The following is a 56,648-nucleotide window of genomic DNA, read 5'->3' on the forward strand; positions in this document are numbered from 1 at the left end:
CCGTGCACGTCGCCGCGAGCCGCGACCCCCGTGAGCGGGCCGAGGTCGTGCGTCGCCGGCTCGCCGCCGACGCCGACCCGGTCGGCTTCGCCGCCGGCTACGAGCGCTCCGAGGTCGAGCTCACCGAGCGCATCGCCGCCGCCCGCGCCGGCGTGCGCGAGGTGGTCCTCGACGAGCGGACGCTGCGGACCGTCGCACGGGTGTGTGCCGGCTTCGACGTCGACGGCCTGCGCGCCGACATCGTCACCGCCCGCACGGCGGTCGCCCACGCGGCCTGGCAGGGACGCACGCACGTGACCCGCGAGGACATCCGTGCCGCGGCCCTGCTCGCCCTGCCGCACCGCCGCCGGCGCTCCCCCTTCGACGCGCCCGGTCTCGACGAGGACCTCCTCGACCGGCTCCTCGACGAGGAGCCGGAGGACGACCCGCCCGGCGGCGACGAGCCCGAGGACGGCCCCGACGAGCAGCCCGACGGCGGCCGGCCCGACGACGAGCAGCGCGACGGCGACGGCCGGACCACCGGCGGGCCGCCCCCCACCCCCGACGGGTCCGACGACACCCCGCCGAGCGGGCGCGCCGACAGTCCTCCGGAGCCGAGCGCCGAGGACCACGGAGCGCAGGACTCGGACGACCCCTCCGACGCGCAGGCCGCTCCCCCCGCGGGCGGTGCCGCTGCACCGGTCGGGACCGCGAGCGCCCAGGTGCCCTACCGCGCCCGCCGCCTCGAGCTCGCCGGTGTCGGGTCCGGTCCCTCGGGCCGCCGCTCCCCCGCTCTCACCCCGCGCGGCCGGGTCGTCGGCACGCACCCGGCCGGCCAGGAGCCGGCGGGCGCGCCGGTGCACGTCACCGCCACGCTGCGCGCCTCCGCCGCACGACGTGCCGCTCGCACCGGCCCGGCCCGCGTCACCGGTGACGACCTGCGCCACGCCGTGACCCGCGGGCGCGAGGCCAACCTCGTGCTCCTCGCCGTCGACGCCTCCGGCTCGATGGCCGCCCGCCGCCGGATGGGCGAGGTCAAGACGGCCGTGCTCTCGCTGCTGCTCGACGCCTACCAGCGCCGCGACCGAGTGGGTCTGGTGACCTTCCGGGGCACGCAGGCCGAGGTCGCCCTTCCGCCCACCTCGTCCGTCGACGCCGCTGCTGCTCGGCTCGCGCAGCTGCCCCACGGCGGGCGCACCCCGCTCGCCGAGGGCCTGACCCAGGTCGCCCGGGTCGTCGCCCGCGAGCAGGTCCGCGACCGCCATCAGCGCGCGCTCGTCGTCGTCGTCACCGACGGCCGGGCCACCGCCGGGGCGGATGCCCTCGCCCGCGCCCGGGTCGTCGCCGACGGCTGGTCGCGCGCCGTGCCGACCGCGCAGACCGTCGTCGTCGACTGCGAGTCCGGCCGCTTCCGGATGGGTCTGGCCGCCGACCTCGCCCGGCGCATGGGCGCCGAGCACATCCCCCTCGAGCAGGTCGCCGCGAGCGGTCTCGTCGAGATCGTCACCGACCGCACGGGCACCGGGCGCACCGGCCGGAGCGCCGCCTGATGGCGCAGGGACGCACCCCCGTCACCCCCGCCGACGGCCTGACCACCCGTCAGCGCCGCACGTCGCCCCTCGTCGTCGTCCACGGCGGGTCCGGCAAGGGCAAGTCGACCGCCGCCTTCGGGCTCGCCCTGCGCGGGTGGAACCAGGGCTGGTCGATCGGGGTCTTCCAGTTCGTCAAGTCGGCGAAGTGGCGGATCGGCGAGGAGGAGGCCTTCGCAGCGCTCGGCCGGCTCCACGAGCAGACCGGCGAAGGGGGCCCGGTCGAGTGGCACAAGATGGGCTCGGGGTGGTCGTGGTCGCGCAAGGCGGGATCCGAGGAGGACCACGCCGCCGACGCCCGCGAGGGCTGGGCCGAGATCAAGCGCCGGCTCTCCGAGGAGACGCACACCGTCTACGTCCTCGACGAGTTCACCTACGTCATGAAGTGGGGCTGGGTCGACGTCGACGACGTCGTCGAGACCCTGACGAGCCGCCCGGGCTACCAGCACGTCGTCATCACCGGTCGTGACCCGCACCCGCGCCTGCTCGAGATCGCCGACGTCGCGACCGAGATGACGAAGATCGCCCACCCCTTCGACCGCGGTCAGAAGGGTCAGCGGGGCATCGAGTGGTGAGGTCAGCGCGAGTGGTGAGGCAAGGGCGAGAGGTGGCCCTGCCGCGGGTGCTCGTCGCCGCCCCCGCGTCCGGCCACGGCAAGACGACGATCGCCGTGGGCATCATGGCCGCGCTCTCCCGCCGCGGGCTCGTCGTCGCCCCGGCGAAGGTCGGCCCCGACTACATCGACCCGGGCTACCACGCCCTGGCGACCGGCCGCCCGAGCCGCACGCTCGACCCGTGGCTCGTCGGCGAGGAGCGTGTCGCACCCCTGCTCGCCCGCGGCGCGACCCACCCGGTCACCGCGGACGTCGCCGTCCTCGAGGGCGTCATGGGCCTGCTCGACGGGCGCCTGGGCACCGACGGCTTCGCCTCCAGCGCGCACGTCGCCGCCCTCACGCGCACCCCCGTCGTCCTCGTCGTCGACATCAGCTCGACCTCGCGGACGGTCGCCGCCACCGTGCACGGCCTGGCCCGGATCGACCCCGTGCTCGAGGTCGTCGGCGTCGTCCTCAACAAGGCCGGCACCCCGCGTCACGGGGCCGAGGCCCGCCGCGCCGTCGAGGGCGTCGGCGTCCCCGTCTGGGGCGTCCTGCCTCGCGACGCGGCGATGCACGTGCCCTCGCGCCACCTCGGGCTCGTCCCCGCCGCCGAGCGCGGCCGGGCCGCCGCCACCCTCGACCACATCGCCGGGGTCGCCGAGGAGCACCTCGACCTCGACGCCCTGCTCGCGGCGGCCGCGGACGCACCGCCGCTGGAGACGTCCCCGTGGTCGCCCGCGCAGGCCCTCGGCCGCGAGCCCGCCACCCTGCCCGACGACGCCCCGGTCGTCGCCGTGGCCGGCGGGCGCGCCTTCACCTTCCGCTACCCCGAGACCGTCGAGCTGGTCGAGGCCGCCGGCGCCCGCGTCGTCGAGGTCGACCCCGCCCGCGACACCGTGCTGCCCGAGCGGACGTGCGGTCTCTACCTCGGCGGCGGCTTCCCCGAGGTCCACGCCCGCGCCCTCGCGACGAACCGCGAGCTCGTCGGCCAGATCGGCGCGGCCGTCGCCGCCGGCATGCCCACCGTCGCCGAGTGCGCCGGCATGCTCTACCTCGCCCAGAGCCTCGACGACCACCCGATGATCGGCTCGCTGCCCGCCCGGGCCGCCATGGGGCGCCGGCTCACCCTCGGCTACCGCGAAGGGGTGTCCCTCACCGACTCCGTCCTCGGCCCCGCCGGTACGACGGTCACCGGGCACGAGTTCCACCGCACGACGACCGACCCGCCCGCGGGCACCTCCGCCGCGTGGCGGCTCGGCGAGCGCGACGAGGGCTTCACGCTCGACCCGGCCGGCACCGGGCGCGCGACCCTCATCGCCTCCTACCTCCACACCCACTGGGCCGGCTCCCCCGCCCTTGCGTCGAGCTTTGTCGACGCAGTGCGCGAGCACGACCGGACGAGCACGAGGCGCGGGGCGGGAGGGGTCGCCCCGACTCAGGGGCCTTCGGCTCAGGGACCAGCGACTCAAGGGCCGGACCTCCGTGGCGCAGGGGGGGCGCCCCTTGGGGCTTCGCAGTGGTCGGTCGGCTCGGGCGGGAGAGCGCCGGTTGCCGAGAGCGCGGGTCAGCCCCTGAGTCGGGGCATCCCCCCCAGCTCCACTGCGGCCCGGCCCGTCCTGGCCGACCCCTTGCGGCATCACGGAGATGCCGAGGTCGCCGAGGAGCTCGTCGACCTCGCGGTCAACGTGCGGCTCGAGCGGCCACCGGCATGGCTCATGAGCGCACTTGTCGAGGAGCTCGAGGGCGTCGCCGCCTACCCGGACCCGACCGCTGCGCGGGACGCCCTGGCCGCCCGGCACGGGCTGCGGCGCGAGCAGGTGCTTCCGACGAGCGGCGGTGCCGAGGCCTTCACGCTGCTCGCCCGGGCGCTGCGCCCGCTCGACGCAGTCGTCGTGCACCCGCAGTTCACCGAGCCCGAGGCGGCGCTGCGCGCTGCCGGGCACGAGGTACGGCGGGTCCTGCTGCGGGCCGATGAGGGCTTCGCGCTGACACCGGACGCGCTCGCCGAGATCGGCGACGCGGACCTCGTCGTCGTCGGCAACCCCACGAACCCGACGGGCGTGCTCCATCCCGCCGACGTGCTGCGCTCGCTGGCGCGGCCCGGGCGGGTGCTGCTCGTCGACGAGGCCTTCGTCGACGCGGTCCCGCACGAGGCCGAGACCCTGCTCACCGGCGACCTCGACGGGGTGCTCGTCGTGCGCTCGCTGACGAAGACCTGGGCCGTCGCCGGGGTGCGCGCCGGGTACCTCGCGGGCGACCCCGAGCTCGTCGCCGCGCTCGCCGCGCACCAGCCGCACTGGTCGGTCGGCTCGCTCGCCCTGCGGGTGATGACCGAGACCGCGACCCCGCGGGCGCTCGCCGAGGCCGGCCGCGCCGCGCAGGAGACGGCGGTCTGGCGTCGTCACCTCCTCGACGGGCTGCACGCCCTCGGCGTGCCGACGGCGGGGGCCGACGCCCCCTTCGTCCTGGCCCAGGTGGGCACCGGTGTGCACGCCGCCCTGCGCGACGCCGGCTGGGCCGTGCGTCGCGGTGACACCTTCCCCGGGCTGGACCCCACCTGGGTGCGGGTCGCCGTGCGCGACCCGCTGACCGTCGACGGCCTGCTGCGCGAGCTGGGCCACCTGCTGCACCGGAGGACCGCATGACGACGACCCCCACGACGACGACCGGACGGGTGCTGCTCGTCGGCGGCGGGCCCGGCGACCCCGGCCTGCTGACGATCGCCGGTCGTGACGCCCTCGCGGTCGCCGACGTCGTCGTCACCGACCGGCTCGCCCCGCTCGCGGCGATCGTCGAGCACGCCCCGCAGGCCGAGGTGATCCACGTCGGCAAGATCCCGCGCGGCGACTTCACCCCGCAGGAGCGGATCAACGAGCTGCTCGTCGAGCACGCGCTCGCGGGGCGGACGGTCGTGCGGCTCAAGGGCGGCGACGGCTACCTCTTCGGCCGCGGCGGCGAGGAGTGGCAGGCCTGCGCGGCCGCCGGGGTGCCGGTCGAGGTCGTGCCGGGCGTGTCCTCCGCCTTCGCCGTCCCGGCCCTCGCCGGGATCCCGGTGACGCACCGCGGGCTCTCGCAGGGGGTCGTCGTCGTCTCGGGGCACGTCGCCCCCGAGGACCCGCGCAGCGAGGTCGACTGGGCGGCGCTCGCGACCTCGCGGCTGACGATCGTCGTCCTCATGGGCGTCGCGACGCTCGGGTCGATCGCCCGGGCGCTCGTGGCGGCCGGCATGCCGGCCGACACCCCCGCGGCGTGCGTCGCCGACGGCGCGAGCCCGCAGCAGCGCAGCGTGCGCGCCCCCCTGTCGGGCATCGCGGCCGCGGCCGACGAGGGAGACTTCGCCCCTCCGGCGATCACCGTCATCGGCGACGTCGTCGCCGCCCTCGACCCGGTCGCCCCGGCGGGCCCGTGAGCCTCGACGCCGGGCTGAGGCTGGCGGTCGGGACCTTCACGCGGGTCCCCAGCGGCGAGGTCTCGACCTCCCCCGCCGCGGCCCGCTCCGCCCTGCTCCTCGCCCCCCTGGCCGTCGTCCCGCTCGCGGCGCTCGCCGGGCTCGTCGGCGCCGCCGTCGAGATCGGGCTGCCCCCGCTCGTCGCGGCCGGGCTGGTCCTCGGCCTGCTCGCCCACGGGTCGCGCGGCATGCACCTCGACGGGCTCGCCGACACCGTCGACGGGCTCGGCGCGGGGTGGGACCGCGAGCGCGCGCTCGCCGTGATGCGCAGCGGCGACGTCGGGCCGATGGGCGTCGTCGCGCTCGTCGTCGTCCTCCTCGTCCAGGCCGCGTCGGTCGCCCACCTGCTCGCGCACGGCTGGTGCGGCGCGCTCGTCGTCGCCGCGCTCGTCGTCGCCTCGCGCGCGACCTGCGCCCGGATGTGCACGACCGGCACGACCGCGGCACCCGGCTCGAGCCTGGGCCGGGTCTTCGTCGGCACGGTCACCCCGGCCGCGTCCTGGCTGCTCCTCGTCGCCGTCGCCGTCGTCGTCGTCCTGGCCGCGCTCCCCCTGGCCGCGTCGACCGGCCACGTCCTCGCGGTCCTCGCCGGTGCCGCCCTCGCCGTGCTCGTGGCGAGCCAGCTCGCCGTCGTCCTGCGTGAGCGGGCCGCACGGACCTTCGGCGGGGTCGGCGGCGACGTGATCGGCGCCGGGGTCGAGGTGGCCCTCACCGCCTCGCTCGTCGTCATGACGGTGGCGTCATGAGCGCCCGGGTGCTCGTCACCGGTGGCGTGCGCTCCGGCAAGTCCCGCCACGCCGAGTCCCTCCTCCTGCCCCCGCACCTCGACGACCAGGCCCCGGTCACCTATCTCGCGTGCGGGCCGCAGCGCGACGACCCCGACTGGGCTGCGCGGGTGCGAGCCCACCGTGATCGCCGGCCGGCGGCGTGGACGACGCTCGAGAGCACCGACGCCGCCGCCGCGCTCACCGCGGCGAGCGGTCCGGTGCTCCTCGACTGCCTCGGCACGTGGCTCACGGCCCAGCTCGACGAGCTCGACGCGTGGGAGAGCCCGCAGGAGCGGTGGGAGGCCGATCTCGACATGCGCGTCGACGCGCTCGACGCGGCCTGGCGCGCGGCCCCGCACGTCGTCGCGGTGACCAACGAGGTCGGCTGGGGCGTCGTCCCGGCCTACCGCTCCGGGCGGGTCTTCGCCGACCGGCTCGGCATGCTGGGCCAACGGCTCGCCCGCAGCGCCACCCGCGTCGACCTCGTGGTCCTCGGGCAGGTGCTGACGATCAAGGACGAGCGGTGACCCGGGTCGACCCGGTCGCCCTCGGGCTCGTCGTCGGCTGGGCCGCGGACCAGGTGCTCGGCGACCCGCGGCGCGGGCACCCCGTCGCGCTCTTCGGGTCCTGGGCCGGCGCCGTCGAGCGCCGCACCTACCGCGACGGACGGCCCGCCGGGGTCCTCACCGAGGTCGTCGTGCTCGCCCCCGTGCTCGCCCTCGGGGCGGCCGCCGGCCGTCTGCCCGCCCCGGCACGGTGCGCCGCGACGGCGGCCCTCGTCTGGACCGCCCTCGGCGGCACGAGCCTCGGGCGAGAGGGCACCGCCGTGCACGACCTGCTCGTCGGCGACGACCTGCCCGGGGCCCGCACCCGGGTGCGCAACCTCGTCGGGCGCGCGACCCAGGACCTCACCGCCGACGAGGTCGCCCGGGCGGCGCTGGAGTCCGTCGCCGAGAACTCCTCCGACGCCGTCGTCGGCACGCTCGTCTGGGGCGCGCTCCTCGGCCCGGTCGGCGTCGTCCTGCACCGCGGCGCGAACACCCTCGACGCGATGCACGGCCACCGCAGCCCGCGCTACCACCGCTTCGGCTGGGCAGCGGCCCGCGCCGACGACGTCCTGGGCTGGCTGCCCGCGCGGGTGACCGTCCTCGCGACGGCGCTGGCGGCACCCGCGCGGGCGGGGCAGGTCCTCGCCGTCGCGCGGCGCGACGGCCGCGCCCACCCCAGCCCGAACGCCGGTCCGGTCGAGGCGGGCTTCGCGGCCGCGCTCGGCGTGCGCCTCGGCGGGCGCAACGTCTACGGGGGCTCCGTCGAGGACCGGGGCGTCCTCGGGTCGGGGCCCCGCCCCATCGCGGCCGACCTGCCCCGCGCGGTGACGCTCGCCCGACGGGTCGGGGTCGTCGCTCTCGTCCTCGCCGCCGGCGCGCGCCAGGTGCTCAGCGCCCGGAGGTGACCTGCTCGACCCACCGGGTCGCCTGCTCCGCGTCGACCGCCTCGGTCACCCCGTCGGCCCGCCGCGGGCGGGCGACGACGACGACCGGGACCCCCACCCGGCGGGCGGCCTCGAGCTTGGCCTGCGTGTAGCGGCCGCCCGAGTCCTTCGTCAGCAGCACGCCCACCGCGTGGTCGCGCATGAGCGCCTCCTCGGCGGTGACCTCGAAGGGTCCCCGCGAGCGCAGCACGGTCCAGGTCTGCGGCAGCGGCTCCTCCGGCGGCTCGACGAGCCGCACGAGCACCTCGCGGCGGGCCCACGGGCCGACGTGGTGGTGCAGGGTCTGCCGCCCGGTCGTGACGAAGGGGGTCCCCCCGGCCCGGTCCGCCGCCTCGCGGGCGGCCTCGTGGCTCTCGACCCAGGTCCACGTCGCCGCGTCCGGGTGGTCCGCCCAGCCGGGGCGGGCCAGCCGCAGCAGCGGCAGGCCGACGGCGGCACAGGCCGCCGCCGCGTGCGCACCCATCGTCGCGGCGAAGGGGTGGGTGGCGTCGACGACCGCGCTCACGTCGTGCTCCCGCAGCCACCGGACGAGGCCGTCGGCCCCGCCGAAGCCGCCGACGCGCACGGGCCCGACGGGCAGGCGGGGCTGCGAGACCCGGCCGGCGAGCGAGGAGGTGAGGGCCACCCCCTTCGCGTCGAGACGGGCCGCGAGGTCCCTCGCCTCGGCGGTGCCGCCGAGGACGAGCACGTGCGTCATGGCGGGCTCAGCCCTCGAGCCAGCCGTCGACGACGGCGAGGATGTCGACGAGCTCGTGGACGGTCGCGTCGGGCTCGACGTCGACGGCGACCTGCTGGTCGAGCGGGATGTCGCTGTGGGGCACCCAGATGGCGCGCATGCCGATCTCCTGCGGCCCGAGGACGTCCTCGAAGAGCCGGTCGCCGACGTAGACGGTGCTCGTCGCCTCGACGCCGAGCGCCTGGCACACCGCTGCGAAGGCCCCCTCGTGGGGCTTGGTCACGCCGATCTCGCTGGAGTAGACGTCGGCGTCGAGCAGGTCGAGCACGCCGTCGCGGGCGAAGACGTCGCGGTGGTAGTCGCGGCTCCAGATGGTGTTCGACAGCACGCCGACCTTGAGCCCGCGGGCGCGCAGGCCCTCCCACAGCGGCCGGACCTGCGGGTCGGTGATCGTGTGCGGCTCCCAGAAGCGGCGGTAGGCCGCCAGGGCGAGGTGGTGGCGGTCGTGGCGCGGGTCGACCCCGGCCCGGCGCAGCACCTCGTCGAGGCTCGAGCTGCGCTGGTCGCCGCGCGTGCTCTGCCAGGCCTCGTGCTCGGCGGCGAGGATCCGCTCGGCGAGCTCGTGGGCCCGGGCGAGATCGGCCTCGGGCACCTGCGCGGAGTCCACGGGGATGCCGTGGACCTCGCGGGCGAAGACCCGCCACTGCTCGCCGAGGTCGATGGCGTGCCAGGGCGTGAGGGTGCCTCCCCAGTCGAAGACGACCGCCCGGACCGGGCCCGGCGCGGGCCGGCTCGGCGCGACCCGCAGCGGCGTCTCCTCACGGCTCACGACGACCGCACCTCCGCGAGGAGCGCGCTCACGGCCTCGTCGACGGGGACCTCGCGCCGGTCGCCGGTGCGCCGGTCCTTGATCTCGACGACGCCGTCGGCCAGGCCCTTGCCGACGACGAGGATCGTCGGGACCCCGATGAGCTCGGCGTCCTTGAACTTCACCCCGGGGCTGACGCGACCAGCGCGGTCGTCGTAGACGACCTGCAGCCCGTGGCGCTCGAGCTCCTCGGACAGCTCGGCGGCCTTGACGAAGATCTCGTCGCTCTTGCCGGCGGCGACGACGTGGACGTCGAAGGGGGCGACGGATCGCGGCCAGACCAGGCCCCGCTCGTCGTGGTTGTCCTCGGCGATGACGCCGACGGCGCGGGTGACCCCGATGCCGTAGGAGCCCATGTGCACCGTGACGAGCTTGCCGTTCTCGTCGAGGACCTTGAGGCCGAGCGCCTCGGCGTACTTCTGGCCGAGCTGGAAGATGTGGCCCATCTCGATGCCGCGGGCCAGCGTCAGCGGGCGGCCGTTCGGGCCGAGGTCGCCCTCGCGGATCGCCGCGGCCTGGATCGTCCCGTCGGCGGTGAAGTCACGCCCGTGCACGAGGTCGATGACGTGCTTGCCGTGCTCGTCGGCGCCGGTCACCCAGGCCGAGCCCACCGCGATCAAGGGGTCGAGGAGGTAGCGGATGCCGCGCTCCTCGCCAAGGGCGCCGGGGCCGATGTACCCCTTCGCCAGGTGCGGGTGCGCGGCGAAGTCGCGCTCCTCGAAGGCCTCGACGGCGGCCGGGGCGACCTTCGCCTCGAGACGCTTCGGGTCGACCTCGCGGTCGCCGGGCACGCCGATGGCGAGCGGCTCGCGGCGGCCCTCGGGGTGCTCCTCGTCGGCGGGGTGCACGAGCATGACGATGACGTTCTTCAGCGTGTCGGCCGCGGTCCACGCGCGCCCGTCGGTGCGCGGGTGGTCCCGGTTGAGCGCGGCGACGAGCGTGTCGATCGTCGGGGTGTCGGGGGTGTCCTCGACGTGGGCGGGACCGACGGTCACCTCGACCGGCTCGGCCTGGGGCACGGTGACGGCCTCGACGTTGGCGGCGTAGCCCTCGCCGTCGCGCACGAAGGTGTCCTCGCCGCCCTCGTTGACCGCGAGGAACTCCTCGCTCGCCGAGCCGCCCATCGCGCCGGAGTCGGCGTGGACGACGACGTACTCGAAGCCGAGGCGGTCGAAGATCTTCACGTACGCGTCGCGGTGGGCGTCGTAGGACTTGCTCAGGCCCGCCTCGTCGACGTCGAAGGAGTAGCTGTCCTTCATGACGAACTCGCGCCCGCGCAGCACGCCGGCGCGCGGCCGGGCCTCGTCGCGGTACTTCGTCTGGATCTGGTAGAGCGAGACCGGCAGGTCCTTGTAGGACGTGTAGAGGTCCTTGACCGCGAGGGTGAACATCTCCTCGTGGGTCGGGCCGAGGAGCATGTCGGCGCCCTTGCGGTCCTGGAGGCGGAAGAGGTTGGGTCCGTACTCCGTCCACCGGTTCGTCGCCTCGTAGGGCTCCTTGGGCAGCAGCGCGGGGAAGCTCAGCTCCTGGCCGCCCATCGCGTCCATCTCCTCGCGCACGATGCCCTCGACCTTGCGCAGGACCCGCAGCCCGAGCGGCAGCCAGCTGTAGACGCCGGGCGCGGCGCGACGGACGTAGCCGGCCCGCACGAGCAGCTTGTGCCCCGGCAGCTCGGCGTCCGCCGGGTCCTCGCGGAGGGTGCGGAGGAAGAGGGAGGACATGCGCATGACCACGGTGGTTGGCTCCTGGCAGCTGGGGGTGGGGCAGACGTGCCCGGGCAGGATATCGGTGGTCGGCGGACCGCCCGTCGAGGCGGGCCGGTGGCGAAGGGGGTGAGCCCGCCCTCGGGCTGCGAGGCTGGGCCGATGAGCACCCAGCAGTCGACAGGCACCGACGAGGGACGCCGTCGCCACTACGGCGTCTTCTACGGGATCGACCCCCTGCCCGGGGCGGACGAGCCGGGCGCACGCCCGCTGCTCGCCGTCCTCGGCAACTGCCAGGCCGAGTCCCTGCGCATCACGACGACGACCACCGCCGACGGCACGAGCCCCGTCGACTCCGTGCGGGTGCCGCCGGTGCACGAGCTCGAGGCGTCGGACATCCCCCACCTGCACCGTCTGCTCCCCCACCTCGACGTCCTCGCCGCGCAGCCGGTCCGCGACGACTACCGAGGCCTGCCGCTCGGCACGAGCCAGGTCCGGGCCCACCTGCGCGAGGACGCCCGGCTCGTCACCCTGCCGGTGCTGCGCGACCCCAGCGCCTACCCCTTCCAGGCGCTCGTGCGCGGCGCGGCCGGCGACCCGCCGGTCGTGCCGTATCACGACCTGCGCACCCTGGCGCAGGCCGCGGGCCTCACCGGCGGCCCGCAGACCCTCGCGGCCGACGAGCTCGCCGAGGCCTACCGCACGATCGCCCGCGAGGGTCTCGCCGAGCTCGCGCGCCGGCAGTCCGTCTCGAGCACCCTGCGCGCCGACGACGTCGTCGCCGAGACGCTCGGCGAGGGGTGGACGATCAACCACCCGGGCAACACCGTGCTCGTCGCGCTCGGCGAGCGCCTGCGCGAGGCGATCGGGCTGCCCGCCCCGGGCGCGGACCCCGGCCGGGTCCTCCTGCGCTCGGTGCGCACCCCCCTTCGCGAGGACGTCGTCGAGGCCCTCGGCCTGCCGTACGAGCCGCGGGCGGACTGGCTCGTCGGCGAGGAGGTCGTCGCCGACGACGAGGTCCGCGAGACCCAGTCGCGCTGGTACGCCGAGCACCCCGAGATGGTGGGCGCCGGCGTCGAGCGGCACGGCGAGCGCCTGCACCTGCTCGGCTGGCGCTGAGGCCGCGGCCGCTCGCGGGCAGCCGTGCCACGATCGGCGCATGGACGAGCGACCGGTCACCACCCTCGAGCAGCTCACCGAGATCGTCGGCGAGCCCCTCCCCCGAGTGCGCGACAAGGTCCGCACCCACCTCACCGACGTCGACCGCCGGTGGCTGGCAGCCACCCCCTTCGTCGTCGTCGCGACCTCGGCCGCCGACGGGAGCGTCGACGCCTCGCCGAAGGGAGACCCCGCCGGCTCCCTCGTCCACGTCCTCGACGAGCGGACCGTCGCGATCGCCGAGCGACCGGGCAACCGTCGGGTCGGCGGCCGGGCACGTCTCGTCGCGGACGCGCCGTGGTTCGACGACCTCGTCGTGCGCGGTCACCGTCCGGTGCTCGCGCTCGTCGTCGAGGTCGAGGAGGTCTTCCACCACTGCGCGAAGGCCTTCCTGCGCAGCGGGCTGTGGGAGCCGCAGACCTGGCAGCCCGACGCGGTGGAGTCGCGCGCCGAGATCGCGCACGCGCTCGAGCGCCCGGAGGACAGCGTCGAGGAGCTGCGCGAGTACTACGGCGAGAGGTACGCGCAGCAGCTCTACTGACCGGGCGCCGGCCGGCCCGTGACGACCTCGCCCTCCTCGGGCACGCGGGGACCTCCCGGGAGCCGGAAGGCCAGCGGCACGCCCCGCGCGCGCTCCCAGTCGGTGGTGTCGCTGACCTGCAGGTGGACGTGCGGCTCGGTGCTGTTGCCCGAGCTCCCGCACTCGCCGAGGACGTCCCCGGGGCGCACGCGGTCGCCGACGGCGACCCGTGGCGAGCCGTGCCGCAGGTGGGCGAGGACGACGACCGGGCCACCCGGGGCGATCTCGAGGACGACGTGGTTGCCGGCGAGCGCGGCGTGACCCCGGCGGGCGCGCCTCGCCTGGGTGAGGGCGTAGCCGAGCAGGGCGAAGGGGGACCGCCTCGCCTCGTGGTCGGGCTCGCCGTCGTGGACGAGCAGGACCGTGCCGGCGACGGGGGCGAGGATCTCGGCGCCGAAGCCGACGAAGCGTTGCGGGGCCTCGGTGGCGAGCGCGCTGCGCCACGAGCGCGGGGCGCTGCGGCCGTGCTCGTCGACGGCGACGAAGTCGATGGCGTGGCTCGTGCCGTAGAGGGTCGTGCCGTGGCTGGGCACGCGGCGGGCCGGGCTCATCTCGGTGCGCCAGCGCCCGCGGAAGGGCAGGTCGAGGACGACGGGGCCGGTCACGCCGTCCCCGTCCACGTCAGCCCTCGTCGAGCGCGGCGACGAGGGCGGGCAGGGCGGTCGCGGCACCGGCGCGCACGTGGTGGTGGCACAGGTCGGAGACGTCGCTGGGCTGCGGGTTGACCTCGACGACGACGGCGCCCTGGCCGAGGGCCATCGCGGGCAGACCCGCGGCCGGGTAGACCAGGCCGCTCGTGCCGACGACGAGGACGACGTCTCCCCCGTCGAGCCGCTCGACGGCGCCGACCGCTGCGTCCCACGCGTCGCGCGGCATCTCCTCGCCGAACCACACGACGCCAGGTCGGACGTCCCCGCCGCACGCCGCGCACGTCGGTGGGTCGAGCCGCTCGACCGGCTCGTCGGGCACGGCGAGCTCGCCCTGCCACGGGGTCGCGCAGTCGCGGCAGCGGAAGGACAGGAGGGACCCGTGGACGTGCGAGAGGACGCGAGAGCCGGCGCGCTCGTGGAGGTCGTCGACGTTCTGCGTGACGACCTCGACGTCGCGCAGGCGGGCGAGGTCGGCGACCGCCCGGTGACCCGCATGGGGCTCGACCCGGCGCAGCAGGGCGGCCCGCCACGCGTACCAGGCCCACACGAAGGGAGGGTCGTCGTCCCAGGCCTCCTGGGTCGCCAGGGAGGAGGGGTCGAAGCGCTCCCAGAGCCCGCTCTGCGCGTCGCGGAAGGTCGGCACGCCGGACTCGGCGCTCATGCCGGCGCCGGAGAGGACGAGGACCCGACGGGCAGCGCGGAGGGCGTCGACGACGGCGGGGTCGGCGGACGAGGTGGGCTCCCCCACGTCGGCGCTCATCGCCGTGGTGCGCTGCGGGCGGCCCGTAGCGCGGCGCGCACGAGCGGGAGCTGGAGGGGCAGCCGGGCCAGGGTGCCGGCGAAGGCCGCCCGGGAGCCGGTCGTGCGGCGGCGACGGGCGCGCCGGCCGTGGTCGAGGCTCATCTGGACGTTGGCGGGCAGGACCGCGACGAGCAGCGCGGCGCTGGCCAGACCGGCGACCCGACGGGTGCGCGGCACGAGCAGGCCTGCGCCGCAGAGGATCTCGAGGACGCCGGAGACGTAGACGAGCTCGCGCCGGTGGCCCCGCAGCGGGGCCGGGACGATCGACTCGAAGACCTGGGGGCGCACGAGGTGCACGACTCCGGAGGTGATGAGCAGACCGGCCAGGCCGGTGGTCGACAGGTCGCGACGGGGCACGGGCTCTCCTAGAGGATCTGGCGCAGGTTGGCGCGCGAGAGGTCGAGCAGCTCGTCGCCGCGGCCGGACATCACGGTGCGCAGGGCGTAGAGGGTGAAGCCCTTGACCTGCTCGGCGGAGATGGCCGGGGGGATCGTCAGCTCCTGGCGCTCGGTGACGACGTCGACGAGGGCGGGTCCGTCGTGGGCGAAGGCCTCGCGCAGCGCGCCCTCGAGGTCCTCGGAGCGCTCGACCCGCCAGCCGCGGATGCCGACCGCCTCGGCGACCTTCGAGAAGTCGGGGTTGTCCAGACCGGTGCCGAAGTCGGGCAGACCGGCGGCCTTCATCTCGAGCTCGACGAAGTTCAGCGAGCTGTTGTTGAGGACGACGACCTTGATCGGCAGGTCGTGCTGGCGCACAGTGAGCAGCTCGCCCATGAGCATGGCCAGCCCGCCGTCCCCGCTGAGGGTGACGACCTGGCGGTCCGGGTAGGCGCTCTGCGCGCCGATCGCGTGCGGCACGGCGTTGGCCATCGACCCGTGGACGAAGGAGCCGATGACGCGTCGGTCGCCGCGGCAGCTGAGGTAGCGGGCGGCGTAGACGACCGGCGAGCCGACGTCGGGGATGAAGACGGCGTCGTCGGCGGCGATCTCGTCGACGAGCCGGGCGAGGTACTGCGGGTGGATCGCCTGGCGCCGCTTCGAGGGCACGGCGAGGTCGTCGAGCCGCTCGCGGGTGCGGCGGTAGTGCTTCACCGAGTCCTCGAGGTGGTCGCGGTCCTTCGCCCGCGTGAGGAGCGGGAGCAGCTCGCGCACGGTGTCGCGGACGTCGCCGACGAGCCCGACCTCGAGGGGCACGCGCTTGCCGAGCTGCTCGCCGCGGACGTCGACCTGGATGACCTTCGCGTGCTCGGGGAAGAACTGGCGGTAGGGGAAGTCGGTGCCGAGCATGAGGATCGTGTCGGCCCGCTCCATCGCGCGGTAGCCGGAGGCGAAGCCGAGCAGACCGGTGAGACCGACGTCGAAGGGGTTGTCCCCCTCGACGTGCTGCTTCCCGCGCAGGGAGTGCACGACCGGGGCGCCGAGGGTGTCGGCGAGCTGGAGGACCTCGGCCTTCGCTCCCTCCGCACCGACGCCCACGAGCAGGGTCGTGCGGCGGGAGCTGCTCAGCAGGTCGGCCGCCCGCTGCAGCTGCTCGGCGTCGGGGACGACGCGGGCGCGGGCGCGCTCGACGACGGTGACCCGGGTGTCCTGGGCCTCGAGCTGGGCGACGTCGCCGGGGATGACGAGCACGGCGACCCCGCGCTGCTGGATCGCCGCGCGCATCGCGGTCTCGAGCATCCGCGGCATCTGCGAGGCGTCGGAGACCATCTCGCAGTAGACGCTGCACTCCTGGAAGAGGTTCTGCGGGTGCGTCTCCTGGAAGTAACCGCTGCCGATCTCCGAGCTCGGGATCTGCGCCGCGATGGCGAGCACGGGCACCCGCGAGCGCTGGGCGTCGAAGAGTCCGTTGATGAGGTGGAGGTTGCCGGGGCCGCAGCTGCCGAAGCAGACGGACAGCTCACCGGTGAGCTCGGCGTCGGCCGCGGCGGCGAAGGCCGCGGACTCCTCGTGCCGCACGAGCTGCCAGGCGATGCTGCCGTCCCGACGCATCGCCTCGGTGAAGCCGTTGAGCGAGTCGCCGGGGACCCCGTACGCGCGGGTCACCCCGTTGGCCCTCAGGGTGGCGATGACGGTGTCCGCGATGGTGGCCATGCGGGCTCTCCCTTCGGTCGGACGTGCTGTCCTCGCCACGTTAGACCCCTGCGCGACCCGACCCGGCGGGCGGGGCCCCTCGTAGGGTGAGCGCGACACCACCGAGGACGAGGAGACCCCGTGCGCGCCGTGTACGCCGAGAGCATCACCCCCGACGACCCCCTGGTCGGCCTCGTCGTCGGCGAGCGCCCCGAGCCCGAGGTGCCCGACGGCTGGGCCCGGGTCAGCGTCCGGGCGGCGGCGCTCAACCACCATGACCTGTGGTCGCTGCGCGGGGTCGGTCTCGGGCAGGACAAGCTCCCGATGATCCTCGGGTGCGACGCCGCGGGCGTCGACGAGGACGGCCGCGAGGTGGTCGTCCACGCGGTGATCTCCGACCCGTCGTGGACCGGGGACGAGACGATGGACCCGCGCCGCTCGTTGCTCAGCGAGCGCCACCAGGGCACCTTCGCCGACACCGTCGTCGTGCCCCGGCGCAACCTCCTGCCCAAGCCGGCCGACCTCACCTTCGAGGAGGCGGCCTGCCTGCCGACCGCCTGGCTCACGGCCTACCGGATGCTCTTCACCCGCGGCGAGCTGCGCCCGGGGCAGAGCGTGCTCGTCCAGGGCGTCGGGGGCGGCGTCGCCACGGCGCTCGTCGTCCTCGGCCACGCGGCGGGGCTGCGGGTGCTCGCCACCTCGCGCGACGAGGCGAAGCGGGCCCGCGCCCTCGAGCTCGGCGCCGACGCGGTCTTCGAGAGCGGCGAGCGCCTGCCGGAGAAGGTCGACGCGGTGATGGAGACGGTGGGCCGCGCGACGTGGAGCCACTCGATCCGCTCCCTTCGCCCCGGTGGGACGCTCGTCGTCTCCGGGACGACGAGCGGGCCGCAGCTCGACGACGCGGAGCTCACCCGGATCTTCTTCCTCCAGCTGCGGGTCGTCGGCTCGACGATGGGCACCCTGCAGGAGCTGCGCGACCTCACCGCCCTGCTCGCCGTGAGCGGGGCACGGCCGGTGATCCACGACGTCGTGCCGGTCGAGCGGGCGCGTGACGCCTTCGCCGAGATGGAGCGCGGCGACATGGTCGGCAAGCTCGTGCTCACCTTCTGAGGGCCGTCGGCTGGTCCCTCAGAAGAGGATCGTCGCGAAGGCCCCGATCCGCTCCATGCCGATGCGCTCGTAGGTCGCGATCGCCGGCGCGTTGTAGTCGTTGACGTAGAGCGTCACCCACGGGGCGTGGTGGGCGAGCGTCATCTCGACGACGCTGGCCATCATCGGGGCCGCGAGGCCCTGGCCGCGCAGGTGCGGGGCGAGCCAGACGCCCTGGATCTGGGCGCAGCCGAGCGCCACCGACCCGACGTCGGCCTTGAAGATCACCGCGCCGTCCTCGACGACGACGTAGGTGCGGTTCTTGCGCAGCAGCGTGCGCAGGGTGTCGGCGTAGTACGTCGAGGAGCCCTGGTAGGGCGGGTAGCCGATCTCCTCGGTGAACATGTGCTCGGCCGCAGGGAGGACGAGATCGGTCTCCTCGACCAGGCCCGGGCGCACTCGGGGGTCGAGCTCGACGCCCCGGCTCGACGGGGTGTCGCGCATGCCCATGAGCGGCTGCTGCCCGCGCACCGAGCGGGGCCGCCCGAAGCTCTCGCCGACCTCGTCCCACATCGCCATGACCTCGTCGTGGGGGCCGAGGAAGGAGGCGCAGCGCCGACGCACCTTGCGCACGCGGTCGGCGAAGGCGGCGCGGCTGACGGCGTGGGTGGACACGGGCACGACGTTGGCGATGGTCCACACCATCGAGGTGAGGGCCTCGTCCTCGAAGTACCCCGAGACGGCCGTGCTGCCGAGCCCGAGCGCGCCGTCGAGGATCCGGCTGGCGACGTAGACGTTCGCCGCGGGGTCCTGGGCGCACAGCTCGAGGGCGGCCTCACGATCATCTGTCGTCAGGAGCCTCACGGGCGAGCGGGTGCGCAGCACGCGCTCAGCGTAGGTCAGCCGACGGTGACGGTGGGGCTGCCCGCGCCGTCCTCCTCGTCGACGGGCTCGCCGATCTCCTCTGCGATGCGCATGGCCTCCTCGATGAGGGTCTCGACGATCTTGCTCTCGGGGACGGTCTTGATGACCTCGCCCTTGACGAAGATCTGGCCCTTGCCGTTGCCGGACGCGACGCCGAGGTCGGCCTCGCGGGCCTCGCCCGGGCCGTTGACGACGCAGCCCATGACGGCGACGCGCAGGGGGACGGTCATCCCCTCGAGCCCGGCGGTCACCTCGTCGGCGAGCTTGTAGACGTCGACCTGGGCACGGCCGCAACTGGGGCAGGAGACGATCTCGAGCTTGCGCGGGCGCAGGCCGAGGGACTGGAGGATCGAGATGCCGACCTTGACCTCCTCGACCGGCGGGGCCGAGAGGGAGACGCGGATCGTGTCACCGATGCCGCGCGAGAGCAGCGCGCCGAAGGCGGTGGCCGACTTGATCGTGCCCTGGAAGGCAGGGCCGGCCTCGGTGACACCGAGGTGCAACGGCCAGTCGCCGCGCTCGGCGAGCAGCTCGTAGGCGCGCACCATCGTCACGGGGTCGTTGTGCTTGACCGAGATCTTGAAGTCGTGGAAGTCGTGCTCCTCGAACAGGCCCGCCTCCCACACCGCGGACTCGACGAGCGCCTCGGGGGTGGCCTTGCCGTAGCGCTCGAGCAGGCGCTTGTCGAGGCTGCCGGCGTTGACGCCGATCCGGATCGAGGTGCCGTGGTCCTTCGCGGCCTTGGCGATCTCGCCGACCTGGTCGTCGAACTGGCGGATGTTGCCGGGGTTGACCCGCACCGCCGCGCACCCCGCCTTGATCGCCTGGAAGACGTACTTCGGCTGGAAGTGGATGTCGGCGATGACCGGGATCTGGCTGTGCTGGGCGATCTCGGCGAGCGCGTCGGCGTCGTCCTGGCTCGGGCAGGCGACGCGCACGATGTCGCAGCCGGCCGCGGTGAGCTCGGCGATCTGCTGGAGGGTGGAGTTGACGTCGGAGGTGAGCGTCGTCGTCATCGACTGCACCGAGATCGGCGACTCGCTGCCGACCCCGACCGACCCGACCTTGATCTGCCGGGTAGGGCGACGGGGGGCGATCACGGGCGCGGGGGCCTTCGGCATGCCGAGGGAGACAGTCATGCCCTCATTATCCCCCTTCCGCTGGGAGTGGTCTGGGCACTCCCCCACCCCGGTGCGAGCTACGGCGCAGTAGTGGCTGCGATCGCAGCCACTACTGCGCCGTAGCAGGCGGCGAAGGGGGCACCGTCGGGTCTCCGCGTCGCTCCGGATCGACGCAGCACGCAGGATCCACAGACCGCGGCGTAGACCGGTCCTCGTCCACAGGTGCTCTCACGTCAGCTCGGAGCGTGCTCGACAGGATCACGGTGCTGTCATGAGCTATGACTCCGTGGAGGATCTGCCCGACGAGGTCCGCAAGATCCTGGCGCGGCAGGACGGTCTGGTCACCCGGGCTCAGCTCACGCTCCACCAGGTGCCGCGAGCACGGACGCGCTGGCGCTCCGGACGCCACTGGACGGCGATCCTGCCGAACGTCTTCCTCGTCGATCGCGCACCTGCGACGGAGCGTCAGAGATGCATCGCGGCCCTGCTCTGGGCAGGTCCCCGCGCCTACCTCACCGGCCCGTCGGCGGCTCGGCTTCACGGGCTGTCCGTCACCGAGCCGGCACGCGTGCTCATGCTGACCCCAGAACCGTGCCGGTCCCGCGAGCACGGGTTCGCCACGGTGCGACGGACGACAGTGGCCGACCACGCAGTCGTCGAGCGAGGACCTCTGAGGTACGCCTCCGCAGCCCGGGCTGCCATCGACACCGCCTCCCTCCGCCCCTTCGCCGACGACCGCTCGGCCCTCCTCATCGAGGCGGTCCAGAAGGGCACGACCGACGTCGCCGAGCTCCACGAGTGGCTGTGCCGACTACGCACGCGAGATGCGAAACAGCTCTTGGTGCCCCTGCAGCACGCGGCGTCGGGCGCCTGGTCGCTCCCCGAGGCTGAGCTGCTGGATCTCGTCGCGACCTCCGAGATCCTGCCGCTGCCGATGGCGAACCCGGCACTCGCCACCGCGGACGGCCGCGCTCTGCTCACTCCCGACGTGTGGTTCGACGACGTCGGGCTGGCGGTGATGGTCCACTCTCACCTGCACCACTCCCAGGGGCAGGAGTGGGTCGAGACCGTGGAGCGTGACGGCGACCTCACGCGTGTCGGTGTGGTCGTCGCCGGGGTGACGCCGACCGGTCTGCGTCAGGACCCGAGCGGGACCCTGCGACGGCTCGAGGACACCTACGTCGCCGCACAGGGACGCTCCCGGCCTGACGTCGTCGCGATCCCGAAGCTCTCCTGACGCCCGTCGCCTCGCCACATGCGACGGGCGACCTGACGACCCTGCTACGGCGCAGTAGTGGTTGTGATCACGACCACTACTGCGCCGTAGCTCGCACAAGTGGAGGGGTCAGAGGAGCTTGATCGGCTTGACGATGTCGGCGTAGACGAGCAGGACCGTCATCGCGATGAAGGTCAGGGCGACGCCGTAGGCCAGGGGCAGGGCCTTCGCGACGTCGACCGGGCCGGGGTCGGGCAGGCCGCGGACGCGGGCCCAGCCCTTCTTCACGCCCTCCCACAGCGCGCCGGCGACGTGGCCGCCGTCGAGCGGGAGGAGGGGGATGAGGTTGAAGGCGAAGAGCATGAGGTTGAGCGAGCCGATAAGGCTGATGATCATCATGAGCTTCTCGACCGGGGTCCCGAACTCGTCCGAGCTCGCCACCTCGCCGGCGACCCGGCCGACGCCGACGACCGACATCGGGCTCTCGGGGTCGCGCTCCTCGCTGCCGAAGGCCGCCTGGTAGACCCCGACGAGCTTCTGCGGGATCTTCGCCACGGCGGAGAAGGTCGTCACGAGCATGTCGCCGAAGAGCGCGGGCACCTCGGTCACGGGCTGCTTGACGCGCACGGGGGTGCCGCTCGCGCCGAGGAAGCCGGCCTGCTCGAGGACGGGCTCCCCCTTCGCGTCCTCGACGACCCGGCCGTCGTCGCCGATCTTCGGCTGGTCGAGGACGATCGGGGTCGCGGTGACGGTCTCGTCGCGCCCCCCGCGGTCGACGGCGATGCGCATCTCGCGGTCGCCGTTGGCGCGGATCTGCGCGCGCACCTCGTCCCACGTCGTCACGGCCTGGCCGTTGATCGCCGTGATCGTGTCGCCGGGGCGCAGGCCCGCCTCGTTGGCCGGGGCCGTGGGCATGTCGGGCGTGCACTCCTGCGCGGTGCTCTGCCCGGCCTTGGTGAGGTCGACGCACTCGCTGACGGAGGAGAGCCTCGGCGAGGTCTGCACCGTGCCGTAGAGGGTGAAGATGCCGCCGAAGATGACGAAGGCGATGAGGAGGTTCATCATCGGCCCGCCGAGCATGACGGTGATCTTCTTCGGCACGGACAGCTTGTAGAAGAGCCGGTCCTCGTCGCCGGGTCGCACCTCCTCGAAGGACTGCGCGCGCGCCTCGTCGGCGAGCTGGCTGAAGCGGCCCGTGCTCGACGTGCGGATCGTGCCCGGCTCGTCACCCGCACGCGGCGGGAACATGCCGATCATCCGGATGTAGCCGCCGAGCGGGATCGCCTTGACCCCGTACTCGGTCTCTCCGCGCCGTCGCGAGAAGACCGTCGGGCCGAAGCCGACCATGTACTGCGGGACGCGGACGCCGAAGCGCTTGGCGGGCACGAGGTGCCCGATCTCGTGCAGCGCGATCGACAGCGCGATGCCGAGGAAGACGAGCACGACCCCTGCGAGGAACAGCATGGTCGCCATCGTCTCATCCCCTCACGACAGCCGCAGCGGCCTCTCGCGCCCAGCGGTCCGCGGCGAGCACCCCGTCGAGGCTGTGGGCGTCGAAGTCGCCCCCGTCATGGCGCCCGACGACCTCGGCGACGGTGTCGACGATCCCGACGAAGGGCAGCGCCCCGTCGTGGAAGGCGTCGACGGCCACCTCGTTGGCCGCGTTGTAGACGGCGGGGTAGGTGCCACCGGCGGTGCCGACCTGGCGGGCGAGCTCCACGGCGGGGAAGGCGACGTCGTCGATCGGCGCGAAGTCCCAGCTCTGCACCTGGGTCCAGTCGCACGGCTCGTCGACGTCGGGCAGGCGCTCGGGCCACGACAGCCCGAGCGCGATCGGCACGAGCATCCGCGGCGGACCCATCTGCGCGATCGTCGACCCGTCGTGGAACTCGACCATCGAGTGGATCTGCTGCTGCGGGTGCACGACGGTGGCGATCCGCTCGAAGGGGATGTCGAAGAGCAGGTGGGCCTCGATGACCTCGAGACCCTTGTTGACCAGGGTCGCCGAGTTCGTCGTGATGACGCGGCCCATGGCGAAGTTGGGGTGGGCCAGGGCCTCCTGCGGCGTCACCTCGGCGAGCTGCTCGCGGGTGCGACCGCGGAAGGGACCGCCGCTCGCGGTGACGACGAGGCGCCGCACCTCCGACGACCGTCCGCCCCGCAGGCACTGCGCGATGGCCGAGTGCTCGGAGTCGACGGGGACGACCTGGTCGGGCCCGGCGAGGTCGCGCACGAGCGGGCCGCCGATGATGAGCGACTCCTTGTTCGCCAGCGCGAGCGTCGTGCCCGCCCGGAGGGCGGCGAGCGTCGGCCGCAGGCCGATCGCGCCGGTGATGCCGTTGAGCACGACGTCGGCCTCGCGCCCGGCGACCTCGGTCGCGGCGTCCTCGCCGACGAGCACCTCCGGGTCGTACCCGGTGACGCCCGCGGCGTCCGCGGCGGACCGCACGGCCGCCCGCAGGTCGTCCGTCGACCCCGCCGCCGCCGCGACGAGCGGCGCCCGGTGCGCGACGGCCTGCTCTGCGAGCAGGCCGACGTTCGACCCGCCCGCCAGCGCCCCGACCTCGAAGCGCTCGGCGTTCGCGGAGATGACGTCGAGCCCCTGGGTGCCGATGGAGCCCGTCGACCCCAGGAGGGTGACGCGGGTGCGGGTCATGCCGCACCCCCTTCGCCACGCGAGGTGCGGATCTCGTCACGCCGGGCCAGCCGGTGGCGCCGTCTGATCTGCGCCTCGCGGAAGCGGCGGTGCTCCTCCTCGGTCTCGACGCTCAGCTCGGGCACCGGACGGGTCTGCCCGTCGGCGTCGACGGCGACCATGACGAGGTAGGCCGAGGCGACGTGCACGCGCGGCGCGGCGCTGTCCCAGCGGTCGGCCTCGGCGCGCACCCCGACCTCCATCGAGCTGCGCCCCGCCCAGTTGATCTGGGCGCTCACGTGCAGGACGTCCCCGACCCGCACCGGGGTGAGGAAGGTCATCTCGTCCATCCCGGCGGTCACCGCCGGCCCCTGCGCGAAGCGGTTGGCCACGACGCCGGCGCAGTCGTCGACCATCTTCATGATGTTGCCGCCGTGGATCGTGCCGAGGAGGTTGGCCTCCGTCGCGTTCATCACGTGGCTGAGGGTGACCTGGGTCGAGGTGGGGGTCGTCACGCCCCCATGATCCCCCACCGCGCCGGCCCGCCCGTCGGGCAGCCCGCCAGCCTGCGCTCCGACCCACCGCGCAGGTCAGCCCGCGCGGGCGATCTCGACGGCCACCGTCAGCTGTTCCGCGTCGTGCTCGAGGTCGCCGAGGACGCCGAGCAGCGCCTGGTCCTCGAGCACGCCGGACGCGGCAGTCGGCCGCCACAGCAGGGTCCACGCGCCGTGGTGCCGCGTCGCGACCTCCATGAGGCTGTCGTAGAGCGCGTCGAGGTTGCGCCCGAAGTGCTCGGGCAGGTCGAAGGACGCGGCGAAGGCGTCGTACGCGGTCTCGCGGTCGGACCCGCCGTCGACGACGTGGACGTGCACGTGGTGATGCATCGCCTCGACGAGCAGGGCGTCGACGGCCTCGGGCCGCAGCCGGATCACGACCCCACCTCGACCTGACGGAAGCTCGCGTAGTGGTCGGCCGTGTAGTACGTGTCGCCCTCGTCGCCGACGACGAGGCGGCGCGCCCCGCGGTCGTCCTCGCCGGGCGTCGGCACGGTGTACTCGGCGTAGTACCCGCGCTCGCGGATCGGCAAGATCCGCTCGCGGTTGCCGAAGGTCACCCCGTCGCGGTCGTACGGGAAGGGCCCGCCGGCCGCGACCAGCGCGAGAGTGCGGCGCCCCTCGGGCGGCAGCGAGGAGGCGGGGACCGTCGACAGCCCCGAGTCCGGCGTCGCCGCCGCGGCGGGCCGCGCGGAGGACGAGCGCGAAGGGGTCGACGACCGCGAGGCGGGCGGCGACGGCTGCGCGGAGGTGGACGACGTCGACGAGGACGACGGGGCGCCGGCCGGCTCCACGTCGTCGCCGCCGCCGATCGTCAGCCAGGCGGCGAGGAGGAGCAGGAGCACCCCGGCGACCACCTGCAGCCGCTGCCGCCAGGTCGTGCTCACGCGCGTGCCGTCGAGGGTGCCATGGGGAGATTGTGCAGCCCCGTGGCACCCGCGGCGGGCCTACAGGGCGATGCCGATGTACTTCGTCTCGAGGTACTCCTCGATGCCCTCGAATCCCCCTTCGCGCCCGTAGCCCGAGTGCTTGACCCCGCCGAAGGGGGCGGAGGGGTTGGAGACGACGCCCTGGTTGACCCCGACCATGCCGAAGTCGAGGGCCTCTGCGACGCGGATCATCCGCGAGGCGTCCCGGGTGTAGACGTAGCCGACGAGCCCGTACTCGGTGCCGTTGGCGATGCGCACGGCCTCGTCCTCGCTGCGGAAGGTCGTGATCGGCGCGACCGGGCCGAAGATCTCCTCGCGCATGACGCGCGAGCCCGCGGCGACGTCGGTGAGCACGGTCGGCGGGTAGAACCAGCCCTCGCCCTGCGGCACCTCGCCGCCGGTGAGCACGGTGGCGCCGCCCTCGATGGCCTCGTCGACGAGCGCGGCGACGCCGTCACGGGCCTTGCTCGTGATGAGCGGGCCGACCTGGACGCCGTCCTTCGTGCCCTGGCCGACGGTGAGCCCGCCCATCCGCTCGGCGAACTTCGTCGAGAACTCCTGCGCGACGTCCTCGTGGACGAGGAAGCGGTTGGCGGCGGTGCACGCCTCGCCGATGTTGCGCATCTTGGCCTGCATCGCGCCCTCGACGGCGGCGTCGACGTCGGCGTCCTCGAAGACGACGAAGGGGGCGTTGCCGCCGAGCTCCATCGACAGGCGCAGCAGCTGCTCGGAGGACTGCTCGACGAGCTTCTGCCCGACCCCGGTCGAGCCGGTGAAGGTCAGCTTGCGCAGGCGCGGGTCGCGGATGATCGGCTCGCTCACCTCGCCCGAGCTGCTCGTCGTCACGACGTTGAGCACGCCGGCGGGCAGGCCGACCTCCTCGAGGGTCTTCGCGAGCGCGAGCATCGTCAGCGGGGTCTCGTGCGCCGGCTTGACGACCATCGTGCAGCCGGCGGCGATGGCGGGGCCGATCTTGCGCGTGCCCATGGCGAGGGGGAAGTTCCAGGGCGTGATCATGAAGGTCGGGCCGACGGGCTGCTTCGTCGTGAGCAGCCGGGTGCCGCCGCTGGGCGCCACGGCGTAGCGGCCGTGGATGCGCACGGCCTCCTCGGCGAACCAGCGGAAGAACTCGTTGCCGTAGGTGACCTCGCCGCGAGCCTCGGCGAGCGGCTTGCCCATCTCGAGGGTCATGAGCATCGCGAAGGTCTCGGAGCGCTCGCGCACGAGCTCGAAGGCGCTGCGCAGGATCTCCGAGCGGGTGCGCGGCTCGGTCGCCGCCCACTCGGCCTGCGCGGCGACGGCGGCGTCGAGCGCGGCGGCCCCGTCGGCGGCGGTGCCGTCGGCCACCTGGGTGAGGGTCTGACCCGTCGCCGGGTCGTCGACGGCGAAGGTCGCGCCGCCGGTCGCGTCGCGCCACTCACCCCCGATGAAGAGCTGGGTGGGGGCGAGCTCGAGAGCGGACTGCTGGGTCACGTCGGCCATGAGCGTCACGCTACAACCGCCGCGGGGGTCTGCGGCGTGCACCCGAAGGGAGGGGGCGGCTCCCCCGTCGAGGCGCTCCAGCGGGTGCGACCGTGGAGACGTCCCCACCCCCGACATCCCAGGAGAGACGTCATGTCCGACCAGCTGGACCTGGACAACCCCGTCGAGCGCCACCCGACGATCTCGCCGCCGGAGCAGGACCAGGACTTCCCTGGCTCCGACGTCGGTCTCGAGCCCGGCGCCGACATCGGCCTGAGCAGCTATCGCGGCACCGGTCGTCTGCAGGGCCGCAAGGCCCTCGTCACCGGAGCCGACTCCGGCATCGGCGCGGCGGTCGCCGTCGCCTTCGCCCGTGAGGGCGCCGACGTCGCCCTGGCCTACCTTCCCGACGAGGAGGAGGACGCCGACCGCGTCGCCCGCGTCGTCGAGGAGGAGGGCGGCACCCTCGTGCGCATCCCGGGCGACGTCCGGGACCGCGCGTACTGCGACGACCTCGTCGCGAAGGCCGTCGAGGGCCTCGGCGGGCTCGACGTCCTCGTCGTCAACGCCGGCAAGCAGGTCGCCTGCGAGGACATCACCAAGCTCACCGACGAGCAGCTCGACGGCACGCTGAAGACCAACCTCTACGCGATGGTGTGGATCTGCCGGGCCGCGGTCCCCCACCTGCAGCCGGGCAGCTCGATCATCATGTCGAGCTCGATCCAGGCCTACCAGCCGAGCGCGCACCTCGTGGACTACGCGATGACCAAGGCGGGCATGAACACCTTCGCGAAGGGGTTGTCGCAGCAGCTGGCCCCGAAGGGGATCCGCGTCAACGCGGTCGCCCCGGGCCCGGTGTGGACGCCCCTGCAGGTCGTCGACGGCCAGCCCAAGGAGGCTCTGCCCGAGTTCGGCCAGGACACCCCGCTCGGGCGGGCCGGTCAGCCGGTCGAGCTCGCCCCGGCGTACGTCTTCCTCGCCTCGGCCGAGTCGAGCTTCGTCGTCGGCGAGACCCTCAACGTCAACGGCGGACAGCCCTCGCCGTGACCTGTGTCGCGCCGTCGCGCGACACCTGATGTCCCGCCGCAGCCCCGGCTTGCGAGAAGATCTCCGTCTTTGAGACCCTTTGACGGTCAGATCTTCTTCTCGCCGGGGCTGCTCGGCGTCCACGACCCATGTCAGGGGTGTCCCGTGCGCGACTTCGCCACCGTCCTGTTCGACCAGGCCCACTCGAGCGCCTGGTCCACCGACCGCGACCGGGCCGCCCGGATGAACCCGGCCAACCCCGCGGACGCCTCGCTGGCGCTGGCCGTCGACGCCCTCGCCGAGCGCGGGCTGGCCGTGCGCGAGCACCGCACCGGCGAGCTCGTCGGCGCGGCGCTCGAGGGCGTCGACGTCCTCGTCATCGCCCACCCGGCCGACGCCGCCTCCGAGCGGGTCGCCGGCGACCTGCCCCCGGTCTACTCCCCCGCCGAGATCGCCGCGATCACCGAGCACGTGCGCACCGGCGGCGGTCTCGTCGTGCTCGCGGAGTGCGACCACCGCGCGCACGGCAACAACCTCGACGACGTGCTCTCCCCCTTCGGGCTCTCGATCACCTCGACCCTCGTCCACGAGAGCGCGACCTCGGGCCGGCGCCACCTCGGCAACGCGACGTGGGTCCTGCCCGAGCTGGCGGTCGGGCACAACGGCGGGCAGGGTGTGCTCGCCGGTGTCGGCGAGGTGTGCTTCTACCGCTCCGGCGCGGTCGACGTCTCGGCCGCCCCGTCCGCCCACGTCATCGCCAGCTCGAGCGCCAGCGCCCACCCCGCGCAGGCCCCGCTGGCCGTCACCGTCGAGCACGGGGCCGGCCGCGTCGTCGTGCTCGCCGACTCCGACCTCGTCGGCGACGACTCGATCGCCGACCTCGACCACCGCCGGCTGTGGACCAACCTCGTCACCTGGGCGGCAGTCCCCCGCTCGGCCCACCTCGGCGAGGACGCGCCGCAGGACGCCGCGGCCGAGCGCACCGTCGACACCGCCGAGTGGGCGAGCCTGAAGGCGGCGGTCGAGGAGCTGCGCCTGCTGCAGGGCAAGGACGGCAGCATCGACCGCGAGACCCACGACGAGACCGACCTGGCTCGCGCGGGCGAGCTCGTCGCCTCGATCCAAGCCGACGTCGCCGCGCTCGCGCCGCGCTTCCCGCACGACGCCGAGTACCTCGCCGCGCTCGACACCGACCTCGCCCGCTGGGTCGAGGAGGGCTTCGTCGTCCCCGACTTCCTCGACAGCCTCGTGCTCTTCCACCCCGAGCAGCACCGGGTCGACGGCACCGAGCACCTCGTGCTCTTCCCGATGTACACGCAGAACGGGAACCTCGACCGGGTCTTCGAGGCCGTGCTGCTCGACGTCGTATGGCCGCAGTGGCTCGCCGACGTCGAGGCGCAGCAGCCCAACCCCGCCTTCCTGCCGGTGACCTTCACCGACTTCACCCCCGGCTACGACACGAACTCCGCGGTCCTCTTCCCCGAGACCGTCGCCGTGCGCGAGGTGCCGACCTTCACGTGGGGCGCGATCTTCTGCGACCGCGAGGCCGCACGCTTCCGCGCCGTGACGTCCGCCGCCGCGCAGACCCTCGGGCTGCAGCTGCCGCCGGAGGGCGAGCAGCTCGTCGCGAGCCAGTCGCTCGCGCAGTCGACCTTCGCCATGTGGGACCTCGTGCACGATCGCACGCACAGCCACGGCGACCTCCCCTTCGACCCCTTCATGATCAAGCAGCGGATGCCCTTCTGGATGTACGCGCTCGAGGAGCTGCGCTGCGACCTCAACACCTTCCGCGTCGCGGTGCAGATGGACGAGCAGGGCCACCCGTACGCCCGCCCGGTGCAGCTGGCGATCCTCTTCGACCGCCTCTTCCGCTTCCCGATCACCGGTGACCGGGTGCGCAACTACGACGGCCTCGGCGGCCAGCTGCTCTTCGCCTGGCTGCACAAGCGCGGCGTCCTGCGCTGGACCGACAACACGCTGTCCTTCGACTGGGCCGCGGTGCCCGAGGCGGTCGTCGCGCTGTCCGACGCCGTCGAGGAGCTCTACCGCTCCGGCATCGACCGCAGCCGGGTCGGCCACTGGCGCGCGGCCTACGAGCTCGTCGCCGGCTACGTCTCTCCGCACCCGGGGTCGACCTGGGCGAAGGGGATGAGCGACCCGTCCGCGCTGCCGCTCGACGGCCCGCCGAAGGGCCTGACCGACCTCGTGCAGCCCGACGAGTTCCCGCTCAACGTCTTCTACGAGGCGCTGCGCAAGAAGCTCGCGCCCGTCATCGAGGCGAGCAGGGGCGTGACCGGCACGTCCGCGACCGGTGCGAGGATTGCCGCGTGACGACGACGACCCCTTCGCAGCTCAGCGCCCTGCACGACGACACGGTCCGCGGCTTCGCCAGCGACAACTACGCCGGCATCCACCCCGAGGTGCTCCAGGCCCTCGCGACCGTCAACGGCGGCCACCAGGTGGCCTACGGCGAGGACGTCTACACCGAGCGGCTGCGCAAGGTCATGCGCGGGCACCTCGGCGAGCAGGTCGAGACCTTCCCGGTCTTCAACGGCACCGGCGCCAACGTCGTCGCGCTCCAGGCTGCCACCGATCGCTGGGAGTCGGTGATCTGCACGAGCAACGCGCACATCCACGTCGACGAGTGCGCCGCGCCCGAGCGGATGGGCGGCATCAAGCTGCACGCCGTGCCCACCGGCGACGGCAAGCTGACCCCTGAGCTCATCGACACCGTGCCCGCACGCGTCGGCGACGAGCACTGGCCACAGGTGCGGGTCGTCTCGATCACGAACTCCACGGAGATCGGCACGGTCTACACCCCCGACGAGATCCGGGCGCTCGCCGACCACGCGCACGAGCGCGGTCTCGTCCTGCACCTCGACGGCTCGCGGATCTCCAACGCGGCCGCGGCCCTCGGCGTCTCGCTGCGCGAGCTCGTCGCCGACACCGGCGTCGACCTGCTGAGCCTGGGCGGGACGAAGGCCGGGGCGCTCGCAGCCGAGGCCGTCGTCGTCCTCTCGCCCGAGAAGGTCCGCGGCATGCCGTACCTGCGCAAGCAGTCGATGCAGCTCGCGAGCAAGATGCGCTTCGTCTCCGCCCAGCTGCTCGCGCTCTACGAGGGCGACCTCTGGCTGCGCGGTGCCGGTCATGCGAACGCGATGGCCGCCCGTCTCCAGGAGGCCGTGCGTGACGTCGACGGGGTGCGCCTGGCGACCCCCGCCGAGGCCAACGCCGTCTTCCCGATGCTCGACCCCGCGGTGGCGGACCGCCTCGCAGCCCGCTTCCGCTTCTACCCCTGGGACGAGTCGCGCGACCAGTACCGCTGGATGTGCAGCTGGGACACGACCGAGGCCGACGTCGACGCCTTCGTCGCCGCCCTCCGCGAGGAGCTCGCCCGCCCCTGACCCCGCGAGGTATGGCAATGCGCCCGTCGATCCCCCAGGATCCGGGCGCATCGCCATACCTCGGCGAAGGGGGGCCGAGACCACGACCCCTGGCTGGTCGAGGTGCGAGCGCCAGCGCCCTTCGCTGGTCGAGGTGCGAGCGCCAGCGAGCCTCGAGACCACCGGACCCCCTTCGCTGCTCGAGGCTCGCCCGCCCCTGACCCGCCGAGGTATGGAGATGCGCCCGTCGATCCCCCGGATCCGGGCGCATCGCCATACCTCGGCGAAGGGGGGCCGAGACCACCACCCCGCGCGGTTTCGAGGCTCAGGCCCTGGCGGGCCTTCGCACCTCATCCACCAACCGTCCCCATCCCCGTCACCGGGCCTGCGTCACCGCGCCATCCCGCTCTCGACGTCGGCCTCGGCGAAGTCCATCTCCGGGGGCGGGCGGCGGAAGCCGCGGGTGAGCAGGCGAGGTAGGCGATGCCGACGGCGAGCCAGATCAGGCCCAGCCGCAGCGACTGACCGCTGAGCGAGGTCCACAGCCACACCGACATCGCAAAGCCGACGAGCGGCATGACGAGGTAGCGCACGAGATCGGCCCCGGCGCGGCGGCCCTCGTCGACGACGTAGTGCTTGACCACCGCGAGGTTGACGGTCGAGAAGGCCGCGAGCGCGCCGAAGCTCACGACCGACGCGAGCAGGTCGAGGCTGATGACCGTGGCGAGCAGCGAGATCACCGAGACGAGCACGATCGCGACGACCGGCGTGCGCCACCGTCGTGACAGCAGCGCGAGCGGGCGGGGCAGCACCCCGTCGCGGCCCATGACGTACATGATCCGGGTGACCGAGGCCTGCGAGGTGAGCGCGCTGCCGATGCAGCCCGCCACGTACGCGGCGGTGAAGAAGGTGCCCAGCCACGACCCGCTCACCGCCGCCATGACGTCGAGCGTCGCCGAGTCCGGGTCGGCGAAGGTCGTCGCGGGCGCCGCGAGCTGGGCGACCGAGGAGAGCAGCACGAACATCACGCCGCCGGCGACGGTGACGAGCAGGATCGCGCGCGGGATGTCACGCCGTGGGTCGCGCGCCTCCTCCGCCATCGTCGACACCGCGTCGAAGCCGAGGAAGCTCAGGCACAGGATCGCCGCCCCGGCGAGGACCGGCCCGATCCCCTCGACGGAGCCGTCGCCGACGAAGGGGTTGACGACCGTCTCGACACCACCGGCGGCCCGCAGCGCGAGCGCGACGAAGACGACGATGAAGACGGCCTGCACGGCGATGATGATGGAGCTGGCCCGCGCGATGCTCGTGATGCCGACGACGTTGAGCACGGTGACGAGCGCGATCGCGAGCACCACCCACACCCACAGCGGCACGGCGGGGAACTGCGCCTCCATGTAGATGCCGATGACGAGGTAGTTGATCATCGGCAGGAAGAGGTAGTCGAGCATGAGCGACCACCCGGTGAGGAAGCCCGCGTGGCTGCCGAAGGTGCGCTGCGAGTACGTGTACGCCGACCCCGCCACGGGGAAGGCGCGCACCATCCGCGCGTAGCTGAAGGCGGTGAAGATCATCGCGAAGGTCGTCACGCAGTACGCGAGCGCGACCCGCCCACCGGTCTCCTGCGTGACGATGCCGTACGTCGTGAAGACCGTGAGCGGCACGAGATAGGCCAGCCCGAAGAGGACGAGCGAGGGCAGCCCGAGAGCACGGCGCAGGGTGACGTCCTGCCGGCTCGCGGGCGCGGGTCGAGGGGTCGTGCTCATCTCGGGGCTCCTGCCTCGTCGGTGCCTGGGGAGGGATGGACGGCTCGACCGGCCAGCCAGGTCCGCCGGACCCGGATGCCGTCGATGTCCCGCGGTGAAGGGAGGTCGCGCGGGTCGGCGGTGAGCTCGACGAGGTCGGCGACCGGCGGCCCGCCGGCGACGCACCCGGGGTCGAGGCAGCCCGCGTCGCGGCGCGCCTGGTGGGCGCTGCCGAGGGTGTAGGCGGCGAGCGCCGCCTCCACCGGCAGGCGCTGCTCGGGCACCCACCCGCCCTCCGGCACGCGGTCCTGCGTCTGCCGCGAGCACGCGACCGCCATGCCCTCGAGCGGGTCCGCGGAGCTCACCGGCCAGTCCGACCCGAAGCTCAGCGGCGCACCGAGCGCGTGCAGGTCGGCGAGGCAGTACTGCTCGTCGACCCGCGGCTGGCCGAGCCGCGGCACGGTGAGCACCGTCATGAGGTCGTCGAGCTGGGCCCACAGCGGCTCGGCGTTGGCGATGACGCCGAGCTCGGCGAAGCGAGCACGGTCGGCCGGGTCGACGAGCTGCACATGGGCGACGACGGCACGTCGGTCACGCCGACCGTTGGCGGCCTCGGCGGCTCCGACCGCGTCGAGCGCGGCCCGCACGGCCCGGTCGCCGATCGCGTGGATGTGCGGCTGCAGCCCGTGCGCGTCCACCGCGGTGACGGCCTCGGCGAGCTGCTCGGGCGGCCAGACCATCATCCCGTCGACCGGGCACCCGCACGCGGCGTGCTCCTCCGGGCGGCTGCCGTCGAGCAGGGTGGCGTAGGGCTCGAGCAGCGCGGCCGTGGCGTTCTCGACGACCCCGTCGGCGAAGAACTTCACCGACTCGGCCCGCAGGTGCGGGTGGCCGAGCGCCCGCACCTGCTCGCGCATCGCGAGGATCTCCTCGAGCTGGTCGGGCCAGCGCCGCGGGTCGGCGTGCAGCGCGAGGTCGAAGCGCACGGGTAGCCGGTCCTCGCGGGCGGCGCGCAGCCAGGCCGGCAGCTCGGCCGGGGTGACCCATGCGTCCTGCACCCAGGTGACGCCGAGGGCCGCGTAGGCGCGACCGGCCCGCTCCACCGAGCGGACCATCGTCTCGACGTCCCACTCGCCGAGCACGTCGGTGACGAGGTCGACGGCGCCCCACTCGCGCAGGGTGCCGAGCGGCGAGCCGTCGGGCCGTCGCGCGATCTCGCCGAGCGGCGGGTCGGGGGTCTGCGCGGTGATGCCGCAGCGCTCGAGGGTCGCCGTGCTCACCCAGACCGTGTGGTAGTCCCAGGCCCGCAGGACGACCGGCCGGCCGGGGGCGGCCTCATCGAGCCAGCGCGCGTCGAAGAGCCCCCCGTCGACGAGGCTCGCGTCGTAGGACGCGCCGCGGATGACGTCGAGGTCGGGGTGGGCAGTGGCGTACCGCGCGACCTCGGCGACGATCTCCTCGACGCTCGTGCACCCCCGGATCGCGGGCCCCTCGGACTCGAGCCCGCCGAAGAGCGGGTGGGCGTGGCCGTCGCCGAAGGCGGGCAGCAGCAGGGTCGGGACCTCGTGCTCGACGGCCCCGATCTCGCTCGCGCGCTCGCGCGCCCGGTCCCCCGTCGCGACGACCCGCCCGTCGTCGACGAGCAGGGCGTCGAGGTCGCCGGTGCACGCCGACCAGATGCGTCCGGTGAAGAGGGTGGTCTGGCTCATCGCTCGCCTCCGGCGTCGTAGATCTCGGGCCTGCGGTCGGCGAGGTAGGTCGCCCCGTCCGGCGGGTGCGCGGCCCGCAGCGGCAGGTCGACGACGAGGAGCTCCTCGCCGTCGGGGCCTCCGCGGGCGAGGACGGCGCCGTCCGGCCCGACGACGACGCTCGCCCCGACGTAGCGGGTCTCGCCTTCGCTCCCGCAGTGGTTGGCGTAGACGACGGGCGTCGCGTTCTCGATCGCCCGTGAGCGCACCACGACGTCGTTGACCGCGACGTAGGGCTCCATGTTGGCCGTCGGCACGAGCACGGCGCGTGCCCCGGCGAGCGCCGCCGCACGCACCGCCTCGGGGAACTCCACGTCGTAGCAGACCATCGTCGCGACCGGCACCCCGTCGACCGAGCCGAGGGCGAAGGGGTGGTCCCCCGCCTCGACCCGGGTCGTGTCGAGACCGCCGAAGAGGTGCGCCTTGTCGTGGACGACGACCCCGTCGGCGGAGGCGACGACCCCGCTGTTGCGCCACGTCCCCCCGGGGTCGACGCGCAGGACGCCCGCGACGATCGCGACCCCGGTCGAGCGAGCGACCTCGGCGACTGCGTCGACGGCGCCGTCGACGTCCTCCGGCTCGAGGACCCCCACGTCGTACCCGGTGAGCACGGCCTCGGGGGCGACGACCACCCGCGCGCCCTGCTCCGCGGCTGACGTCGCCGCGGCGCGCAGGCGGGCGAGGTTCGCCGCCGGGTCGCGGGGCTGCGGGTGGCACTGCCAGACCGCGACCCGCAGGGTCTCGGGGGGCGGCACGGTGTTCTCGGGGCTCAGGCCCTGGCGGGCCCTCGCACCTCGACCGGCGATGAGGCTCTCGCTCATCGCGCCACCGCGCTCATCGCTCCTCCATCCCCCAGGCCGAGCCGTACCCGGCGGGCGCGGGGGCGGCGAGGAGGTCGAGGAAGGGGCGCGCGGGGAAGGCCTCCGGACCGAGCACACCGGTGCCGGACCACTCCCCCGTCGCGAGGAGCTCGAGGGCGACGACGGGGTTGATCGCGGTCTGCCACACGACGCACTGGGCGTCGAAGTCGCGCATCGAGTCGGCGTTGTCGACGACGTGGTAGAGGTACACCGCGCGCGGCTGGCCGTCGGTGCCGGTGCCCGTGACGGACAGCCCGGCGCACGTCTTGCCCTCCATCCGCGGGCCGATGCTCGCGGGGTCGGGCAGCACCGCGGCGACGACGTCGCGGGGGCTGACCTGCACGCCCCCCACGTCGACCGGCTGCGTCGAGTCGAGCCCGAGGGCGTGCAGCTGGCGCAGCATGGCGATCATCTCGGCGCCGAGCCCGTACTTGAAGGTCACCCGCTGCGCGTCGACCCACCGCGGCATGAGGAGCACCTCCTCGTGCTCGACGTGGACGCACTCGACCGGGCCGATCCCCTCGGGGAAGTCGAAGACCTCGGGCTCGGCGAAGGGGGGCAGCGTGAAGAAGCCCGCCTCGACGTCGCCGCCGGCGGCTTGCGCCCGCTCCCGCTCCCACACGACCGGCGGGTTGAGGCACTCCTCGATGATCGTCCACATCGAGAAGCCGGGCGCGAAGACCTCGCGCCCCTCCGCGTCGCGAACGACGAGGTTCGCCCCGTCGCGGGTGCCGAGCTCGTCGATCGAGGAGAAGAGCTCGTCGGCGGCGTACCGGGCGAAGACGTCGGACAGCCCGGGCTCGACGCCCATCCCGACGAGCGCGAGCCGGCCCGCCGACTCCCACTCCCCCGCCTGGGCGAGCTGCTCGTCGCCGAGCTTGACCCCGACCTCCTCGTACGGGCGCTCCGGGTGCGGCCGCGACAGCGACATCGCCATGTCCAGGTAGTCCGCCCCAGCGGCGAGCGCCCCCGTGAAGATCGGCATGACGAAGCGCGGGTCGACGGCGTTGAAGACGTGGGTCGCCCCGTGCTCGCGCGCGAGCGCCGCGACCGCCCCGGGGTCGGAGGCGTCGACCTGGGCGGCCACGAGACGGGACTCGCCCTCCCTTCGCCCGCTCGCCGCGGCCACGGTCGCCTCGGCGCGCTCGAGCGAGTAGTCCGCGACCACCCACCGCTCGAAGTAGTCGCGGTCGACGGCGATCTTCGCCGCGGCGTCGCCGACGCCCCCGGCACCGATCATGAGCACTCGCACGGGATCTCCTCCTCCGCCCGCCGCGCTCGCGCGCGGCTCAGGCGCTCTTGCGGCGGGTGCCGACGACCTGCGCGAGGACGACGAGCAGCACCGCGATGACGAACATCGAGAAGCCGATGACGTTGGCCTGCGCGGGGATGCCGCGCAGATAGCTGACGTAGACGAACTTCGGGAAGGTCGTCTCGTCGCCGGACACGAAGTTGGTGATGATGAAGTCGTCGAAGGACAGGCTGAAGGCGAGGAGCGCGGCGCCGACGATGCCCGGCAGGACCAGCGGGAAGGTCACCCTCCAGAACGTCCCGCCGGGCCCGGCGTAGAGGTCCTGTGCCGCCTCCTCGAGCCGGGGGTCGAGGCTCTGCAGCCGGGCCTTGACAGTGACGACGACGAAGCTCACGCAGAACATGATGTGGGCGATGACGATCGTCCAGAAGCCGAGCTGCAGCCCCACCCGCGAGAAGCCCTGGACGAAGATCGTCAGCAGGCTCGCGCCGAGGACGATCTCCGGTGTCGCCATGGGGATGAAGACGAGGAAGTTGCCGGTGCCGCGCCCGCGGAACCGGTGCCGCACGAGGGCGAAGGCGATCATCGTGCCGAGGACCGTGGCGACGAGCGTCGCGATCGCGCCGATCTGGATCGACTTCACGAGCGACTCGCACACCCCGGGCGCACCGCACGGGTTCTGCCAGTGCTTGAGCGTCGGCCCCGCCTCGGAGTTCCACGTGATGTTCGACTTCTTGTAGTCGTTGAAGGAAAAGACGAAGGTGTAGAGCACGGGCAGGAAGAGGTAGAAGAGCACGAGCAGCGCCGCGATCATCGCGAAGCGCTCGCCGACCCAGAAGCGGGCCCGGCGCACGAAGGGGGTGGACGTGGCGCTCACAGCAGCTCCTCGGTCCCGAAGCGGCGGACGTAGACGAAGACGAGGGCGAGGATGATCGCCATGAGGGTGAAGGACAGCGCGGCCGCCGTGTCGAAGCCGCCGGGCACCCGGAAGAACTGGCTCTCGATGACGTTGCCGACCATCTTCGTGCTGCGGTCGGAGCCGAGCAGCTCGGCGTTGACGTAGTCGCCCGCCGCGGGGATGAAGGTGAGCAGCGTGCCGGCGAGGACGCCGGGCAGCGACATCGGCAGGGTGACCGTGCGGAAGGTCGTGAAGCCGTTCGCGTAGAGGTCGCCGCCGGCCTCGATGACCCGCGGATCGGCGCGCTCGAGCGAGGCGTAGATCGGCAGCACCATGAAGGGCAGGAAGTTGTACGTCAGACCGGCGACGACGGCGACCCAGGTCTCGGTGATGTGACCGCCGGGCAGCAGGTGCAGGGTGCGCAGCGTGCTCGCGACCGGCCCCTCGTCGGAGAGGATCTGGCGCCACGCGATCGTGCGCAGGATGAAGCTCGTGAAGAAGGGCGCGACGACGCAGATGAGCATGACGCCCCGCCACCGCCCGGCCTTGAAGGCCATCGCGTAGGCGAGCGGGTAGGCCAGGACGAAGGCGAAGAAGGTCGCGAGCCCGCCGAAGAGCAGCGAGCGCACCATGTGCGGCCAGAACTCGACGAAGGCGTCGACGTAGTTGCCGAGGTTGACGTCGCGGTAGTAGTACCCCGGGTAGCCCGGGAAGTCGCTCTGCAGCGAGACGGTGAAGAGCTGGACGAGCGGCACGACGAAGAAGACGACGAGCCACAGCACGCCCGGCAGGAGGAGCAGGTAGGCCGTCCGGCTCGAGCGGCGCCCGCCCTTCGCGTGGTCGGCCCCGTCACCGCCGGTCCCGGCGGCGGCGCCCAGACCGTGGGCGATGCTCACGCCGGCTCCCCCGCGGCGACCCGACCGGCCTCGGCGGCCTGCGCGTCGGCGGGCACGGCGAAGGCGTGCGCGTCCTTCCACGACAGCCAGACCTCGTCGCCGCGGCGGATCGTGTTGCGCTCGACGTCGAGGTTCTGCTCGTAGACCGACCACACGGAGCCGCTCGGCACCTCGACGAGGTACTGCGTCGCGACACCGGTGAAGGAGACGTCCTGGACGACGGCGCGCACGTCGCTGCCGGCGCCGTCGGGGCGGTGCTCGTGGATCGTCACCTTCTCGGGGCGCACCCCGAAGAGGACGTCGTCGCCCTCGCCGCCGGAGCGCTCCCGGTGCACCTTGACCCGGGTGCCCGCGACCTCGAGCACCTCGAAGTCGCCGTCGCGGTCGACGACCCGGCCGGCCCCGATGTTGGACTGGCCGAGGAAGGTCGAGACGAAGGCGGTGCGCGGCAGGTCGTAGAGCGCCTCGGGGTGGCCCATCTGCTCGATCCGGCCCTGGTTCATCACGGCCACGGTGTCGGCCATCGTCATGGCCTCCTCCTGGTCGTGGGTGACGTGGACGAAGGTGAGCCCGACCTCGGTCTGGATGCGCTTGAGCTCGACCTGCATCTCGCGGCGCAGCTTGAGGTCGAGCGCGCCGAGCGGCTCGTCGAGCAGGAGCACCTCGGGTCGGTTGACGAGGGCCCGGGCGAGCGCCACGCGCTGCTGCTGACCACCGGAGAGCTGGGTCGGCTTGCGCCCGGCGAGGTGGCCCATCTGCACGAGCTCGAGCGCCTCGTCGGCTTTCGTCCGCGCGTCCTTCTCGCCGCGCCGCTGCGGGCCGAAGGCGACGTTGTCGCGCACGCTGAGGTGCGGGAAGAGCGCGTAGCTCTGGAAGACGGTGTTGACCGGGCGCTCGTAGGGGCGCGACCCGGTGAGGTCGGTCTCGCCGATGAGGACCCGACCGGAGGTCGGCTGCTCGAGCCCGGCGACCATGCGCAGGGTCGTCGTCTTGCCGCAGCCCGAGGGGCCGAGGAGGGCGAAGAAGGACCCGCGCGGGATGGTGAGGTCGAGGTCGTCGACGGCGGTGAAGTCGCCGAAGGACTTCGTCACCGACTCGAGCTCGAGGTCGCCGTGCGCCTCGCGGAAGCCGGAGCCGGAGCGGCGGGCCATCAGTTGCCCACCGTCCGCGACCAGATGTCGCTGAACTCGGCGTCGTCCTGCGCCGACAGCGCGGCGAAGCCCTGGACGTTGTTGTCGCGGATGTAGTCCGCCCCGGGGAAGATGAAGGGCGACGTCGCCAGCTCGGGGTCGATCTTCTCCATCTCCTCACGGGCGCCCTCGACGGGGCATATGTAGTTGACCCACGCGGCGACCTCGGCGGCCACCTTCGGGTCGTAGTAGTAGTCCATGACCCGCTGGGCGTTGCGGCGGTGCGTCGAGGTGATCGGCACCATCATGTTGTCGCTCCACAGCGTGCCGCCGGACTCGGGGATGACGAACTCCCAGTTGTCGTCCTCGGTCTCGGCCCTCAGGACGAAGAGGTCGCCGCTCCACACGATGCCGGCGATCGCGTTGCCGCTCTTGAGGTCGTTGAGGTAGGCGTTGCCCTTGATCCGACGGATGTAGCCGTCGGTGACGCGCTTGTCGACCTCGGCGACGGCGGTCTCGAACTGCTCCTTGGTGATCCCCTGGTCGATGTCGACGCCCTGCTGGAGCAGGATGAGACCGACGGTGTCGCGGAACTCCGAGAGCACCGAGATCCGGCCCTTGAGGTCCTCGGCCCACAGGTCCTCGAGCGACTTCAGCTCCCGGCCGACCTTCTTCTTGTGGTAGCCGATCCCGGCGAAGCCGGACTGCCAGGTCAGCGAGTTCTGCCGGCCCGGGTCGAAGCTCACCTCGCGCAGCGGTTCGAGGAGGTTGCCCGCGTTGCGCATCTGGATGAGCTCGAGCGGCTGGCACAGCCCCTCGCGGATGATCCGGTTGGCCATCCAGTCGGTGAAGGTGAAGATGTCGCGCTTGATGTCCTGACCGGCGCGCAGCTGCGGGGCGATCTTGTTGAAGTACGTGTCGTTGTCGTCGATGTCCTCGGTGTAGGTCACCGAGATGCCCGTCTTCTTCTTGAAGGCGTCGAGCGTCGGGTAGCGCTTGCCGTCGTCGTCCATGTCGAGGTAGGCCGTCCAGTTCGCCCACCGCACGACCTTCTCCTCGTCGGAGAGGTCGTCGGGCAGGTCGAGCGCGACCGTGCCGTCCTCGGCCGACGGCGGGGGCGGCGGTGCGCACCCGGCGGCGGCGAGCGCCGCGCCGCCGAGCAGACCGCCGGTGAGGACCGAGCGACGCGTCAGCCGTGAGCGCTGCGAGGCCTGCGCGGCCCGCACGAGCGCGGCGGTCATCGGGTCGGAGGGGGGCCGCAGAGGCGTCATGGTGGCCTTCTTCACGGGACGGGACCGCGGGCGGTCGTCGGGGTGGAGGGGTGCCGCCGGCCGGGTGCACCGGCCGGCGGCGAAGGGGTGCCCGGCTCAGCTGTCGATGTTGGCCATGACGTGCTTGATCCGGGTGTAGTCCTCGAAGCCGTACATCGACAGGTCCTTGCCGTACCCGGACTTCTTGAAGCCGCCGTGCGGCATCTCGGCGACGAGCGGGATGTGGGTGTTGATCCACACGCAGCCGAAGTCGAGCCGCTTGCTCATCCGCATGGCGCGACCGAAGTCGCGGGTCCACACGGAGGAGGCCAGGCCGTACTCGACGTCGTTGGCCCAGCGCACGGCCTCGTCCTCGTCGGCGACCCGCTGGACGGTGATGACGGGGCCGAAGATCTCCTGCTGCACGGCCTCGTCGTCCTGGCGCAGGTTCGACACGACGGCGGGGCTGAGGTAGAAGCCGCCCCCGAGCTCGGTGAGGCGGGTGCCGCCCGCGTCGAGCGAGGCGTGGTCGGGCAGGCGCTCGAGGAAGCCGGAGACCTTCGCGAGCTGGTCGGCGTTGTTCACCGGGCCGAGCAGCGCGTCCTCGTCGTCGGGCCGGCCGACCTTGGCCTGCGTGCGGGCGAAGTCGGCGAGCGCGGCGACGAAGTCGTCGTGGATGCCGGGGGTGCACAGCACGCGGGTCGCGGCGGTGCAGTCCTGGCCGGCGTTGAAGTACCCGGCGGTGCCGATGCCCTCGACCGCGGCCTCGATGTCGGCGTCGTCGAAGACGACGACCGGGGCCTTGCCACCGAGCTCGAGGTGCGCGCGGGTGAGGTTGCGCGCGGCCGAGGCCGCGACCTCGACTCCGGCGCGCACGGAGCCGGTGATCGCCACGAGACCCGGGGTCGTGTGCTCGACGAGCATCCGACCGGTCTCGCGGTCGCCGGTGATGACGTTGAAGACGCCCGCGGGCATGTGCTCTGCGGCGATCTCGGCCATGAGCAGGGTGGTCTCGGGGGTCGTGTCGCTCGGCTTGAGCACGATGGTGTTGCCCGCGGCGAGGGCCGGCCCGATCTTCCAGGCGGCCATCATCATCGGGTAGTTCCACGGGGTCACCTGGCCGACGACGCCGATCGGCTCGCGCCGGATCCAGCTCGTGTGACCACGCATGTACTCCGCGGACGCCTTGCCCTCGAGGACCCGGGCCGCGCCGGCGAAGAAGCGCAGCTGGTCGCACATGACCGGCACCTCCTCGCTGGCGGTGAGCGCGAAGGGCTTGCCGGTGTTCTCGGCCTCCAGCTCGACGAACTCCTGGGCCCGGGCCTCGAGGGCGTCGGCGAACCGCAGCAACGCGGTCTGCCTCTCCCCCGGGGTGGTCTGGCCCCACTCCTCGAACGCGGTGGCGGCACTGGCGTAGGCGGCGTCGACGTCCGCCTGGCCGGAGACGGGCGCGGACGCGACGACCTCACCGGTCGCCGGGCTGACCAGGTCGGTCCTGCCCTCGCTCTCGGTGTCGACGTACTCGCCGCCGACGAAGTTGCGCAGGGTCCGGGTCTCGGTCACTGGTGCGTCCTTTGCGAAGGGGGATGGGTGAGACAGACGATAGACGGCAGATGTCGATCTCGACAGACCCATGGTTAAGAAGGTGCGAAAACTTCTGATCACACCCATGTTTCGTACGGATATCGTCGAAGCAGGCTTGTCAGAGCGATCATCTGGGCGCACGATGGGGCGCATGGCCACCCCTTCGCCCGACGCGTCAGAGCCCCGGGGACGGGTGCGGCTCGACGAGGTGAGCAAGCAGATCATCGAGCACCTCCAGGTCGACGGCCGCCAGTCCTACGCGACCATCGCCCGCGAGGTGGGTCTGTCCGAGGCCGCGGTGCGGCAGCGGGCCACGAAGATGCTCGAGGCCGGCGTCATGCAGATCGTCGCCGTCACCGATCCCCTCCAGGTCGGCTTCACCCGCCAGGCGATGATCGGGCTCACCGTCGAGGGCGACCTGCGCCCGGTCACCGAGCAGATCGCCGCGATGCCCGAGGCCGCCTACGTCGTGACGACGGCCGGCAGCTTCGACGTCCTCGTCGAGATGGTCTGCGAGGACGACGAGCAGCTCCTCGAGCTGCTCACCACCCGGCTGCGCACCATCCCCGGCGTCCGCAGCACCGAGACCTTCGTCTACCTGCGTCTCGACAAGCAGCACTACGACTGGGGCACGCGATGAGCCCCGCGACAGGAGCAGCATGACCACCACCCCGCAGACCGGGCCGATGACGACCCGGTCGGGCAGCCGGCACGCCGACGCCGCCCGCGACCACCTGTGGATGCACTTCACCCGCCACTCCGTGCTCGAGGAGGGCGGCGAGGTGCCGGTCATCGTGCGCGGCGAGGGCCACCGCATCTGGGACGACCGCGGGCGCGAGTACATCGACGGGCTCGCCGGGCTCTTCGTCGTCCAGGTCGGCCACGGCCGGGCCGAGCTCGCCCAGGCCGCCGCGAAGCAGGCCGAGCAGCTCGCCTTCTTCCCGCTGTGGTCCTACGCCCACCCGGCCGCGATCGAGCTGGCCGAGCGGCTCGCCCGGATGGCCCCGGGCGACCTCGAGCGCGTCTTCTTCACCTCCGGCGGCGGCGAGGCCGTCGAGTCCGCGTGGAAGCTCGCCAAGCAGTACTTCAAGCTCACCGGCAAGCCGGGCAAGCACAAGGTCATCTCGCGCTCGGTCGCCTACCACGGCACCCCGCACGGCGCCCTGTCGATCACCGGCATCCCCCCGCTCAAGGAGATGTTCGAGCCGCTCGTGCCCGGGGCCCACAAGGTGCCGAACACGAACTTCTACCGCGCCCCCGACGTCTACAGCGAGGACGAGAAGGCCTTCGGCCGCTGGGCCGCCGACCAGATCGCCGTCGCCATCGAGACCGAGGGCCCCGACTCCGTCGCCGCCGTCTTCCTCGAGCCGGTCCAGAACGCCGGCGGGTGCTTCCCTCCCCCGCCCGGGTACTTCGAGCGTGTCCGCGAGATCTGCGACACCTACGACGTCCTGCTCGTCTCCGACGAGGTCATCTGCGCCTTCGGACGGGTCGGGTCGATGTTCGGCGCCGAGCAGTTCGGCTACCAGCCCGACATCATCACGTGCGCGAAGGGGCTGACCTCCGGCTACGCGCCGATGGGCGCGATGATCGCCAGCGAGCGCCTCTTCGAGCCCTTCAAGCACGGCACCGCGTCCTTCGCCCATGGCTACACCTTCGGCGGGCACCCCGTCGCCGCCGCGGTCGCGATGGAGAACCTCGACATCTTCGAGCGCGAGGGGATCGTCGAGCACGTGCGCGAGCACGGCCCGACCTTCCGCCGCACCCTCGAGCGACTGCTCGACCTGCCGATGGTCGGCGACGTGCGCGGCGAGGGGTACTTCTACGGGATCGAGCTCGTCAAGGACAAGGCGACGAAGGAGACCTTCGACGAGGCCGAGTCCGAGCGCCTGCTGCGCGGCTACCTCTCGAAGGCGCTCTTCGAGGCGGGCCTGTACTGCCGAGCCGACGACCGGGGCGACCCCGTCATCCAGCTCAGCCCGCCGCTCACCATCGGGCCGGCCGAGTTCGACGACATCGAGCAGCGCCTGCGCTCGGTGCTCGTCGCCGGCGAGAAGCTGCTCTAGCCCCGTGGTCCACCCCCTGTGGTGGGACGACGCGGCGCCGAGCCCGGCCCCGCCGGAGCTGCCCGCGCACGCCGACGTCGCGGTCGTCGGCGGCGGGTACACGGGTCTGTGGACCGTGTACCACCTGCTGCGCGAGCAGCCCGGCATCGAGGTCGTCGTCCTCGAGGCCGAGCACGTCGGCTTCGGCGCGAGCGGGCGCAACGGCGGCTGGGTGAGCGCGCTCTTCCCCGTCTCCGGCGACGCCCTCGCCGCCCGTCACGGGGCACCGGCCGCCCACGCGATGCTCGCCGCGCTGCGCGAGAGCGTCGAGGAGATCGGTCGCACGACCGCGGACGAAGGGGTGGATGCCGGTTACGTGCGTGGCGGCACCCTCGTCCTCGCCCGGGGCCGGGCCCAGGAGGCGCGGGCCCGCTCGGAGGTGGCGGCCGACGCCCGGTGGGGCGGCGGCACCCGCTGGCTCGATCGTGACGAGGCGCTCGAGCGGCTCGCCGCGGCCGACCGGCCCGGTCGCACCGTGCTCGGCGCGACCGCGAGCCCGCACTGCGCCCGGGTCCACCCCCGCCGTCTCGCCGACGGGCTGGCCGCGGCCGTGCGCCGGCGCGGCGGCGTCGTCGTCGAGCAGGCGCGGGTGGCCGACGTCGTGCGCGAGGGGCGCACGCACCGGCTGCTGCTCGACGACGGGCGCGAGCTGTCCGCCGGGACCGTCGTGCGCGCCACCGAGGCGTGGACGGCGACGCTGCCCCGGCTGCGTCGACGGCTCGCGCCCGTCTACTCGCTCATGGTCGCCACCGCGCCGCTCACGGCGCAGCAGTGGGACGAGGTCGGTCTGGCCGACCGCGAGGTCTTCGCCGACCACGGGCACCTCGTCGTCTACGGCCAGCGCACCGTCGACGACCGGATCGCCTTCGGCGGGCGGGGGGCGCCCTACCACTACGGCTCGCGCATCCGCCCCTCCTTCGACCACGACGACGCGGTCTTCGCGGCCCTGCGGACCACCCTTCGCCAGCTCCTGCCGCAGGTCGAGCTCGACTTCACCCACGCGTGGGGCGGGCCGCTCGCCATCCCCCGCGACTGGCACCCGTCCGTCGGCTACGACCGGGCGGCGCGGGTCGGCTGGGCCGGCGGGTACGTCGGCGACGGGGTCGCGACGAGCCATCTCGCGGGGCGCACCCTCGCCGAGCTCGTCACCGGGGCGACGACCTCGCGCACCGAGCTGCCGTGGGTGGGGCACCGCTCCCCCGACTGGGAGCCCGAGCCGCTGCGCTGGCTGGGGGTCAACGCCGGTCTGCGCGCGGCCGTGCTCGCCGACCACGAGGAGCGGCGCACCGGCTCGCCCGCGCGGATCGCCCCCGTGCTCGACCGGCTCACCGGGCACTGAGCGTGCTCGACGTCGTCACCGAGGCGCTCGGGCGGGCCCTGCCCGTCGCCGCCTTCCTCCTCGCGATCTCTGCCGTCGCCGAGCTGAGCGACCGTGCGGGCGTCTTCGACGTCGCCGGTCACGCGATGGCGCGGCTGGGCCGGCACCGGATGTGGCTGCTGTGGCTCGGCTTCTCCGCGCTCGCCGTCGCGTGCACCGTCTTCCTCTCGCTCGACACGACCGCCGTGCCGCTCACCTCGGTCGGGCTGACGATCGCCCGGCAGGTGGGTGCGGCGCCGCGGGCCTTCGCGCTGACGACGCTGTGGGTGGCCAACACCGGGTCGCTGCTCCTGCCGGTCTCGAACCTCACCAACCTCCTCGCCCTGCCCCGCCTGGAGCAGATGGGCGTCGACCACGGCGGGTACGTCCGGCTCGCCGCGGCGCCGGCGCTCGTCGCCGTCGTGCTCACCCTCGCCCTCGTCGCGCTCCTGCACCGGCGCGAGCTCTCGGCGCGCTACGTCGTCGACCCGCCGGCGGCCACGCACGACCGCGTCCTGCTCCGGGTCGCCGGGGCGACCTGCCTCGTCATCGGGCCCGCCTTCGCGCTCGGGGCTGCGCCGTGGCTCGTCGCCGGTCTTGCTGCGCTCGTCCTCGCGGGGGTCACGGCGGTGCGCGCTCCCGGGGCCGTGCGCACGCTGCGTCTGCCGTGGGCGATGACCGTCGGCTTCAGCCTGCTCATGGTGGCGGTGACCGGCGCCCACCGCGCCGGCCTGCTCGACCCGCTCGTCGACCTCGCCGGCCGGGGCACCGGCGCCGGCGACCTGCTCCAGGTCGCCGGGGTCAGCGCGCTCACCGCCAACGCCGTCAACAACCTGCCCGGCTACCTCGCCCTCGAGCCGGTCGCCCAGGGCGAGCCGGCCCGTCTGCTCGCCGTCCTCGTCGGCGCGAACGCGGGCCCCCTCGTCACGCCGTGGGCCTCGCTGGCCACCCTGCTGTGGCTCGACCGGTGCCGCGCCGCCGGCGTGACCTGGCGGCCGTGGCGCCTGGCCGGCGGCGGTCTGCTCTGCGTGGCCGTCGTCGTGCCGGCGACGACCCTCGCCCTCGCGCTGACGACCTGAACCCCCGTCGCAGCCCGGCGATGGCGGCCGCCCCGGCGGGTCGCTAAGGTCGCGCCGATGACCTCACCACCACCGGACCACCCCGGGATGCGCTGGTCACGACGCGCTCTCCTCGTCGCGCTCACGGCGGCCGCCTTCGCTCTCAGCCTGTGGACGGCGCTGCGCCCGGACCTCCGCAGCGGGTGGCTCGGCGTCGGCGTGCCCCACCCGCTGGTCGTGGGCCTGTGGCTCGTGCTGCTCGTCGCCCTCGCGCTGCAGGTGAGCTCTCGCGTCCCCGCGGTCGTCGTCGGGATGGTCCTCCTCTTCTTCTGGCCCGCGCCGGTCTACGCCGCCGTCGCCACGATGTCGCTCTACGGCGAGCTCGCGACGCAGCGCACGACCGCCACCGTCGTCGACGTCGACCCCGGTCGCGGTCAGGGGCCCGTGCTGCTCACTGTCGCGCTGGCCGACGGGTCGACGCAGGACGCCATCTCGACCCTCGTCGACCGGGGCTCGCGGACCTACCTCGTGCCGCGGGTGGGTGACCGGGTCGACGTCCTGCGCGACCCCGCAGGCCGGCTGCCGACCCACACGGCGCCCGCGCAGGACAGCTGGACCTCCACCCCCGCCGGGGTGCTCCTCCTCACCGTCCCCGGGGCGCTGGGCCTGCTCGTCCTCGGGGCGACGGCCGCCTCGGCCCTCACCCGCCGCAAGAGCTTCGTCATGGTCGCCGGACGACCCGAGCCGGCGCCCCACGAGCAGACCCGGCCGCGGGGTGCGCCCTCGGCATAACCGGTTGCCCGGAGCGGCCCCACACGAGTTGGATCGCGGGCATGCGGATCCTCGTGCTCGGTGGGACGGCCTTCCTCGGGCGGGCCGTGAGCCGCGCCGCCCTCGCGCGCGGGCACGAGGTCGTGTGCGCCGCGAGGGGCAGCGCGCCGGTGGCCGACGGAGCCGGCCTTGTCGTCGTCGACCGCGACGACCCGGACGGCCTCGCGCCGCTGCGCGGGCAGCGGTGGGACGCCGTCGTCGACGTCTCGCGCCAGCCCGGGCAGGTGCGCCGGGCCGTCGCCGAGCTCACCGTCGACCACTGGGTCCTCGTCTCCTCGGCGAACGTCTACGCCCGCTTCGACCACCTCGAGCAGGACGAGGACGGCCCGCTGCTCGACCCCCTCGCCGACGACGTCATGCCCGACATGAGCCGGTACGGCGAGGCGAAGGTCGCCTGCGAGCAGGCCGTGGCGACGACGGCGAGCTGGACCGCCGTGCGCGCCGGGCTCATCTGCGGCCCCGGCGACGACTCCGGCCGACTCGGCTACTACCCGTGGCGGCTCGCGCACCCGACCGGGGCCGACGTCCTCGTGCCGCCCGACCTCGACCACCCGGTCGCGGTCGTCGACGTCGACGACCTCGCCGACTGGCTCGCGACGTGCGCGCAGGAGCAGGTCCACGGCGCCCTCAACGCGACCGGACCGACGCACCGCCTCGGCGACCTGCTCGACCTCGCCCGCGAGGTCGCCGACAGCGACGCGGCACTGCGACCGGTGCCGGCCGAGGTCCTCGCCGATGCGGGCGTCGAGGCGTGGGCGGGCACGCCCTCGCTGCCGCTGTGGGTCGACGACCCCGAGTGGCGCTTCTTCTCCACGCTCGACAGCTCGCGAGCGCGTGCCGCCGGGCTCGTCACCCGCCCCCTTCGCCAGACCCTCGCCCGTGCCCTCGCGCACGAGCAGACCCGCACCACCCCCCGCGCGTGCGGGCTCACCGACGAGCAGGAGCGCGACCTGCGCCGCCGGCTCGACCACCACCAGGAGGACGCCCGTGCGTGATCTCGTCTACTACGTCGCGACCTCGCTCGACGGCTTCGTCGCCGGTCCGCGGGGTGAGGTCGACGACTTCGCGATCGACCCGCGGCTGCTCGCCGAGCTCTTCGCGCGCTACCCCGAGACCTGCCCGGCGCACCTGCGCGGGCCGCTCGGCGTCACGGGCGAGGCGCGCCGCTTCGACGCCGTCGTCATGGGGGCGCGGACCCACCAGCCGGCGCTCGACGCGGGGCTGACGAGCGCCTACCCGCACCTCGACCAGCACGTCGTCACCCATCGCGAGCTCCCCGACGACCCGAGCGTCACGCGGGTCGACGGCGACGTCGTCGCGCACGTCACGGCGCTGAGGTCGGCGCCGGGGCGGGACATCTGGCTGTGCGGTGGCGGCGACCTCGCCGGACAGCTCGTCGACCTCGTCGACGAGCTGCAGCTCAAGGTCAACCCCGTGCTGCTCGGCGAGGGCGTGCCCCTGGTCCGGCTCGGCTACGCCGGACGGGCCTGGCGCCTCGCCGACGTCGAGCGCCTGCCCGGCGACGTCGTGCTCCTCACCTACCGCCGCCGCGACAAGGGCGTCGGATGACCCTCGACCTCCGCGCGCTGATCCGCACACCCGTCCTCGAGGGCGAGCTCGTCCGTCTGCGCCCTCTGGTCGAGAGCGACGCCGAGACGATGCACGAGGTGCTCGCCGACCCCGAGGTGCAGGTGCTCACGGGGAGCGTCGTCTCGAGCACCGGCACCTCCCCCTTCGACCTCGACGGGCTCCGCGCCTGGTACGGCAGCCGCGAGGACCAGGACGACCGGCTCGACCTCGGCGTCGAGGACCGCGCGAGCGGGCGGCTCGTCGGCGAGGTCGTCCTCAACGAGCTCGACCCCGCCGCGGCGACCGCCAACATCCGCGTCCTCCTCGGACCGCAGGGTCGCGGGCGCGGGCTCGGCACCGAGGCGATGCGGCTGACGCTCGCCCACGCCTTCGAGCGCGTCGGTCTGCACCGGGTGAGCCTGCACGTCATCAGCCACAACCCGCGCGCCCGCCACGTCTACGAGACCCTCGGCTTCGTGCACGAGGGCACGCTGCGCGAGAGCGTCGTCCTCGACGGCGAGCGCCACGACGAGCACGTCATGTCGCTCCTCGCCCACGAGTGGTCGGCGCTCACGGCGGCGAAGGGGGCCCACCCGCCCGGTCGGTGAGCGAGGGCTGTGCGACGCTGCCGGGCATGACCACCGAGCACCGCCCGCAGGTCGCCAGCGACGAGGTGCGCCCCCACCCGGCCCACCGCGAGATCACCCGGCCGATCGCCCTTCGCGCCGTCCTGTCCGCGGGTGTCTCGCTGCACGGCGCGCGGATCCAGGACGTCGACCTCGGCCCGTACGAGGCGGACCTGCTGGCGCGCGAGGACCTCGCCGGGCTCGTCGTCCTCGGCGGCGAGGTCTCGGACCGGCTCGCGCACCACCTGCGCCTGCACGGCGCCCTCGTCTTCCCCACCGACCCGACGTGCCCGGTCAACCCCTACCGCGCGACGCTCTACCGGCCCGAGGAGCTCTACGACGGGATGCTCGACCGGGGCTACGCGAGCACCCCCGACGCGCTCGCCTACGCGTGGAGCCGTGAGGCCGACCAGGCGCACGACGTCTTCGTCACGCTCGTGCGGGCGATCCACGACGACTCGGTCTCCGACGCGCTGACCGAGGTGCTCGACGGGCGCCGCGTCGTCGGCGTCATGGGCGGTCACGCGCTGCTGCGCGGCACGACGGAGTACGCGGGCGCATCGCGGCTGGGCCACCTGCTCGCCCGCGCCGGGGACGTCGTGCTCACCGGCGGCGGCCCTGGGGCGATGGAGGCGGCCAACCTCGGCGCCCTCGCCCCCGACGTCCCCGCGCTCGACGCGGCTCTCGAGGCGCTGGCCGCCGTGCCGTCCTTCCGGCCGGACGTCCAGGCCTGGGCCGCGCTCGCGCTCGAGGTGCGCGAGGGCCTCCACGACGAGGGACCGGTCCGCTCCGTCGGCGTGCCGACGTGGTTCTACGGCCACGAGCCGCCGAACGTCTTCGGCCAGGGGGTCGCGAAGTACTTCTCCAACGCGCTGCGAGAGGACGCCCTGCTCTCGCGGTGCACCGCAGGGCTCGTCGTGCTGCCGGGCGCGGCGGGCACGGTGCAGGAGATCTTCCAGGCCGTGACCCCGCTGTACTACGCCGCCGAGGGCGTGCCCGTGCCCCCGCTGGTCCTCGTCGACGAGACCCACTGGGAGCGCACCATCCCCGTGCTGCCGGCGCTGCGGGCGCTCGGCGCGCAGCGCGGGCTCGGGGCGAGCACCCACGTCGTCGGCACGGTCGAGGAGGCTGCCGCGCTGCTCGCCGGCTGACTCCCCCTTCGCCGAGGTATGGAGATCTGCTCCCTCGGGAGGCACACGAGATGCACATCGCCATACCTCGGCGAAGGGGGGGTGGGGCGAAGGGGGGGTGGGGCGAAGGGGGCGGTCAGGCGGTGGCGGCGGCGAGCTGGCCGCAGGCACCGTCGATGTCGCTGCCGCGGGTGTCGCGGACCGTCGTCGGGATGCCGTGGGCGCGCAGCCGCTCGACGAACTGCTGCTCGACACCGCGGCGCGAGGCGGTCCACTTCGAGCCCGGGGTGGGGTTGAGCGGGATCGGGTTGATGTGCACCCAGCCCTTGCCGCGGGCGGTGAGCTTCTCGCCGAGGAGGTCGGCGCGCCAGGCCTGGTCGTTGATGTCGCGAATGAGCGCGTACTCGATGGAGACGCGGCGGCCGGTGGCCTGGAAGTAGCGGTACGCGGCGTCGATGGCCTCGTCGACCTTGTAGCGCGTGTTGATCGGCACGAGCTCGTCGCGCAGCTCGTCGTCGGGGGCGTGGAGCGACAGGGCGAGGGTCACCGGGATGCCCTCGGCGGCCAGGCGGTCGATGCCGGGCACGAGCCCGACGCTGCTCATCGTCAGCGAGCGGGCGCTCATGCCCAGGCCGTGCGGGGCGGGGTCGGTCATCCGGCGGATGGCGCCGATGGCCGCCTTGTAGTTGGCCAGCGCCTCGCCCATGCCCATGAAGACGACGTTGGTGACCCGCTGCGAGCCGCGGCCGCCGTCGGCGGGGGCCTCGGCCTCCCCGGCCTCGGCCCCGAGCTCGACCCCGCCGCTGGCGGCGACCGGGCCGGCCTCGCGCAGGACACGGTTGGCCGCGACGACCTGGTCGACGATCTCGGCCGCCGACATGTTGCGGGTCAGGCCCTCCTGGCCGGTCGCGCAGAAGGGGCAGTTCATGCCGCAGCCGGCCTGGCTGGAGATGCAGATCGTCGCCCGGCGGGGGTAGCGCATGAGGACCGACTCGACGAGGGCGCCGTCGTGCAGCCGGTAGACCGACTTGATCGTCGCGCCCTGGTCGGCGGTGATCGAGCGCACCGGGGTGAGCAGGGTGGGCATGAGGGCGGCGACGAGCTCGTCGCGGCCGTCCTTGGGCAGGTCGGTCATCGCCGCGGCGTCGTCGGTGTGGTGCACGTAGTAGTGCGTCGAGAGCTGCTTCGCGCGGAAGGCCGGCAGGCCGAGCTCGCGCACGGCGTCGGCCCGCTCGTCGACGTCGAGGTCGGCCCAGTGCCGCGGCGGCTTGCCGCGGCGCGGGGCCGTCATCGTCAGCTGACCGGGGACCGGTCGGCGGGTGCTGGGGTCGGGCAGGTCGGTCATCAGGTCACCGGGGAGATCAGTCGCAGGGCGGCCCAGACCACGGGGGCCACGAGCGCGAGGGAGTCGAGCCGGTCCATGAGCCCGCCATGGCCGGGGAGGATGTTGGACATGTCCTTGATCCGCAGGTCGCGCTTGATGCTCGACTCGACGAGGTCGCCGATCGTCGCGACGGGTGCGACGACGAGACCCAGCAGGGCGCCGTGCCACCACTGCCCCGTCTCGAAGGTCAGCGGGATGGTGATCGCGCCGACGAGCGAGCACGTGAGCGCCGAGCCGGCGAAGCCCTCCCACGACTTCTTCGGCGACAGCGCGGGCGCCATCGGGTGCTTGCCGAAGACGACGCCGACGGCGTAGCCGCCGATGTCGGAGAAGACGGTGATGAGGATGAAGGCGAGGATGCGCCACTGCCCCTCGGGCTCGGCAACCATGAGTGCGGCGAAGCCCGCGAGGAAGCACGGGTAGAGCAGGGTGAAGGCCCCGGCGGAGACGTCGCGCAGGGCCCCGTCGAGCCCGTCCGCGACCCGCCAGACGACGACCGCGACGAGCGAGAGCGTCGTCGCGAGGACGAGCGCCTCAGGACCGCGCAGGTAGGCCGCGACCGTCATGCTCACCGCGCCGATGCCGACGGGCACGAGCGGCATGTAGATCGAGCGCTCGGCGAGCGCCTGGCGCAGCTCCCACACGGCGATGATCATCGCCAGGGCGACGATGCCGACGAAGATCTCGCGCCGCACGAACAGGCCCGCGGCGACGACCGCCCCGAGGAGCACGCCGACGCCGACGGCGGCCGGCAGGTCACGACCCGCGCGGCTCGTCGGCTTCGGCGGCTGGGTACGTCTCTCGGCCCGCCGCTGCGGCGGGTCCTCGACGACGGGTGCCTCGACCGGCCCGATCTGGTCCATGAGCGCCTCTCTCCCGCGGGGTCAGACCTCGGAGAGCTCGGCTTCCTTGGACTTCAGCAGCGAGTCGACGGTCTCGGTGTAGCGCTTGGTGAGCGCGTCGAGCTCCTTCTCGCCCCGGTTGCCGTCGTCCTCGCCGACCTCGCCGTCCTTGACGAGCTTGTCGATCGTGTCCTTGGCGGCACGGCGCACGTGGCGGATGGAGACCTTCGCGTCCTCGCCCTGGGTGTGCGCGAGCTTGATGTACTCGCGGCGCCGCTCGGCGGTGAGCTCGGGCATGACGATCCGGATGACCTGGCCGTCGTTGCTCGGGTTGGCGCCGATGTCGCTGTCGCGCAGGGCCGCCTCGATGGCGCCCATCGAGCCCTTGTCGAAGGGGGTGATGAGCAGCGTGCGTGCCTCGGGGGTGGCGAAGGAGGCGAGCTGCTGCAGGGGCGTCGGGGCCCCGTAGTAGTCGACCGTCACCTTGCTGAAGAGACCGGGGTTGACCCGGCCGGTGCGGATGCCGGCGAAGTTGTCCTTCGCGACCTCCACGGCCTTGTCCATCTTCTCCTCGGCCTCAAGGAGGGCGTCCTCGATCATCCTGCGGCTCCTTCTGCTCGCGGCTGTGCGCCGGTGGTCTGCGGTGCCGCCGGGCGGCACCTCGTGCGTGGTGGCGCCGCGACGTCACGTCGTCGGGGCCAGTCTCCCAGATCAGGGATGGACGAGCGTCCCGATGTGCTCGCCGAGCAGGCCGCGGGTGACGTTGCCCTCGCCCTCCATGCCGAAGACGACCATCGGCAGGCCGTTCTCGGCACAGAGGCTGAAGGCCGCGGCGTCGACGACCTTGAGCCCGTCGCGCAGCGCGTCGGCGTAGGTGACGTGGTCGTACTTCGTCGCCCCGGGGTTGGTGCGCGGGTCGGAGTCGTAGACGCCGTCGACGCCGCTCTTGGACATGAGCACCGCGTCCGCGCCGATCTCGAGGGCGCGCTGGGCGCTCACGGTGTCGGTGGAGAAGAAGGGCATGCCGGCGCCGGCGCCGAAGATCACGACGCGGCCCTTCTCGAGGTGACGGATCGCCCGACGAGGGATGTAGGGCTCGGCGACCTGGCCCATGGTGATGGCCGTCTGCACCCGGGTGTCGATGCCGGCCTTCTCGAGGAAGTCCTGCAGCGCGAGGCAGTTCATCACCGTGCCGAGCATGCCCATGTAGTCGGCCCGCGTGCGGTCCATGCCCTGCTCCTGCAGCTGGGCCCCGCGGAAGAAGTTGCCGCCGCCGATGACGATGGCGACCTGGACCCCTTCGCGCACCGCGGCCGCGATCTGCTCGGCGATCGCGCGGACGACGTCGGGCGCGAGCCCGACCTTGCCGCCGCCGAAGACCTCGCCCGAGAGCTTGAGGAGGACCCTGCGATAGGGACGGGCGGGGGTCGTGTCGGTCACGGACGATCTCCTCGGGTGGTGCACGGCCCTCACGGGACGCAGCGGTCTGGCCGACAGCGATCCTTGCACACGACGCAGACCTCGGGACGCCAGGCGCGGGCGCACGCCCCCATCGCACCCCTGAAGTCGCTGCGGCACAGGAACATTCGTACACTCACCATGTGCCAGAGACGCTGCGGGACCGGATCGTCGTCGCCGCGGCCGAGCGGACCGCGGCGCACGGGTGGCCACGGCTGACGATGAGCCGGCTGGCGAAGGACGTCGGGGTGAGCCGTCAGACGGTGCACGCGGAGATCGGCACGAAGGACGACCTGGGTCGCGCCGTGCTCGTCGCCGAGATGCGCGCCTTCCTCAGCCGGGCTCGTGACTCCTTCGGCCGCCATCAGGGCGACCTGCCCGCCGCCGTCGAGGCCGGGGTGCGTGCCGTCCTCGAGCTCGCCGACGAGAGCCCGCTGCTGCGCCGCCTCGTGTGCTCCTCGCACGGGGCCGACACCGCGGTCCTGCCGCTCCTCCAGACCGAGCCCGCGCTGCTCATCTCGACCACCCGCGACGTCGTCGTCGGCATGGTCGGCCTCGAGGACGACCACCTCGCCCCGGAGCAGGTCGAGACCCTCGTCGACGTCGTCGTGCGCACGCTCCTCTCGCACGTCATGCACCCCACCGACACCCCGCAGCGCACCGCTGCCCAGGTCGCCTGGCTCGTGCGCTGCACGATCGCCGGCCAGCGCCACGCGTCCTGATCGCCGTCGCCCGTCCGGTCGCCCGATGCGGTGACCTCGCCGTGGCGACGGCATGATCTGGGCGTGAGCACTCCCCCTTCGCACCCGGTGACCGTCGCCATCACCCGTCAGGTCGACCCCCAGGACGAGATCCTCATGCAGGCCTGGGCCGACGCGGGCACGACGATGGCCCAGCGCTTCCCGGGCTTCCTCGGCTCGGGCTGGGTGCGCCCCTCCGCCGGCTCGCACGAGTGGCACATGCTCTACCGCTTCGACTCCGCGGAGAGCCTGCGCCGGTGGGAGGGCTCACGCGAGCGCACCCAGTGGCTCGGCGCCGGGGCACGGCTCGTGCGCGCCACCCGGGTCGAGCACCGCACGGGCATCGAGGGCTGGTTCGACGAGCCGACCGAGATCGAGGTCGCGGACACGGTCGCCGCGCCACCGCGGTGGAAGCAGATGGTCGTCATCTTCTGCGCCTTCTTCCCCACCAGCGTGGTGCTCACCTACGCGCTCGCCGGTCCGACGGCGGGCTGGCCCGGCTGGGGACGCGTGCTGCTCACCTGCGCCGTCGCGATCCCGTGGATGACCTACGTCTTCCTCCCCTTCGTCACGCGCCTCTTCTCGCCGTGGACCCACCCGCGCCGGGCCGGCTGAGCCGGGCCGTCCCGGGCATGACGAAGGGGGCGCCCACCCGATGGGTGGACGCCCCCTTCGTCGGTGCCTGGCTCAGGCGCCGACGCGGAAGCGCGCGAAGGCCGTGGCCTGCGCACCTGCCTCGTCGAGGACCTTGCCGACGGTCTTCTTGGCGTCCTTGGCGAAGGGCTGCTCGAGGAGGACGTTCTCCTTGAAGTAGCCGTTGACCCGACCCTCGATGATCTTGGGCAGGGCAGCCTCGGGCTTGCCCTCCTCCTTGGCCGTCTCCTCGGCGATCCGACGCTCGTTCTCGACGGTCGAGGCGTCGATCTCGTCGCGGGTGAGGACGCTCGGGCTGAAGGCCGCGATGTGCATGGCCACGTCGCGCGCGACCTGCTCGTCGCCACCCTGCGCGCCGACGAGGACACCGATCTGCGCGGGCAGGTCGGGGCTCGTCTTGTGCAGGTAGGCCGCGACGGTCGGGGCCTCGACGCGGGCGACCCGCTTGACCTCGATCTTCTCGCCGATGGTGGCGTTGGACTCGTCGAGGAGGTCCTTGACGGTCTTGCCGTCGACGGTCGCCGCGAGCAGCTCGTCGGCGGAGGACGCCTTGGACTCGACGGCGGCCTGGAGGACCTGGTCGGCGAGGGCGCCGAACTTCTCGCCCTTGGCGACGAAGTCGGTCTCGCACAGGACCTCGACGAGGGTGCCGACGCCGGAGCCCGCCTGAGCGGCGACGAGGCCGTTGGAGGTCGTACGACCCTCGCGCTTCGTCACGCCCTTGAGGCCCTTGACGCGCAGGATCTCCGTGGCCTTGCCGGTGTCGCCGTCGGCCTCGTCGAGCGCCTTCTTGACGTCGAGCATGCCCGCGCCGGTG

Annotated in this window: 54 protein-coding genes (2 of these 54 cut by a window edge); 25 read left to right on the forward strand and 29 right to left on the reverse strand. The window is 73.5% G+C overall.

Annotation, left to right across the window (positions count from 1 at the left end; translation table 11 throughout):
* The 7 genes in view from L6241_RS03410 to L6241_RS03440 are tightly spaced (at most 32 nt apart) and all read left to right on the forward strand, a layout consistent with a single transcriptional unit that may run on beyond the window.
* Window positions 1–1,529 carry the 3' portion of a magnesium chelatase subunit D family protein gene (locus tag L6241_RS03410; protein WP_368244835.1) on the forward strand. 604 nt of this gene lie to the left of the window's left edge, so only the last 1,529 of its 2,133 coding nucleotides appear in the window; the start codon falls outside the window, past its left edge; it ends in the stop codon at window positions 1,527–1,529.
* On the forward strand, window positions 1,529–2,143 hold the full coding sequence (gene cobO / locus L6241_RS03415; protein WP_068274825.1) for a cob(I)yrinic acid a,c-diamide adenosyltransferase: 615 nt from the start codon (window positions 1,529–1,531) through the stop codon (window positions 2,141–2,143). The genes L6241_RS03410 and cobO overlap by 1 nt, the downstream gene beginning before the upstream one ends.
* A gap of 32 nt (window positions 2,144–2,175) precedes the next feature.
* Entirely contained in the window at window positions 2,176–4,809 is a 2,634-nt protein-coding gene (locus L6241_RS03420; RefSeq protein ID WP_368244838.1) for a cobyrinate a,c-diamide synthase, read from the forward strand.
* Window positions 4,806–5,573, forward strand: coding sequence for a uroporphyrinogen-III C-methyltransferase (cobA, locus tag L6241_RS03425; protein ID WP_368244840.1), 768 nt, complete (start codon window positions 4,806–4,808; stop codon window positions 5,571–5,573). Before L6241_RS03420 ends, cobA begins: the two co-directional genes overlap by 4 nt.
* Window positions 5,570–6,358 (forward strand): adenosylcobinamide-GDP ribazoletransferase, encoded by a 789-nt coding sequence (locus tag L6241_RS03430; protein ID WP_368244842.1) that lies wholly within the window; start codon window positions 5,570–5,572, stop codon window positions 6,356–6,358. Before cobA ends, L6241_RS03430 begins: the two co-directional genes overlap by 4 nt.
* Complete coding sequence (locus L6241_RS03435) at window positions 6,355–6,906, forward strand: bifunctional adenosylcobinamide kinase/adenosylcobinamide-phosphate guanylyltransferase (RefSeq protein WP_368244844.1); 552 nt, start codon at window positions 6,355–6,357, stop codon at window positions 6,904–6,906. Before L6241_RS03430 ends, L6241_RS03435 begins: the two co-directional genes overlap by 4 nt.
* The gene (locus L6241_RS03440) at window positions 6,903–7,832 is read left to right on the forward strand and encodes a CobD/CbiB family cobalamin biosynthesis protein (protein WP_368244846.1); all 930 of its coding nucleotides are present in this window, start codon (window positions 6,903–6,905) and stop codon (window positions 7,830–7,832) included. The genes L6241_RS03435 and L6241_RS03440 overlap by 4 nt, the downstream gene beginning before the upstream one ends.
* Here the strand turns inward: L6241_RS03440 and L6241_RS03445 are convergent.
* Genes L6241_RS03445 through L6241_RS03455 form a run of 3 tightly spaced genes read right to left on the reverse strand, consistent with a single transcriptional unit; the run spans window position 7,816 to window position 11,142 of the window.
* Window positions 7,816–8,568 carry a cobalt-precorrin-6A reductase gene (locus L6241_RS03445; RefSeq protein ID WP_368244847.1) on the reverse strand — a complete coding sequence of 251 codons (753 nt, stop codon included), beginning with the start codon at window positions 8,566–8,568 and terminating at the stop codon, window positions 7,816–7,818. The genes L6241_RS03440 and L6241_RS03445 overlap by 17 nt on opposite strands.
* Window positions 8,569–8,575: 7 nt before the next feature.
* Window positions 8,576–9,376, reverse strand: a complete 801-nt coding sequence (locus L6241_RS03450) for an HAD family hydrolase (protein WP_368244848.1) — start codon at window positions 9,374–9,376, stop codon at window positions 8,576–8,578.
* Window positions 9,373–11,142 carry a proline--tRNA ligase gene (locus L6241_RS03455; RefSeq protein WP_368244849.1) on the reverse strand — a complete coding sequence of 590 codons (1,770 nt, stop codon included), beginning with the start codon at window positions 11,140–11,142 and terminating at the stop codon, window positions 9,373–9,375. The genes L6241_RS03450 and L6241_RS03455 overlap by 4 nt, the downstream gene beginning before the upstream one ends.
* 138 nt (window positions 11,143–11,280) lie before the next feature.
* Here L6241_RS03455 and L6241_RS03460 point away from each other — a divergent pair, with 138 nt between their 5' ends.
* Complete coding sequence (locus L6241_RS03460) at window positions 11,281–12,237, forward strand: WcbI family polysaccharide biosynthesis putative acetyltransferase (RefSeq protein ID WP_368244850.1); 957 nt, start codon at window positions 11,281–11,283, stop codon at window positions 12,235–12,237.
* 40 nt (window positions 12,238–12,277) lie between these two features.
* Window positions 12,278–12,817: a pyridoxamine 5'-phosphate oxidase family protein gene (locus tag L6241_RS03465; RefSeq protein WP_368244851.1), complete on the forward strand. Its 540-nt coding sequence runs from the start codon at window positions 12,278–12,280 to the stop codon at window positions 12,815–12,817.
* Here the strand turns inward: L6241_RS03465 and L6241_RS03470 are convergent.
* Genes L6241_RS03470 through poxB form a run of 4 tightly spaced genes read right to left on the reverse strand, consistent with a single transcriptional unit; the run spans window position 12,811 to window position 16,397 of the window.
* Window positions 12,811–13,461, reverse strand: coding sequence for a peptidoglycan DD-metalloendopeptidase family protein (locus tag L6241_RS03470; protein WP_229299169.1), 651 nt, complete (start codon window positions 13,459–13,461; stop codon window positions 12,811–12,813). The genes L6241_RS03465 and L6241_RS03470 overlap by 7 nt on opposite strands.
* Window positions 13,462–13,477: 16 nt before the next feature.
* On the reverse strand, window positions 13,478–14,266 hold the full coding sequence (locus L6241_RS03475) for an NAD-dependent deacetylase (protein WP_368244852.1): 789 nt from the start codon (window positions 14,264–14,266) through the stop codon (window positions 13,478–13,480).
* Window positions 14,263–14,664, reverse strand: coding sequence for a MauE/DoxX family redox-associated membrane protein (locus tag L6241_RS03480; RefSeq protein ID WP_123092784.1), 402 nt, complete (start codon window positions 14,662–14,664; stop codon window positions 14,263–14,265). The genes L6241_RS03475 and L6241_RS03480 overlap by 4 nt, the downstream gene beginning before the upstream one ends.
* Window positions 14,665–14,672: 8 nt before the next feature.
* Window positions 14,673–16,397: a ubiquinone-dependent pyruvate dehydrogenase gene (gene poxB / locus L6241_RS03485; RefSeq protein WP_368244853.1), complete on the reverse strand. Its 1,725-nt coding sequence runs from the start codon at window positions 16,395–16,397 to the stop codon at window positions 14,673–14,675.
* Window positions 16,398–16,517: 120 nt separating this feature from the next.
* On the opposite strand from poxB, the gene L6241_RS03490 reads away from it, so the two are divergent.
* On the forward strand, window positions 16,518–17,486 hold the full coding sequence (locus tag L6241_RS03490; RefSeq protein WP_368244855.1) for a zinc-binding dehydrogenase: 969 nt from the start codon (window positions 16,518–16,520) through the stop codon (window positions 17,484–17,486).
* 18 nt (window positions 17,487–17,504) lie between these two features.
* On the opposite strand, the gene L6241_RS03495 is transcribed toward L6241_RS03490, so the two are convergent.
* Complete coding sequence (locus L6241_RS03495; RefSeq protein ID WP_368244856.1) at window positions 17,505–18,350, reverse strand: GNAT family N-acetyltransferase; 846 nt, start codon at window positions 18,348–18,350, stop codon at window positions 17,505–17,507.
* Window positions 18,351–18,364: 14 nt separating this feature from the next.
* Window positions 18,365–19,528, reverse strand: coding sequence for a flavodoxin-dependent (E)-4-hydroxy-3-methylbut-2-enyl-diphosphate synthase (gene ispG / locus L6241_RS03500; RefSeq protein ID WP_368244857.1), 1,164 nt, complete (start codon window positions 19,526–19,528; stop codon window positions 18,365–18,367).
* 253 nt (window positions 19,529–19,781) lie between these two features.
* On the opposite strand from ispG, the gene L6241_RS03505 reads away from it, so the two are divergent.
* Complete coding sequence (locus L6241_RS03505; protein WP_368244859.1) at window positions 19,782–20,747, forward strand: hypothetical protein; 966 nt, start codon at window positions 19,782–19,784, stop codon at window positions 20,745–20,747.
* A gap of 108 nt (window positions 20,748–20,855) precedes the next feature.
* Here the strand turns inward: L6241_RS03505 and L6241_RS03510 are convergent, their stop codons facing one another.
* The 6 genes from L6241_RS03510 to L6241_RS03535 all read right to left on the reverse strand — a co-directional run bounded on the left by L6241_RS03510 (window position 20,856) and on the right by L6241_RS03535 (window position 26,326).
* Window positions 20,856–22,199 carry an RIP metalloprotease gene (locus tag L6241_RS03510; protein WP_368244860.1) on the reverse strand — a complete coding sequence of 448 codons (1,344 nt, stop codon included), beginning with the start codon at window positions 22,197–22,199 and terminating at the stop codon, window positions 20,856–20,858.
* Window positions 22,200–22,203: 4 nt separating this feature from the next.
* On the reverse strand, window positions 22,204–23,382 hold the full coding sequence (dxr, locus tag L6241_RS03515) for a 1-deoxy-D-xylulose-5-phosphate reductoisomerase (RefSeq protein ID WP_368244862.1): 1,179 nt from the start codon (window positions 23,380–23,382) through the stop codon (window positions 22,204–22,206).
* Complete coding sequence (locus L6241_RS03520) at window positions 23,379–23,876, reverse strand: acyl-CoA thioesterase (protein ID WP_368244863.1); 498 nt, start codon at window positions 23,874–23,876, stop codon at window positions 23,379–23,381. Before L6241_RS03520 ends, dxr begins: the two co-directional genes overlap by 4 nt.
* A gap of 75 nt (window positions 23,877–23,951) precedes the next feature.
* Entirely contained in the window at window positions 23,952–24,293 is a 342-nt protein-coding gene (locus L6241_RS03525) for a barstar family protein (protein ID WP_123092778.1), read from the reverse strand.
* Entirely contained in the window at window positions 24,290–24,802 is a 513-nt protein-coding gene (locus L6241_RS03530; protein WP_368244865.1) for a ribonuclease domain-containing protein, read from the reverse strand. Before L6241_RS03530 ends, L6241_RS03525 begins: the two co-directional genes overlap by 4 nt.
* 60 nt (window positions 24,803–24,862) lie before the next feature.
* A complete protein-coding gene (locus tag L6241_RS03535) occupies window positions 24,863–26,326 on the reverse strand; it encodes an NAD-dependent succinate-semialdehyde dehydrogenase (RefSeq protein WP_368244866.1) in 1,464 nt (487 codons plus the stop codon).
* 132 nt (window positions 26,327–26,458) lie between these two features.
* Between L6241_RS03535 and L6241_RS03540 the strand changes: the two genes are divergently transcribed.
* From L6241_RS03540 to L6241_RS03550, 3 genes are all read left to right on the forward strand, one after another.
* Complete coding sequence (locus L6241_RS03540) at window positions 26,459–27,352, forward strand: SDR family oxidoreductase (protein WP_368244867.1); 894 nt, start codon at window positions 26,459–26,461, stop codon at window positions 27,350–27,352.
* 144 nt (window positions 27,353–27,496) lie between these two features.
* Window positions 27,497–29,662: a DUF6421 family protein gene (locus L6241_RS03545; protein WP_368244868.1), complete on the forward strand. Its 2,166-nt coding sequence runs from the start codon at window positions 27,497–27,499 to the stop codon at window positions 29,660–29,662.
* Window positions 29,659–30,735 carry a low specificity L-threonine aldolase gene (locus L6241_RS03550; RefSeq protein WP_368244870.1) on the forward strand — a complete coding sequence of 359 codons (1,077 nt, stop codon included), beginning with the start codon at window positions 29,659–29,661 and terminating at the stop codon, window positions 30,733–30,735. The genes L6241_RS03545 and L6241_RS03550 overlap by 4 nt, the downstream gene beginning before the upstream one ends.
* Before the next feature lie 329 nt (window positions 30,736–31,064).
* On the opposite strand, the gene L6241_RS03555 is transcribed toward L6241_RS03550, so the two are convergent.
* From L6241_RS03555 to L6241_RS03595, 9 genes are all read right to left on the reverse strand, one after another.
* On the reverse strand, window positions 31,065–32,480 hold the full coding sequence (locus L6241_RS03555; RefSeq protein WP_368244872.1) for an APC family permease: 1,416 nt from the start codon (window positions 32,478–32,480) through the stop codon (window positions 31,065–31,067).
* Window positions 32,477–34,168, reverse strand: a complete 1,692-nt coding sequence (locus L6241_RS03560; protein ID WP_368244875.1) for an amidohydrolase — start codon at window positions 34,166–34,168, stop codon at window positions 32,477–32,479. Before L6241_RS03560 ends, L6241_RS03555 begins: the two co-directional genes overlap by 4 nt.
* Window positions 34,165–35,028: a nitrilase-related carbon-nitrogen hydrolase gene (locus tag L6241_RS03565; protein ID WP_368244877.1), complete on the reverse strand. Its 864-nt coding sequence runs from the start codon at window positions 35,026–35,028 to the stop codon at window positions 34,165–34,167. Before L6241_RS03565 ends, L6241_RS03560 begins: the two co-directional genes overlap by 4 nt.
* A gap of 13 nt (window positions 35,029–35,041) precedes the next feature.
* Window positions 35,042–36,319, reverse strand: coding sequence for a saccharopine dehydrogenase family protein (locus tag L6241_RS03570; RefSeq protein ID WP_368244878.1), 1,278 nt, complete (start codon window positions 36,317–36,319; stop codon window positions 35,042–35,044).
* A 37-nt stretch (window positions 36,320–36,356) separates the two neighbouring features.
* Entirely contained in the window at window positions 36,357–37,133 is a 777-nt protein-coding gene (locus L6241_RS03575) for an ABC transporter permease (protein WP_123092875.1), read from the reverse strand.
* 59 nt (window positions 37,134–37,192) lie between these two features.
* On the reverse strand, window positions 37,193–38,113 hold the full coding sequence (locus L6241_RS03580) for an ABC transporter permease (protein WP_368244880.1): 921 nt from the start codon (window positions 38,111–38,113) through the stop codon (window positions 37,193–37,195).
* Complete coding sequence (locus L6241_RS03585; protein WP_354586886.1) at window positions 38,110–39,264, reverse strand: ABC transporter ATP-binding protein; 1,155 nt, start codon at window positions 39,262–39,264, stop codon at window positions 38,110–38,112. Before L6241_RS03585 ends, L6241_RS03580 begins: the two co-directional genes overlap by 4 nt.
* On the reverse strand, window positions 39,264–40,514 hold the full coding sequence (locus L6241_RS03590) for a PotD/PotF family extracellular solute-binding protein (RefSeq protein WP_368244882.1): 1,251 nt from the start codon (window positions 40,512–40,514) through the stop codon (window positions 39,264–39,266). Before L6241_RS03590 ends, L6241_RS03585 begins: the two co-directional genes overlap by 1 nt.
* Before the next feature lie 96 nt (window positions 40,515–40,610).
* Window positions 40,611–42,056 carry a gamma-aminobutyraldehyde dehydrogenase gene (locus tag L6241_RS03595; RefSeq protein ID WP_191563105.1) on the reverse strand — a complete coding sequence of 482 codons (1,446 nt, stop codon included), beginning with the start codon at window positions 42,054–42,056 and terminating at the stop codon, window positions 40,611–40,613.
* A gap of 172 nt (window positions 42,057–42,228) precedes the next feature.
* Between L6241_RS03595 and L6241_RS03600 the strand changes: the two genes are divergently transcribed.
* Genes L6241_RS03600 through L6241_RS03640 form a run of 9 tightly spaced genes read left to right on the forward strand, consistent with a single transcriptional unit; the run spans window position 42,229 to window position 50,774 of the window.
* Window positions 42,229–42,717, forward strand: a complete 489-nt coding sequence (locus tag L6241_RS03600) for an Lrp/AsnC family transcriptional regulator (protein WP_068274735.1) — start codon at window positions 42,229–42,231, stop codon at window positions 42,715–42,717.
* Between the two features lie 19 nt (window positions 42,718–42,736).
* The gene (locus L6241_RS03605) at window positions 42,737–44,143 is read left to right on the forward strand and encodes an aspartate aminotransferase family protein (RefSeq protein WP_191563104.1); all 1,407 of its coding nucleotides are present in this window, start codon (window positions 42,737–42,739) and stop codon (window positions 44,141–44,143) included.
* A gap of 4 nt (window positions 44,144–44,147) precedes the next feature.
* Window positions 44,148–45,521, forward strand: a complete 1,374-nt coding sequence (locus L6241_RS03610; RefSeq protein ID WP_368244884.1) for an NAD(P)/FAD-dependent oxidoreductase — start codon at window positions 44,148–44,150, stop codon at window positions 45,519–45,521.
* Window positions 45,522–45,523: 2 nt separating this feature from the next.
* A complete protein-coding gene (locus L6241_RS03615; RefSeq protein WP_368244886.1) occupies window positions 45,524–46,618 on the forward strand; it encodes an SLC13 family permease in 1,095 nt (364 codons plus the stop codon).
* Between the two features lie 57 nt (window positions 46,619–46,675).
* Window positions 46,676–47,389 carry a hypothetical protein gene (locus tag L6241_RS03620; protein ID WP_368244887.1) on the forward strand — a complete coding sequence of 238 codons (714 nt, stop codon included), beginning with the start codon at window positions 46,676–46,678 and terminating at the stop codon, window positions 47,387–47,389.
* 41 nt (window positions 47,390–47,430) lie between these two features.
* A complete protein-coding gene (locus tag L6241_RS03625; protein WP_368244889.1) occupies window positions 47,431–48,423 on the forward strand; it encodes an NAD-dependent epimerase/dehydratase family protein in 993 nt (330 codons plus the stop codon).
* Window positions 48,416–48,997 (forward strand): dihydrofolate reductase family protein, encoded by a 582-nt coding sequence (locus L6241_RS03630; RefSeq protein WP_368244890.1) that lies wholly within the window; start codon window positions 48,416–48,418, stop codon window positions 48,995–48,997. Before L6241_RS03625 ends, L6241_RS03630 begins: the two co-directional genes overlap by 8 nt.
* Window positions 48,994–49,605 (forward strand): GNAT family N-acetyltransferase, encoded by a 612-nt coding sequence (locus L6241_RS03635; protein ID WP_368244892.1) that lies wholly within the window; start codon window positions 48,994–48,996, stop codon window positions 49,603–49,605. The genes L6241_RS03630 and L6241_RS03635 overlap by 4 nt, the downstream gene beginning before the upstream one ends.
* Window positions 49,606–49,631: 26 nt before the next feature.
* A complete protein-coding gene (locus L6241_RS03640; protein WP_368244894.1) occupies window positions 49,632–50,774 on the forward strand; it encodes an LOG family protein in 1,143 nt (380 codons plus the stop codon).
* Between the two features lie 115 nt (window positions 50,775–50,889).
* Here the strand turns inward: L6241_RS03640 and rlmN are convergent, their stop codons facing one another.
* From rlmN to pyrH, 4 genes are all read right to left on the reverse strand, one after another.
* On the reverse strand, window positions 50,890–52,098 hold the full coding sequence (gene rlmN / locus L6241_RS03645) for a 23S rRNA (adenine(2503)-C(2))-methyltransferase RlmN (protein WP_251720738.1): 1,209 nt from the start codon (window positions 52,096–52,098) through the stop codon (window positions 50,890–50,892).
* Window positions 52,098–53,000, reverse strand: coding sequence for a phosphatidate cytidylyltransferase (locus L6241_RS03650; protein ID WP_123092760.1), 903 nt, complete (start codon window positions 52,998–53,000; stop codon window positions 52,098–52,100). Before L6241_RS03650 ends, rlmN begins: the two co-directional genes overlap by 1 nt.
* A gap of 21 nt (window positions 53,001–53,021) precedes the next feature.
* Window positions 53,022–53,579 carry a ribosome recycling factor gene (gene frr, locus L6241_RS03655; protein WP_068274711.1) on the reverse strand — a complete coding sequence of 186 codons (558 nt, stop codon included), beginning with the start codon at window positions 53,577–53,579 and terminating at the stop codon, window positions 53,022–53,024.
* 111 nt (window positions 53,580–53,690) lie between these two features.
* On the reverse strand, window positions 53,691–54,419 hold the full coding sequence (pyrH, locus tag L6241_RS03660; protein WP_068274708.1) for a UMP kinase: 729 nt from the start codon (window positions 54,417–54,419) through the stop codon (window positions 53,691–53,693).
* A 161-nt stretch (window positions 54,420–54,580) separates the two neighbouring features.
* Here pyrH and L6241_RS03665 point away from each other — a divergent pair, with 161 nt between their 5' ends.
* Complete coding sequence (locus L6241_RS03665) at window positions 54,581–55,159, forward strand: TetR/AcrR family transcriptional regulator (protein ID WP_191565106.1); 579 nt, start codon at window positions 54,581–54,583, stop codon at window positions 55,157–55,159.
* A 63-nt stretch (window positions 55,160–55,222) separates the two neighbouring features.
* Window positions 55,223–55,792: an antibiotic biosynthesis monooxygenase gene (locus tag L6241_RS03670; RefSeq protein ID WP_123092757.1), complete on the forward strand. Its 570-nt coding sequence runs from the start codon at window positions 55,223–55,225 to the stop codon at window positions 55,790–55,792.
* A gap of 72 nt (window positions 55,793–55,864) precedes the next feature.
* Here the strand turns inward: L6241_RS03670 and tsf are convergent, their stop codons facing one another.
* Window positions 55,865–56,648: the 3' portion of a translation elongation factor Ts gene (gene tsf, locus L6241_RS03675; protein ID WP_368244897.1), read on the reverse strand. 44 nt of this gene lie beyond the right edge of the window; the window shows 784 of its 828 coding nt (coding positions 45–828); its start codon lies off the right edge, out of view — the gene reads right to left on this strand; its stop codon occupies window positions 55,865–55,867.

The organism is Janibacter sp. Y6 (assembly GCF_040900765.1).
Lineage (GTDB): Bacteria > Actinomycetota > Actinomycetes > Actinomycetales > Dermatophilaceae > Marihabitans > Marihabitans melonis.

Coding starts and splice junctions, on each gene's coding strand:
- cobO (WP_068274825.1), top strand. CDS start 1,529: ATGGCGCAGGGACGCACCCCCGTCACCCCCGCCGACGGCCTGACCACC.
- cobA (WP_368244840.1), top strand. CDS start 4,806: ATGACGACGACCCCCACGACGACGACCGGACGGGTGCTGCTCGTCGGC.
- L6241_RS03435 (WP_368244844.1), top strand. CDS start 6,355: ATGAGCGCCCGGGTGCTCGTCACCGGTGGCGTGCGCTCCGGCAAGTCC.
- L6241_RS03445 (WP_368244847.1), bottom strand. CDS start 8,568: ATGACGCACGTGCTCGTCCTCGGCGGCACCGCCGAGGCGAGGGACCTC.
- L6241_RS03455 (WP_368244849.1), bottom strand. CDS start 11,142: ATGCGCATGTCCTCCCTCTTCCTCCGCACCCTCCGCGAGGACCCGGCG.
- L6241_RS03460 (WP_368244850.1), top strand. CDS start 11,281: ATGAGCACCCAGCAGTCGACAGGCACCGACGAGGGACGCCGTCGCCAC.
- L6241_RS03465 (WP_368244851.1), top strand. CDS start 12,278: ATGGACGAGCGACCGGTCACCACCCTCGAGCAGCTCACCGAGATCGTC.
- L6241_RS03475 (WP_368244852.1), bottom strand. CDS start 14,266: ATGAGCGCCGACGTGGGGGAGCCCACCTCGTCCGCCGACCCCGCCGTC.
- poxB (WP_368244853.1), bottom strand. CDS start 16,397: ATGGCCACCATCGCGGACACCGTCATCGCCACCCTGAGGGCCAACGGG.
- ispG (WP_368244857.1), bottom strand. CDS start 19,528: ATGACTGTCTCCCTCGGCATGCCGAAGGCCCCCGCGCCCGTGATCGCC.
- L6241_RS03505 (WP_368244859.1), top strand. CDS start 19,782: ATGAGCTATGACTCCGTGGAGGATCTGCCCGACGAGGTCCGCAAGATC.
- L6241_RS03510 (WP_368244860.1), bottom strand. CDS start 22,199: ATGGCGACCATGCTGTTCCTCGCAGGGGTCGTGCTCGTCTTCCTCGGC.
- dxr (WP_368244862.1), bottom strand. CDS start 23,382: ATGACCCGCACCCGCGTCACCCTCCTGGGGTCGACGGGCTCCATCGGC.
- L6241_RS03535 (WP_368244866.1), bottom strand. CDS start 26,326: ATGGCCGACGTGACCCAGCAGTCCGCTCTCGAGCTCGCCCCCACCCAG.
- L6241_RS03540 (WP_368244867.1), top strand. CDS start 26,459: ATGTCCGACCAGCTGGACCTGGACAACCCCGTCGAGCGCCACCCGACG.
- L6241_RS03555 (WP_368244872.1), bottom strand. CDS start 32,480: ATGAGCACGACCCCTCGACCCGCGCCCGCGAGCCGGCAGGACGTCACC.
- L6241_RS03560 (WP_368244875.1), bottom strand. CDS start 34,168: ATGAGCCAGACCACCCTCTTCACCGGACGCATCTGGTCGGCGTGCACC.
- L6241_RS03565 (WP_368244877.1), bottom strand. CDS start 35,028: ATGAGCGAGAGCCTCATCGCCGGTCGAGGTGCGAGGGCCCGCCAGGGC.
- L6241_RS03575 (WP_123092875.1), bottom strand. CDS start 37,133: ATGATCGCGGCGCTGCTCGTGCTCTTCTACCTCTTCCTGCCCGTGCTC.
- L6241_RS03585 (WP_354586886.1), bottom strand. CDS start 39,264: ATGGCCCGCCGCTCCGGCTCCGGCTTCCGCGAGGCGCACGGCGACCTC.
- L6241_RS03590 (WP_368244882.1), bottom strand. CDS start 40,514: ATGACGCCTCTGCGGCCCCCCTCCGACCCGATGACCGCCGCGCTCGTG.
- L6241_RS03600 (WP_068274735.1), top strand. CDS start 42,229: ATGGCCACCCCTTCGCCCGACGCGTCAGAGCCCCGGGGACGGGTGCGG.
- L6241_RS03605 (WP_191563104.1), top strand. CDS start 42,737: ATGACCACCACCCCGCAGACCGGGCCGATGACGACCCGGTCGGGCAGC.
- L6241_RS03620 (WP_368244887.1), top strand. CDS start 46,676: ATGACCTCACCACCACCGGACCACCCCGGGATGCGCTGGTCACGACGC.
- L6241_RS03625 (WP_368244889.1), top strand. CDS start 47,431: ATGCGGATCCTCGTGCTCGGTGGGACGGCCTTCCTCGGGCGGGCCGTG.
- L6241_RS03635 (WP_368244892.1), top strand. CDS start 48,994: ATGACCCTCGACCTCCGCGCGCTGATCCGCACACCCGTCCTCGAGGGC.
- L6241_RS03640 (WP_368244894.1), top strand. CDS start 49,632: ATGACCACCGAGCACCGCCCGCAGGTCGCCAGCGACGAGGTGCGCCCC.
- rlmN (WP_251720738.1), bottom strand. CDS start 52,098: ATGACCGACCTGCCCGACCCCAGCACCCGCCGACCGGTCCCCGGTCAG.
- L6241_RS03650 (WP_123092760.1), bottom strand. CDS start 53,000: ATGGACCAGATCGGGCCGGTCGAGGCACCCGTCGTCGAGGACCCGCCG.
- frr (WP_068274711.1), bottom strand. CDS start 53,579: ATGATCGAGGACGCCCTCCTTGAGGCCGAGGAGAAGATGGACAAGGCC.